Consider the following 57,671-nt stretch of genomic DNA (forward strand, 5'->3'; position numbering starts at 1 on the left):
TTGAAAGCTGAGGCAGCTGAGACCCATCACAGGCAATAATCCATTTACCGGTTTTCCTGTGGTCGACCTTGTGGCTGGCGCAGTAGCGATAGAGCTCTTCCCGCCCAAGGTTGCAGAGCCTTGCTTTCAACGAGTGCTGCGGATAATAAAGCCCGCCGTGGATCACCTCGCTGTTGCGGGATGACAGGCCCTCTCCGAAACGTCCACCGGCTTCGAGCACAATTACATCCTGCCCCCTGGATGCCAACCGTTGCGCTACCGCAAGACCCACGACACCGGCCCCGATTACAACGGTATCGGTCTGCAATGCCTCTTTTGCTGTCATTCTCTGTCCTTGTCCAACCCGCGCCAATCAACCAGGAAGTCGCCGGAAGCTTACCAACTCGGACCGGTATCCGTGTAGGCCAATCGATCAGTAAGGTTGAAAATCACCAAGCGTTGAAATGACAAAGGGCCCCCAAAAACCGGTATACTTGGCGCATTCACCCTTCACCGCAGGAAGCTCGGGAAACGTACATGTCAGATCGTAAGCAGTTTCTGATTGTCATGCTGGTCGCCGCCCTTTTCGTCGGATGGTTGGGATGGCGTGGATTTGAAGTCATATCACTGAATCAACGCCTGCAAAGCGATGAAGTCGTGGCAAGCTATCCCTACCTGCACCGGGTTCTCCGGGTTGACGGTGATACCGCGGTGATGAGTTCACTCCGCTCCCGTGAGACTCCGACCCGGGAAGCCCTGAAAATCATCTTTCCAAGCATGTCATCCTTGAGTGAGAACCATCGGGACTGGCAGAGAGCTGAAAGAGAATTTGCCCGGGTACAGGCCAAGGCCGGCGACATCATACTGGACGTGCCGGGAATAGCCCGCGTTCGCTGGGAGCTTGATGAAAACTGGTACCACCTGAGCGCAATGCGCTCCGAAAGCCTGACCCGGCGCTGAAACAGGACCTTATGACTAATCCCCACCCATACGATGACCTGACCCCCGACACGCTTCTTGACGCTGTTGAGGCCGCCGGTTTTGAAATCAATGGCCGCCTCTTTGCCCTGAACAGCTACGAGAATCGTGTCTACCAGGTCGGCATCGAGGGTCGTTCGCCGGTAATTGCAAAATTCTACCGGCCGGGCCGTTGGTCCGAGGCCCAGATTCGTGAGGAACATACATTCTCACGGGAACTTGTGGAGGCAGGGTTGCCTATTGTTGCGCCACTGGTCATGCCTTCCGGCGATACCCTCGGTAAGCACGACGGTTTCCTGTTTGCCGTGTTCGACCAGCGCGGCGGCCAGGCACCCGACACCAGTGTCGACGATACCCTCTACCGTCTTGGCCAGTGGCTTGGTCAGATACACAACGTGGGAGCGAGCACATCTTTCGAAACCCGTCCTACCCTTGATATTCTTCCGGGCATTACCGGGCACAGTCAGTACCTGACCGAGCATGACTGGATTCCAAAAGAGCTGCGCCCGGCCTGGGACAGCCTGATACCCGACCTGATCAAGTATTCCGAACACCGCATTCACGATGCTGGCGACGAGTTGCAGCAGATTCGTCTGCATGGAGACTGCCATGCAGGTAACATCCTGGTCCGGGACGAACAGATGCTGTTCGTGGACCTTGATGACTGCCGTACAGGCCCGGCGGTCCAGGACCTGTGGTTGCTTTTGAACGGCGACGACGTCGAAAAAGGCATCCAGTTTGCCGAGCTGCTTGAAGGCTATGAGATGTTTCGCGATTTCAATCGCCGTGAACGCCACCTGATCGAGCCTTTGCGCTGTTACCGGCAGATCTCCCATTGCGCCTGGCTGGCAAAGCGCTGGGATGACCCGGCCTTTCCCCGCTTCTTCCCGTGGTTTACCCAGCCCAGATTCTGGTCCGATCAGATTCTCGCTTTGCGGGAGCAGCTGTCATCACTGCAGTCCCCCTCTGTATCAATCCCCGGCCAGAACTGAGCCTGATGATACTGCCCACAATCTAAACCTGCGGTATTTGAACTGGAGAGAGCTTATCCATGAGTCAGCCTGAAGCCCGCTATTCGATTCGATCACTGCTCGCGGCGGTCCTGATTACCATCATTATTACTGTCATCACTCTGGAGATGAGTGGTCGTATTGATCACTCGGATGACAAGACCAACGCCCCGGTCGGCGAGTTCACCGCGATTCACGTAAAGCCTGGCGAAGACTTCCGTATGTCATCAAAAGCCTCGGAACTGCACGCCGTCTGCCAGAATGGATACCTGGGCGTGGCACCCGATGTGGATCCGACCTTTGTCGGCATACTGGTGGACTATAAAAATCGTGGCGTCCGCTGTGGTCGGCCGGATCGCAACCGGCCGGAAACCGCAGAACCAGAGCCTGCGCCTGCGCCTGAAGCCGGCGAAGCACAGGACAGCCAGTGAGACCGAGCAGATGACCAGAAGACCGGCCCCAGAGACTGAACCAGACCGCCTGTTTGCCCAGGATCGGTACCCGGAAGACTTCCGTTTCAATGCGGCGGTTGCGCGGGTTTTCCCGGACATGATCCGGCGATCGGTGCCTGGCTACACCACCATCGTGCCCATGATCGAAGTGATTACCGAGCGCTTCGCCCAGCCCGTCAGCAACTGCTACGACCTCGGCTGCTCCCTGGGCGCCGCAACACTTGCCATGCGGCACGGTATTCACCATGACAATTGCACGCTGGTTGGGGTCGACAATTCTGCGGACATGATCGAGCGCTGCCATCACTACGTAGCGCTGGACGATCACCCCCTGCCTGTCAGCCTCCGCTGTGAAGACATACTGGACACTGACCTGAGGGACGCATCGGTGACTACCCTGAACTTTACCCTTCAGTTCGTGCCACTGGCCCGACGCACGCCCTTGCTTCATCGCATCGCTGAGGCAACGCGCCCGGGCGGCGCACTCATACTGTCGGAAAAAATACGGTTTGAGTCGGAACACGAACAGCAAACCCAGACCCTTCTGCATCACGAATTCAAGCGCGCCAATGGCTACTCGGACCTGGAGATCAGCCAGAAGCGTACCGCCCTCGAGAAGGTCCTGCTGCCCGAGACACTCCATGCCCACAAAGAACGCCTGAGGGGGGCTGGATTCAGCGAGGTCATGGTCTGGTACCAGTGCTTCAATTTTGTATCCATTCTGGCCGTGAAACCTTCCTGAAGCCGACCAACTCCATGACTCAATTCGACTGGCAGACTACCTATCGCAACTTATTCGCCAACCTGGAAGAGACCGGCCTCTCCTCGTGGAGCGACCAGTTGCAACTGCAACTGGCGCGGCGCTTCGACGAGCATCCCCACGGTGACATGGCACGCTGGCTTCAGGCCCATGGGCAACTGCCTGACATCCCGAGCGCAGAAGCCATCCTTACGGGTTCGACCATTACCCTTGGCGGTCCGGAAAGCCTGAACCAGGCTACCCTGGCTCAGCTCGAGCAGGCCCTGCGAGGGCTGATGCCCTGGCGCAAAGGTCCGTTCAACTTCTTTGGCGTCGACATTGACACTGAGTGGCGTTCTGACTGGAAATGGGACCGGGTATCACCATGGCTGGCCGACCTCAGGGGTCGGAAGGTGCTGGATGTGGGCTGCGGGTCCGGTTACCACTGCTGGCGCATGCTCGGTGCCGGAGCCGGACAGGTAGTCGGCATTGACCCCGGTCTTCTGTTCCTGTTTCAGTTTCTCAGCGTCAAGAAGTACCTGGGTGGGGTTCCGGTCGATCTTCTTCCGATCAAGGTAGAGGACCTGCCGCACCGGCTTGAAGCCTTTGATACCACCTTTTCCATGGGAATCCTCTACCATCGCCGCTCACCGATCGACCATTTGATTGAACTTCGGGAGACACTGCGAAGCGGCGGTGAACTGGTGCTTGAAACCCTCGTCGTGGAAGGGCCGGAGGGCTATAGCCTGATGCCCGCGGACCGCTACGGCATGATGCGTAACGTCTGGTTCCTGCCTACCTGTGACACGCTCCTGCTATGGCTGGCCCGGGCGGGGTTCGAAGATGCGAAGGTGGTTGATGTGACTGTCACGACGACATCTGAGCAGAGGACGACGGACTGGATGCGGTTCCAGTCCCTGAAAGACTTTCTGGACCCCGCCGACCCGGAGAAAACCATCGAGGGTTACCCAGGCCCACGGCGGGCAACAATCATCGCCAGAAAACCCTGAGGCGCGTTAAACCCCGGGGTTTTGACCAACCCCCGGCTCAGCCTCCGAACGGATGGCGCATAACGATGGTTTCAACCCGGTCAGGGCCGGTGGAGATGATATCGATCGGCGCTTCGATCTGCTCTTCCAGAAACGCGATGTAGGCCCGTGCGTTAGCCGGCAGCTGATCAAGGGACGTCAGTCCGACAGTGCTCTCCTGCCAGCCCGGCAACTCCTTATAGATGGGTTCAATGCTGTCATAGTCATCACAGCCGATCGGCGGGCGCTGAAGCTCGCCACGGTCCGTCTTGTAGCCGATGCAGACCTTCACCGACTCCATGCCGTCGAGCACATCAAGCTTGGTCAGGCAAATGCCTGAGACACTGTTGATCTGGATCGCATGACGCAGAGCCACGGCATCAAACCAGCCGCAACGACGTGCCCGGCCGGTCGTGGTGCCGACTTCATTACCTTTTATCGCAAGATGTTCCCCGAACTTGTCAAACAACTCGGTGGGAAACGGGCCGGAACCCACCCGTGTGGTATAGGCCTTGGTGATGCCCAGCACGTAGTCCAGGAACATGGGCCCGAAACCGGTCCCGGTCGCGGTACCACCTGCGGTTGTGTTCGAAGAGGTCACATAGGGGTAGGTCCCCAGGTCGATGTCCAGCAACGAGCCTTGCGCGCCCTCAAACAGGATGTGCTCGCCCCGCTTGCGGTAGTCGTGAAGAATGTCGGTAACGTCTGCTGCCATGGGCAGGATTTCGTCGCCCATGGTTTTCAGGTCGGCCAGGGCCTGATCAATATCAACAGCTTCTTCCTTGAAGTATTCGGTCAGCACAAAGTTGTGATAGTTCATGATCTCACGAAGCTTTGTCTCGAAGGTGTCGGGCCTCAGCAGGTCACCAAGGCGCAGGCCGCGGCGGGAAACCTTGTCTTCATAGGCCGGCCCGATGCCACGGCCGGTGGTACCGATTTTGGCGTTGCCCCTGGCCACTTCCCGCGCCTGGTCAATACGGACATGGGTCGGCAGGATAAGAGGGCAGGCCAGACTGATACGCAAACGGTCCCGCACAGCAACACCCCGGGCCTCAAGCTCACGAACTTCCTTCAGAAGCGCTTCCGGAGAAAGCACAACGCCATTGCCGATCAGACAGGTGACATTCTTCCGGAGGATGCCTGACGGGATCAGGTGCAGGGCGGTTTTCCTGCCTTCAATCACGAGGGTGTGGCCCGCATTGTGGCCGCCCTGAAACCGGACAACCGCGGCCACATGCTCGGTCAGCAGATCAACAATCTTGCCCTTACCTTCGTCACCCCATTGGGTACCCAGCACTACGACATTTTTGCCCATGACTCTCTCTCGATGCCTTCGCGCCAGTCGACGCGACAGCGACTAGTTTAGGTGAGTGGTTGCACGACCCATTGGCCGCCCTGTTTGATCAGCTCGCGGTCACAGCCCCGGGCCTGGGGCTCGGTGTTATCGTCCGGCAAAGCCTGGATGACGATCTCGGTCATTCTGAGACCACTCACCACCCCGGCCAGGGCCGGGTCAGCGTCGGCGGGTGCCCAGATCGCGCCCGCCGGCTGCACCCTCGGCTCAGCCAGGGCAACCAGGGCACGGATATCAACACTGAAGCCGGTCGCCGGTCTCGCACGACCGAAGACCTGACCGATCGCATCATAACGACCACCCTTGGCCAGGGCTTCGCCGTGACCGTGGCAATAGGCCGCAAAGACCAGGCCGGTGTGGTAGTTGTAGCCGCGCAGTTCACAGAAATCGAAGCCCAGGGTGATTTCCGGATAGCCTGTGCCGAGCATGTCCGCTATACGCTCGAGCTGATCCAGGGCTTCGGTCACTTCCGGGGACGCACCCTGAAGGGCCGACCGAGCTTCCGCCAGCGCCGGTCTGTCGCCGCTGATGCGGGCCAACTGCTTTAACCGGCTGCCGGCGCTTCCTGGACCGCAGCCTGCCAGCAACTTGTCCAGCTCGGGAATGGACTTCCTACCCATGGCATCGAATATGGCTGACTCGGTCTGGGAATCAAAGTTTGCTTCCCGGATCAACGCCTGGTAGATACCCACATGTGCCAAGTCCAGATGAACCCTGGGGACGCCCGCCACCCGGAGCACCTCCAGCATCAGACTGATGATCTCCGCATCGGCCGCTTCCGAGGCGCTGCCGAAGAGCTCGCACCCTGCCTGAATCGGTGTACGACCCGCCAGCATGTGCTGGGGCCTGGTGTGGAGAACATGACCGGCGTAGCACAGACGGGTAATGCCTTTCTGCCGAAGGGTATGAGCGTCGATCCTTGCGGCCTGGGGCGTCATGTCCGCCCTTACGCCCATCATCCGACCGGTCAGTTGATCGGTGAGCTTGAATGTCTGGAGCGCGAGATCGTGACCGGTCCCGGTGAACAACGACTCCAGGTATTCGATCAGAGGCGGAATCACCAACTGGTAACCCCAGTGCTGACAGGTATCCACTACCCTACGTCGCAGAGATTCTATATGGCCTGCCAGGGGGGGCAGGATGTCTTCCACGCCGTCAGGCAGCAACCAGCGGTCCGAGTCTGTCATGTAGCTCCAGTATCCGTTGTGTTCATCCTCTGGCCTGCCTGTTCAGAAAAACAGCCAAGGCTGAGAACGTGTCCTGTGAAGAACGGAAATCCAAACCAAAACCGGCGGAATTCTACACTTTTGCCAGTCATAAAAAAACCGGAACACCTGAGGCATTCCGGCTCTCTCTGGATAGGACGGAGGTTTAATTGCCGCCCATGGGGTCTTTCAGATACCGCAGGAAGCTGTTTTGAGCATCGATCACCATGATGTCGTCTGGGCTGTCAAAGGTGTTCTGATAGGCTTCCAGGCTTCGATAGAATTGATAGAACTCGGAATCAGCAGAGTAGGCATCGGCGTAAATCCGGGCAGCCTGGCCGTCACCTTCACCGCGGGTCTCCTCGGCCCGGGCGAACGCCTCGGCGAGAACCACCGTACGCTGACGGTCGGCATCCGCGCGGATCCCCTCAGCCAGTTCGCGACCGCGGGAGCGAAATTCCTGCGCCAGCTTTTCCCGTTCCGTTGCCATGCGCCGGAAGACGTTTTCGCTGACGGATCCGGGCAGCTCTATACCCTTGACCCGGATGTCCACAACCCGCACACCGAACTCTTCCATGGTGGCCTCATTGACGCGCTTGCGAAGGGTGTTCATGAGCTCATCACGCTGGCCGGAAACGACCTCGTGCATGGTCCGGACACCGAACTCGTCCCGTAGGCCGTTATCGACCCGCGAGGAAAGCAGCGACCGGGCCCGCATCTCATCACCACCGGTGGCCCGGTAGTACTGGTCTACGTCAGCTATTTTCCAGGCCAGATAGGAATCCACGTCCAGTGGCTTCTTCTCTACCGTGAGGTATTGGCGCGATGGCAGATCAGTTGTCAGTACACGTACATCGAACTGACGCACCTGATCAATGACGGGCACCTTGAAGTGTATACCGGCTTGAATATCAGTCTGAATCAACTCACCGAACCTCAACAACACGCCGCGATGGGTTTCAGGAATAATATAGACACTTGATAGCACCAGCAGGACAACTATGAGGGTGCCTGCAAGACCCAGTATGCTTTTAGGTCCCATGATTATCTCCCCGTCCGCGTGCTGGTATTTTGTCGACTACGAATCTCATTGATTACCTGATCGGTCAGAGACCCGATAGTGTTGTCGCTGCTTCCGCTCTCGGAGCCAGAGCCACTGTTACCTGCGGAGCCTGCGCCCGCTTCACGATTAACGATGCGGTCCAGGGGCAGGAACATCATATTGTCGCTGCTCTCGGTGTCCACAAGCACTTTCGTGGTATTGGACAGCACCTTCTCAAGCGCGCCGATATACATACGGTCACGGGTCACTTCGGGGGCATCGCGGTAAACTGTCAACAATTCATTGAATCGCGCGGTTTCACCCCGTGCTCTCTCGACAACTTGCTGTTTATAGGCCATCGCCTCCTCAATCAATCGCTGGGCACGGCCTCGGGCTTCCGGAACCACCTTGTTGCGATAGGTCTCGGCCTCTTCTTTCACACGCTGCTCGTCTTCACGGGCCCGCTGGACTTCACGGAAGGCTTCCTGAACCGCCTCAGGTGGCTGTGTGCTCTCGACGTTGACCCGCACAATGCGAAGGCCAGTGCCATAGTCTTCCAGGAACCGCTGAAGACGCTGCTCCACGCGAACGGCCAGCTCAGCCCGGCCTTCGGTCAATACCTGGTCAAGGCTGGAACTACCTACTTCGTGACGGAGGGCACTGTCCGTTGCGTAGGCAAGGGCTTCATTGGAATCCCGGACGTTCAGGACATAGGCCTGGGCGCTGTCGACCCGGTACTGGACCTGGAGGTCCACTGATACCAGGTTCTCGTCTTCTGTCAGCATCTGACCCTGTGACTGGGCTGTACGTACGCTGGTGACACGCACCTTGGTAACGTTATCGATGAGCGGGACCTTGAAGCGCAGGCCCGGCTCTGCCGTGGAGTGATATTCGCCAAAGCGCAGGACGACCGCACGCTCCTGCTCGTCAACCGTATAGAACGACTGGAAGATGACGTAGCCCAGAAACAGAATCGCTGCCACAGCGAGAATGGCGCCAAAGCCACCGCTGCTGCTTCCACCACCACCGCCGGATGAACCACCGGGGCCCGATTTCTTGCCTTTGCCGCCAAGAAGTTTGTTCAGCTTGTCGAGCCCTTTTCTCAGGGCCTCGTCCAGATCGGGAGGGCCCTGATCTTTACCACCACGATTGCCGCCTCCGGTTCCCCAGGGGTCATTCTCGTTGCGGTTACCACCCGGTTCGTTCCAGGCCATAATACTCTCCGTTCTTAACCAATCGAATGGCTGCAAATACTAGGGATTTATGGCGGCCCCGGCAATAGCGCAGGTCGCCAATTCGAAGTTTACTCTGAATCGGTAGGGTTCTGGCTCTCAATACCAGCAATCAGGATCCGGTTTCCCCGTTTTCGTAACGGATGTCCTCAGACTTCAGGCCGGCGCGACTCAGCAACTGGAACCAGTCCCGGCTTTGCATGCGAAGCTCCATCACCACATCTCCGCTTGCCTGCTGATCCTCGCTCAGCACGGACCCAGACTGATGCAGCAGAGCTCGCAGCTTACCATCGGCGGGGCCGAGGCGTACGAACTGATGGATAACATCCTCTGCCAGTCTCTCCACCATGGCGTCAAACAGCTCCGGGATACCGGCCCCGGTGACCGCCGAGACCCAGGCCCGAACCGGCACGCCTTCTTCGTTGCGCTCAACCCGCGGCTCAAAATTATCCAACAGATCGATTTTATTGAACACCTGGAGCACAGGCACTTCGTCAGCGCCAATCTCCAGCAGAACATCTTCTACCTGCTCCATATTTTCGTCACGACGCTCATCGTGACTATCTACCACATGAAGCAACAGCGAGGCCCGGGTCGTTTCCTCTAGAGTGGCGCGGAAGGCCTCCACCAGCTTGTGGGGCAGGTGCCGGATAAATCCGACCGTATCAGCGACCACGACCGGACCTATATCCGGCAGGTCAAGACGTCTTAACGTCGGGTCCAGGGTCGCAAACAGCTGATTTGCCGCGTACACCGTCGCCGTAGTGATGTGATTGAAAAGCGTCGATTTACCGGCGTTGGTATAGCCCACCAGAGACACGGTCGGTATGTCCGCCCGCTGGCGGGCCCGTCTGCCCTGCTCGCGCTGTTTTCGCACTTTTTCCAGCCGCGCGTTGATCGACTTGATGCGGGCACGCAGGAGGCGCCGGTCGGTTTCAAGCTGAGTTTCGCCCGGCCCCCGAAGTCCGATACCGCCCTTTTGACGCTCCAGGTGTGTCCAGCCCCTGACCAGCCGGGTCGACATATGCTCCAACTGGGCCAGCTCTACCTGCAGCTTACCCTCGTGGGTCCTGGCTCGCTGGGCAAAAATATCAAATATCACACCGGTACGGTCGAGCACCCGACACTTAAGCTCACGCTCGATGTTGCGCTCCTGGCTGGGGCTCAGGGCGTGGTTAAAGAGCACCACATCGGCCTCACTGCCGATGACCGCATCGCGGACTTCTTCAAGCTTGCCCTCGCCAACGAAGAACCGGGGGCTCGGTTGCTTGCGGGTTCCGGTAACGGTATCAACGGCTTCAACACCGGCCGAGGCCACAAGCTCGCGAAATTCACCAAGATCTTCGGATTCACCATGAGTTGAGAACTCAATGTGAACCAATACCGCACGTTCGCCAACATCGGGTCGTTCGAACAATCTATCAGGACTCCATTGCCATCGAATTAGGTACTTCTGTCATCGAAATGAGTACTTTTGCCATCAAATTGGGTACTAATGGAAAAGGATCAGTATAAATGCAAACACCCGCAGGTCCGCTGCCGGACTAACCAGCCTCGGAACCCGCGGGCTTAAAAACGAACTGCATTTCTGACGATCGACCAGATCAGTCTTCAGCTTCACCCTCGGGAGTCTGCTGAGGAATTCGGACATTACGAGCCGGCACAACTGTTGAGATGGCATGCTTGTAGACCATCTGGCTGACGGTATTCTTCAGCAAGATGACAAACTGATCGAAAGACTCAACCTGACCCTGCAACTTGATGCCGTTAACAAGAAAAATCGATACCGGAATGCGCTCCTTGCGCAGTGCATTGAGGTAAGGGTCTTGTAGAGAATGCCCTTTTGACATGTGTGTTCTCCTTTTTTTTAAGCAGATCGTCATAGGAAACGGTCCAGGGGCAGCCGGCATCAATCGACACATCGGCCCATTGCGTCCTTGCAAAGCCTGAAACCAAGCGTTACGAATACCCCGAGAGAGATTTTCGTCAATTCAATGTGGAGTGAAGCCTGACTATTTTCAAGGCATTTGCGACGTTTTGACGGGGATCAGAAGCCAGCCAGGTGACATCCTGCCACTTCCTCAACCACGTCAACTGTCGTTTTGCCAGCTGCCTGGTCGCCGCCACACCCCGGTCAACCAGCGCCTTCTCATCGTATTCCCCTGCCAGGTGAGACCAGACCTGACGATAACCAACGCATCGCATAGATGGCATATCCGGGCTCAGGTCACCTCGCGACTTCAGTGCACGCACCTCGTCGATAAACCCCTGTTCGAGCATTTTCAGGAAGCGAGCGTGGATACGCCGGTGCAAAACCTGTCGATCCTCGGGAGCGATAACCAGTTGCGTCACAGTATACGGAAGGGAATCAATTTCGTCTGCCTGCCACTGAGTAAAATAAGGGTAATCCTCAATAACTTCGGGAGCATCCGGTGCCGATGGTGCACTTTGCGCTACACCTTGCGGCTCTTTTGCACGCCAGAAGCCTGAAATGGGGCGACCGGTCAGTCGAATCACTTCCAGGGCGCGGGTAAGGCGCTGCCGGTTGTTGGGATGGATACGTTCCGCGGCGACCGGATCCATCCGCTTCAGTTCGGCATGTAGCCCGAGCCAGCCGCTGGTCTGTGCTTCCGCTTCAATCGCTGCCCTTATCGCCGGATCGGCTGCGGGCAGGTCCGACAAACCGTTAAGAAGGGCCTTGAAATACATCATGGTCCCGCCCACCAGGAGTGGAATCCGGCCAGCCTCGGTTATGGCAGCCATCTCGCGCAATGCATCTCGGCGGAAATCGGCCACTGAATAGCTCTCGGCCGGATCGCATATATCAATAAGGCGGTGGGGTGCCTCGTGCAATTCCGCAGCCGTTGGCTTGGCGGTACCGACGTCCATGCCAAGATAGATCATTGCCGAGTCGACGCTGACAACGTCGCAAGGCAATTGCCGACAGAGCTCGATCGCAAGATCCGTCTTGCCGGACGCCGTAGGGCCCATAAGAAATATTGCCCGGGGCTTGGGATTCAGGTTCTGCTCATCAGGCATCAGCGCCCTCGCAGAAAAAACTTGTCGAGCTCACCCAGAGTCACCAGGGTCCAGGTCGGACGGCCGTGATTACACTGACCACTGCGCTCAGTTGCCTCCATGTCCCTGAGCAGGGCGTTCATTTCGGGAGTAGTCAGCTGTCTGTTGGCCCGGACCGAGCCGTGACAGGCCATGGTGCCCAGCAATTCATGGGTGACAGCCTCTACCCGGTCGCTCTGACCATGCTCGCTCAGATCCGCCAGAACATCCCGGACAAGCTGTTCGGTGTTCGAGCCCCTGAGCAGCGCCGGTACCTGCCGGACTGCCAGGGTTTCAGGCCCGATCCTCTCGACCGCCAAACCTACCGATAGAAGTTCAGTCGCATGGCTTTCCGCCAGACCGGCCTCTTTCTGACTCACCGCAAGTGAAATGGGCACAAGCAAGGGCTGGGTTTTCAGATCCTGTGTCTCAAGAGCGCGTTTCATACGCTCATAGGTAATGCGTTCATGGGCCGCATGCATATCCACCACGATCAGACCCTGACGGGATTGGGCCAGAATATAAATACCGTGCAGCTGCGCAATGGCATAACCAAGGGGCGGTTCCTGGCCGTCACCGACGGCAGGAGTCGGCACCCCGGTAACATAGGCAAGCCCACCTGAGGATGCGGCCATGCTCACTGGTGCCTGGCTCAGAGACTGGTACAAGGCCGCCTGATCACTGGCCTGCCAATCTGGCCGGCGTACGTGTTCGGTGTAGTTATGGGGCTCGCTCCCCGGCCCTGCAACGGCACGCTCATTCTGAGCAAACAGGCCTGACGTGGCGGCCTGGTCCGGTCCACCCGGTCGGGCCCAGGTTGGCTGAAACTGCTGCGACGACCCGGAAAGTCCCTCTCCGGCCTCAGAAAGTCCCTCTCTTGCCTCAGAAAGACCCTCTCCAGGACCCTCTCTGGCTTCAGACTGTGCCGTGGCGCCACGAAAATGATCGTCGGGCGTCACATCGGCCAGAGCCCGGTGCAGGGTCCGGAAAATAAAATCATGAACCAGCCGACCATCCCGGAAGCGGACTTCATGCTTGGTCGGGTGGACATTGACATCGACATTGGTCGGGTCAACTTCAAGGTACAGCACAAAGGCCGGATGGCGGTTATTGTAAAGCACATCGCGATAGGCCTGGCGGACAGCATGGGCGACCAGGCGGTCACGGATGACACGGCCATTGACAAAGAAGTACTGGAGATCCGCCTGGCTGCGGGAAAAAGTAGGCAATGCCACCCAGCCCCACAGGCGCAGACCGGTCGCCTCTGACTCAATAACCACGGCATTGTCGATAAACTTCTGGCCGCACAGGGCGCCGATGCGACGCTCACGATCTACCGGGGTCTGGGCAGGCCTGAGGCTCTGGATAACTTTCTGATTGTGGCGAAGGGTGAAGCCGGTGTCGAACCGGCTCAGGGCCTGACGCCTCAGGCATTCTTCCAGATGATTGAACTCGGTTTTCTCGGTGCGCAGGAACTTGCGACGGGCCGGGGTGTTGAAGAACAGGTCCCGCACTTCAACGGTGGTCCCCACCGGATGCGCCGCAGGCGAGATCCTGGCATCCATTTCCCGACCTTCCACTTCCACCTTGGCAGCAGCTTCGGTCTCAACCGTGCGCGATGTCAAAGCGAGCCGTGATACCGAGCTGATACTGGCAAGCGCTTCGCCCCGAAAGCCCAGGGAGGCCACCGCTTCCAGATCGTCCAGGGTGATGATCTTGCTGGTGGCGTGGCGACTCAGGGCAAGCGGAAGATCTTCCCGGGCTATTCCACCGCCATCATCACGCACCCGAATCAGTTTGGCCCCACCCTGCTCGATATCCACATCGATCCGTTGCGCCCCGGCATCAAGGGCGTTTTCAACCAATTCCTTCACGACAGAAGCAGGACGCTCCACCACTTCACCAGCAGCGATCTGATTGGCAAGCCTGGGAGAAAGCAACTTGATGGACGACATGGCGGGTGCGGGGCCTCTCTCGGTTACAGTCGCAGGGCGACCGAAATGCAGTCCGCGCATCATATCAGAGGCGACCCGGGTTCCTCATCCGCCGAGCGACTTTTACCTGTAATGTCTTCAGAATTTTCTCACGATGTGGGTATCTGCAGGGTCTGACCCACCAGCACGCGGTCATCGTTCAAATCATTATAACGCATGAGCTCCTGGACGCTGGTCTGCAGCTTGCGCGCCACCCCGGAAAGCGTGTCTCCGCGCTGGACCCGGTACTGACTGGTGTTTGACGCATTGCCCTGGCGCTTCTGGTGGGCCAGCAACGTGCCTGGCGGCGGCATGTTCTGGAAGTAGGCATCTATGCCCTTGAATACCGCCGTCGCAATCTTGCGTTGATAGGCCGAGCTACGCAGGTTCCGCTCTTCCTGGTGATTGGAGATAAAGCCGGCCTCCACCAGGATGGAAGGAATATCCGGTGATTTAAGCACCGCGAATGAGGCCTGCTCGACACCGCGCTTGTGCAGTTTGGTTACGCCACCGAGCTGGCGCAGGACATAGTCGCCCACCCCGACGCTGGCATTGATGCTCGCGGTCATGGACAGATCAAGGAGAACCCCTGCCAGGACGTCGTTCTTGTCGCCCAGGGACACCCCGCCGACTCCGCCGATCAGGTCGGACCGGTTCTCACTGCGCGCCAGCCAGCGGGCGGTTTCACTGGTGGCACCGCGCTGGGAAAGGGCAAATACCGAAGCTCCGCTTGGCTGGGAAGAACGGAACGCATCGGCATGAACCGACACAAACAGGTCCGCGTTCTGCTTCCGGGCCAGCAGGGTGCGGCTACGCAGATCAATGTAATAGTCTCCGGTACGGGTCAACTGGGCCTTATAGCCTGGCTTGGAGTCAATCAGGGATTTGAGTGTGCGGGCCATGCTCAGAACAACGTCTTTCTCCAGAGTGCCTGCGGGGCCAATCGCGCCAGGGTCTTCACCACCGTGCCCGGCATCGATCACCACAATGACATCGCGTTTTTCGCCGGCATCGTCACGCAACAAAGGCCGGGAGGGCTCAGGCTGGGTCTTGCGGCCTTCCTGGATAAGATCGACGACCAGCCTGTGGCCGTATTGCTGGTTGGGCTCAAGCTGGAAGCTGCGGGGCTTGATATTTTCCTCCAGGTCGAGCACCACACGCAGGTCCCTGCCGTTGCGGGGCGCGCTCCGGATACGGCGAATGGGGCTGTCACCCAGATCAAGATTGGCGAAGTCGGCCTTCAGGGAGGCGTCTTTGATATCGATCACCAGCCGGGCCGGGTTTTCAAGGGCGAAAATGCTGTGATTGACACCGGCACCTGTGTCGAACACCACACGGGTATGATCCGGCGCCGGCCAGATCCTTGCGCCTTCGATAGCAGTGCCTGCCTGGGCCACGGAGGGTAGCAGGAGGGCCAGGAGGAGCATGAACACCGGTATCCGAATGTTCGCGCCGAGCCTGAATGTTGTTTTCGCTGGATTGCACATCAGCTTCTACCTGAGAAATTCACGTATGTAGTTGTAGCCAGTCAGTGGCGCCTAGCGCCCGGACCACATTAACGCCTCGCGGCGTCCGCGCTTCGAGGCGGACCTCGCGACCGCTATCCTTCCTTTCTAGGCGCAATTCCAGATCTGCTTCCGGAAGCACGCCCCGACCCCGTTCGGGCCACTCGATCAGACACAGATGTTCAGGCTGGAGATAATCCCTGATCCCCATGTACTCAAGTTCTTCAGGGTCACCCAGCCGGTAAAGATCAAAATGGTAGGTGACCGGCACCACATGTTCGTAAGGTTCGACCAGTGTGAATGTGGGGCTCTTGACTGCTCCGCTGTGCCCTAAACCTCTCACCAGTCCCCGGCTGAGCGTGGTCTTGCCCATGCCAAGATCACCCTGGAGAAACAACACCAGGCCGCTCTTGCTCGCCACGACCGCGTCCGAAAGGGCCTGGCCAAAAGCAACGGTCGCGTCTTCATCGGGCAGATAAACCAGGGTGTCAGTCTGACCGGAGGTCATCAACCAACCTCCCGCTCGCCTGGTCTCTCGGCCGCAGCCAACAGGCCAGCCATTGCCTCAATAACGTCCTGCGGCAGCAGTGCCATGTAGCCCAGTCTTTCAGATGCCAGATTGGCAGCAGCAAGATGAAGCGCTGTGGCCAGACAGGCGGCTTTACAGGGAGCCAGTCCCTGCCCGAGGAGCGCTCCGATGATGCCGGACAAAGCGTCCCCCATGCCACCGGTGGCCATACCCGGATTGCCGCCATCCAGTACCCAGGGCCCGGTTTCGCCATCGGCGATCACCGTGCCGGCGCCTTTCAATAATATCACTCCGCCAAACTTCTTCTGAAGCCGGTCGGCGGCTGCGAGACGATCGGTTTCCACGTCAGCCACCGTGCAGTCAAGCAGCCTGGCGGCTTCGCCCGGATGGGGCGTAAGCACATGGCTGGACGCGACAACAGAGGCCTGCTTTGACATCAGGTTAAGGGCATCGGCATCCAGCACCCGCTTTTTGCCCGACAGAACCACCTGCTGGAGCATCTGCTGCCCCCAAGCGCTCTGCCCTATACCCGGGCCGCAGACCAGCGTGTCCGCCGCCTCAATCAACGCTGCCACTTCCGAGCTGTGATTGACACCTCGCACCATCAATGAAGGACAGCGGGTCAAGGCCGGGGCCACATAGTCTGGACGTGTCGCCAGAGACACCAGGCCGGCACCGGACCGTGAGGCCGCTTCCGCAGCGAGCAGGCCAGCGCCGCCATAACCACTGTCACCGGCGATTACCAGAACATGGCCAAAGCGTCCTTTGTGCGCCGTGACAGGGCGCAGGGGAATATCACAACTCACTGTGGCCCAGGAAAAACGCTGTGCCACGGGCACCTGACCATGATCGAGGCGATCGATATCCAGGTCCAGGTCCTCAAAGACCACCTGACCTGCAAACTCGGGGCCCTGTGCCAGGAAGAGACCACTCTTCTGGGCTATAAACGTGACCGTAAGCGAGGCTTTAAGGGCTACACCGCTTACGGCTCCGGTCGTGGCATCGAGCCCGGACGGAATATCAACAGCCATGACCGGGCACGTCAGGCCATTACAGGCCGTGATCGCGGATTTAAACGGTTCCCTCGGCGCACCGTTAACCCCGGTGCCCAGCATCGCGTCCACCACCAGGCCGGCGGATATCAGAGCATCGTTACGATCACGCTCCGCCAGTGCGTCCCAACGATCAATCTTTACCCCGTCGGCTTTGGCTTTCTGGTAAGCGCCAGCGGCATCACCCTTCAGATCAGCCGGAGCCTTGCAGGCTATGCATCGGACGTCAAGACCGTGGCGGTGGGCTGCGGCCGCAATCAGATAGCCATCACCACCGTTGTTGCCGCCTCCGCACAGAACCAGAACCGGCGTTGCCTCGGACCATTGCCGCACCAGTTGGCGGAAAGCAGAGGCGGCGGCCCGTTGCATAAGCTCAAACCCGGGAATGCCATGCTGCTCAATGACATACTGGTCTATCGCCCGCACGGCGTCGGCCGAATACAGGGCATTGCTCGCCGTTCGGGCGGGTAATTTTGATAGAGTTGTCGTGTTCAGGTGCGACATGCAATCGAGGCCCCGGTACAGAATTGGGTTTAACTAATATACTTAGACGTCTGTAAAGAGTAGCAAAATCTTGGAAAAGGTCATAACTTAATCAATGATAATTTTACATCTGTCATTACCATGAGCGAATCCTTAGCCGATCTGATGCCACAGATCCGCGCGTGGGCCGAAGAGCTTGGTTTCAGCGACCTGGGCGTTACCGAGCCCAACACCGGCGTTCATGCCGAGCGGCTCAAAGAGTGGCTGGCTGCCGGGATGCATGGCGAAATGGCGTACATGGCCGATCATGGGGTCAAGCGCCACGAGCCTGAAGCCCTGGTGCCTGGCACTTTACGGGTCATCTCGGTGCGGATGGATTATCTCGCCGCCCCGGACGCCCCTACCAAAACCCTGGCCAATCCAGAGAAGGCCTACATCTCCCGCTACACCCTTGGCCGGGACTACCACAAGCTGCTGCGCAAACGCCTGGCCACCCTCGCCAAGCGGATTGATGAAGCGGTGGCAGGCTACGACTACCGGGCGTTCGTGGACAGCGCGCCGGTACTTGAGCGTGCCCTTGCCCAGCGTGCCGGCTTGGGCTGGATCGGCAAGAACACCATGCTGTTGAACCGCAAGGCAGGTTCGTTCTTTTTCCTGGGGGAGATATTCACCAGCGCCCCCCTGCCCCTGGACGAGCCTTACTCGGGCTCACACTGTGGCAGTTGCTCGGCCTGCCTTGATCTTTGTCCGACCAATGCCTTCGTCGGCCCTAACAAGCTCGATGCGCGCCGCTGTATAAGCTACCTCACCATCGAACTCAAAGGCTCCATACCGAAAGAGCTGCGTCCGTTAATGGGAAATCGCGTGTTCGGCTGTGATGACTGCCAGCTGGTGTGCCCCTGGAACAAGTTCAGCAAGGCATCGAAGGAGGATGATTTTCAACCCCGTCACCAGTTGGACAACAGCGACCTGGCCGCCCTGTTTCTCTGGACAGAAGAAGAATTTCTCAAGCGAACCGAGGGGTCCGCTATCCGGCGTACGGGCTACGAAGGCTGGCTGCGAAATCTGGCAGTGGGCCTTGGCAATGCGCCCACGACCATACCCGTTACAGAAGCCCTGAAACAGCGGGCCCGGGACCCTTCGCCCCTGGTTCAGGAACATGTCCACTGGGCCCTGCGCCGCCATGGCATCGAGCCTGAATAGCTGACAGCGCGGCCTGCACCCGCTCAGAGTCTGAAGAAGTGCTCCCGGTAATGCCGCAGCTCATCAATGGAGTCCCGGATATCGTCGAGAGCCAGGTGTGTGCCCTTTTTCTTCACCCCTTCCAGCACGTCCGGCCGCCAGCGCCGGGCAAGCTCCTTGATGGTACTGACATCCAGATTGCGGTAATGAAAGAACGCTTCAAGTTCCGGCATATACTTCACCAGGAAACGACGGTCCTGGCCTATGCTGTTGCCGCACAGGGGCGACTGCCCGGGCCCCATGTGCTCCCTGAGAAATGCCAGGGTCTGCTGTTCGGCCTCCGCCTCTGACGTCCGGCTCTCCCGCACCCGTTGGGTCAGGCCGGTTTCGCCATGGGTCCGGGTGCACCATTCATCCATGGCTTCGAGCAGGTCATCGGCTTGCTTAACGGCAATGACCGGCCCTTCGGCAATCAGATTAAGATCAGAGTCGGTCACCAGGGTGGCCATTTCTATAATCCGTTCCTTCTCGGGATCGAGCCCGGTCATCTCAAGATCAATCCAGACCAGTCGGTCGGTCACAGCCATAGTCTATCTCCAGAGCGTCGTGTCGGAGGCGCCCAGCTCCGGAGGCGCATGCCGGTCCGGAACGGTAGGTCCCTTGTGAAGTAATCCCGTATGATGGTACACAGATCAACCACATTTTTGGATCACTTAACTGAATGATCACTACCCATGGCTAAACGGCGACTGAACAAGCAACAGCAATGGCGCATCGAGAAGGTCCAGAGCGAGCGTTCCCAGCGAGCCGCCCGCAAGGAGCGGGTCATTGACGAGCAGTTGGAGGCCAGCCAGCTGGGGGTAGAACAGCTGGGCCTGGTCATAGCCCACTTCGGCCAGCAGCTTGACGTTGAAGCCCTTGAAGGTGACCGGCAAGGACGGGTACTGAGGTGTTATGCTCGGGCCAACATCAATGCTCTGGTGACCGGAGACAGGGTGGTCTGGCGGCCGGCGGCGGATGATACCGGCGTCATTGTCGCCCTGGAAGAGCGCGACTCCCTGCTTCAGCGACCGGATAACTTTGGCCAACTCAAGCCGGTGGCAGCCAATATCGACCACATCATTCTGGTCATCGCGCCCGAGCCTGAACCCCATGACAACCTGATAGACCGCTACCTTGTTGCCGCCGAGAACACAGGCATTCCGGCGGTTATCCTGCTCAACAAAACGGATCTGCTGACCCCGGTCAACCGCCCTCCCATCGACGCCCTGCTTGGCCGCTACGAGGCCCTGGGCTACAAGGTGGTCAGAACCTCTGCCCTGGACAACAAAGGGGAAACCCAGGCTGAAGACGACTTCCGGGCGCTGGTGAAAGACCGTACGTCGGTCTTCGTGGGACAATCCGGCGTTGGCAAATCGTCCATCATCCAGACCCTGCTGCCCAATGATCTGCTTCGGGTAGGCGGTTTGTCCGAGAGCACGGGCAAAGGCACCCATACCACCACTACAGCGCGGCTGTTCCACCTGTCTTTCGGCGGCGAACTGATAGACTCGCCGGGCATACGGGAATTCGGACTGTGGCACATGACGCCAAGGGAGATTGAGCAGGGCTTCCGGGAAATCAGCCCGCTAATCGGCTACTGCAAGTTCCGCAACTGCCGTCACCAGGGGGAACCCGGGTGTGCAATAGAACTGGCAGCCGCCGAGGGTCGAATCAGCGAAGAACGCATGCGCAGCTTCCGGCGCATCCTCTTCGACATGGCCGAGCAACAGGCCCGCGGCCTGACTACCAACTGACTTCGTCGGGCCTGGTTTCCGGCTTGTCTTCCAGCCACTCACCGCTTTCCAGGCGTCTGCGCGCAGCGTCCGACTCGGCCTCGGTAGGCGCCGTCATATCGATCAAAGGCGTGTCTGAACGAGTACTCTGGCCGGCGTTCTGCTGGATTTCATCGGTGGCCTTCTTGTTAAGCACGATGATTGAGATCCGCCGGTTGACCGGAGCTGTCGGGTCCTCCTTGTCGAACAGCACCGAATCACTGAGACCCACCACCCGGGCAATCTGCTGGCCTCGGACACCGCCCGCCACCAGCGCCCTACGGGCGGTGTTGGCGCGGTCGGCGGACAATTCCCAGTTGGTATAGCCGGGCCGCCCGCCAAACGGGGTGGCATCGGTATGGCCGGTGATGCTGAGCTTGTTTGTCACAGCGCCAAGGGGCTTGGCAAGCTCAAACAGAATATCCTGGGAGTAGTACTTGAGCTGGGCCCGGCCACTGTCGAACATGGGGCGCTGGGACCGGTCCACAATCTGAATCCGCAGGCCCTCATCGGTGATATCGATCAAAAGCTGATCCTTGAACTCCTGCAGTGTTTCGCTTTGCTCGATCTGTTCCTGCAGGTCCTGGAACAGATCGGACATCTGCCGCTGCTCAAGGGTTTCCGCCAGCTTTTCGATGCGTTCATCTTCCAGTCTTATCTCTTCGCTGGCGACGTCCGCCGACGTTGCGTCCACCACAGAAGCGCTGCCCCCCAGGTCAATGGGATTGGCCGACCCGCCTTCCTCAAACCCGATGGGGTCATTGAAATAGCCTTCGATAGCCGCTTTCTGTTCCGGAGTGGTATTAGTGGTGAGCCACAGCACCAGAAAAAACGCCATCATGGCGGTGGCAAAGTCGGCAAACGCCACTTTCCAGGAGCCGCCGTGATGGGCAGCAGCCACCTTCTTGACACGTTTTACAATGATCGGCTGCTCTTCCACGGTCTCACCTATCCAGGGACGAAATACTCAAACGCTGCCTCAGCGGCTTATTTGGACCTTACGTGGTCATTGAGCTCCTGAAACAACGGTCGCTTATCCGTCGGTAGCGCTTTACGACCGAATTCGATGGCCATCTGGGGTGCCTGCCCCGATACCGTCGCGACAATGGCAGCCTTGATGCATTCGTAGGCGCGGATTTCGTACAGCGCCTGATGCTCCATCGCCGTTGAGGTGGGCCCCACGAAACCGTAGCCCATCCAGATACCCAGAAAGGTACCCACCAGTGCCGCTGCAACCTTAACCCCAATGACCTCGGGTCCACTGGCCAGAAAGCTCATGGTGATGACGATACCCAGTACCGCAGCCACGATCCCGAGACCCGGCAGCGCATCCGCGACCTTGTTGACGGCATGGGCTGGCTCCTCAAGCTCATGCCGCCGGCTTTCTATCTCATTGTCCATCAAGCCTTCAAGCTCATGGGGTGCCATGTTGCCGGAACTGATGATCCGCATGTAGTCGGTCACAAAGGCCATCAACTCGTGGGACTTCATCACCGCCGGGTAGCGGGTGAATATCTGGCTGGACTCGGGGCTGTCGATATCCTCTTCAATGGACATCACGCCCTGTTTGCGGGATTTATCGAACACGTCGTAGAGCATGCTCAGCAAATCCATGTAAAACGCTTTGTTGAACGGCGAGCCGGTAAGCAGCTGCATGACCCGCTTGAAGACTTCCTTGATGGTGTGCATGGGGTTGGAAATTATGAACGCGCCGAACGCTGCGCCGCCGATGATCAGGATCTCCGTGGGCTGCCACAGCACCGCAAGCTGGCCGCCGTGGAGTACATACCCGCCCAGAACACTGGCCAAAACAATGATCGCACCAAGGATTAACGCCATCTGGTCAACTACACCCTGTTGGAATGGAACATCTGACCGAGGCCCCGCGTGTCTTACAACCTTAACGCGGGGTCTTTCGGCATTAAATAGTAGCAACGCTTCCGCGAGTCTGCCCGGCGGATAAAACAGTTATCGGCAGCTTGCGCATTTGCTAGACTCCCGGACTTTATCAGGAAGTGTCTGCAACTTCCTGAGACATTTTGTAGGCGTTACGTTCGCCCGGAGACCATGCGTTCATGCGGAATAAGCTGTTTATACTGAGCCAGTACCTCGTACCCCAGATCTCGATCACTCGTGTGGCCGGCAAGCTCGCAGACAGTACCAGCGTGCCTGCACTCAAAAATCGTGTTATTACCTGGTTCATAAAACGCTACGGGGTAGATATGAGCGAAGCCCAAGACAGCGATCCGGCCGCCTACCCCAGCTTCAATGCCTTTTTTACCCGCGCCCTCAAGCCTGGCATGCGCCCAGTAGAAGGCGGCGAAAAAGTCGTGATCAGCCCCGTCGACGGCGCCATGAGCCAACTGGGCCAGATAACCGGCGACCGGGTTTTCCAGGCCAAGGGCCAGTCCTTCAGCCTGCTTGAGCTGCTTGGCGGCGACCATGAGCGCGCCCGGCACTTCGACGAGGGTGAGTTCGCCACCATTTACCTGGCCCCCAAGGATTATCATCGCATCCACATGCCCCTGGCGGGCACCCTGCGGGAAATGGTCTACGTGCCTGGCAAGCTCTTCTCAGTTAACCCCCTGACCGCTGAAAACGTACCCAATCTTTTTGCCCGGAATGAGCGAGTGGTCTCAATATTTGATACCCAGTTCGGCCCCATGGCGATGGTCCTCGTGGGTGCGATGATTGTGGGCAGCGTCGAGACCACCTGGGCTGGCGTGGTCGCTCCAAGTCGCCCGAGGGAAGTTTCCGGCACCCGATACGACACCCTGGCCAAACCGATCAGCTTTGAAAAAGGCGAGGAAATGGGCCGCTTCCGGCTGGGTTCTACGGTGATTCTGGTTTTCCCGAAGGGCGTGGCCAAGTGGGACCCGGCCATGGACGCAGCCCGCAATGTCCGCCTGGGCGAGGCCCTGGGACACTGCGAACTGGTATAGAGCAGGCCGGGCAGCGGTCAGGCCCGCTCAATAGGAAAAGGCAGAACATCGGCAATGTCACGGGTGCCCAGCTTCAGCATCAGCAACCGGTCGAGCCCAAGAGCCACTCCGGCGCAGTCCGGCAGGCCTGCATCAAGCGCTGCCAGCAGTCGACTGTCAATGTCACGCACGGGTTTGCCCGCCGCTACCCTGAGCCGATTGTCAGCTTCGAACCGGCGACGCTGCTCCGGCGCGTCGGCGAGCTCCCAATAGCCATTGCAGAGCTCTACACCTTCAACATACAACTCGAAGCGATGCGCTATCGTCACTCCATCCCAAACCGATGTTCTTGCCAGGGCAGCCTGGCTGGCGGGGTAATGCTGGATAAAGGTTGGAGGCTCTGACTTAAGGGCAGGCTCGATCTCGTGACTCATGATCACATCGAGACAGTCATCCCGTGACAGTTGGTGGGCCAGGTCTTCTCCGAGCCAGCGCTGGCAATGATGGGCAAGGTCGGCATCACTGATTGTGAACGGGTCCAGCCCGGCGTATCGCCGGCATGCGTCACGGTAGTCGAGCCGCCGGGGCGTGGGCGCACCCAGCCAGCCACACACAAGCTCTGCCACCTCATCCATCAGTTGCTGGTCGTCAAAGCCCGTGCGATACCATTCCAGCAGAGAGAATTCGGGGTTGTGACGGCGGCCGCGCTCGCCATCGCGAAATGCCCGGGCGATCTGAAAGATCGGACCACAGCCGGCGGCAAGCAGGCGCTTCATATGATACTCGGGAGAAGTCTGAAGCCAGGCATTCGGGTCAGGCCAGCCAGAGCCTGAGGAAACCCGGGCCGGAATCGCATCAAGGTTGACGTCCGTGACGCCGAAGCGCCCGATCACCGGTGTTTCAACCTCCAGCACCTGGCGACTGGCAAAGAAATCGCGCACAAACGCCGACTGTCTGGCACGCATTTCAAGGGCTTCCAGGGACGCTGACGGCTGCCAGCTCCCGACGGTGCCGGAGTCCACAGTGTCAGGTTTTGACGCGGTTGACGTATTCGCCGCTGCGGGTATCGACCTTCAGCACATCGCCAATGTTAATGAACAGAGGTACGCTGACCACGGCGCCAGTGGTCAGGGTGGCAGGCTTGGAGCCTCCCTGGGCGGTGTCGCCTTTCATGCCCGGATCCGTATCGACAACCTCAAGCTCGACAAAGTTCGGCGCGCTCACGGTCAACGGCGCACCGTTATACAGGGTGACGGTGTAGACATCCTGTTCCTTGAGCCACTTGAGCACGTCGGATACCGCTTTGGCATCAGCAGGGTATTGCTCGAAAGAACCATCAGTCAGCATGAAATGCCAGAATTCCCCATCGGTGTACAGGTACTCCATTTCCTGCTCAACGACGTCGGCGGATTCCAGACTGTCGCCGGACTTGAAGGTCCGCTCCCAGACGCGGTTTGACATCAGGTTACGCAATTTGACGCGATTGAACGCCTGACCCTTGCCGGGTTTGACGAATTCGTTCTCAAGAATCACGCAGGGGTCGCCGTCCAGTAAAACCTTAAGACCGCTGCGAAATTCGTTGGTAGAATGTGAAGCCATGAAAATATCACCTGAAATAGCACTGTTGAAAAGACAGTTTAGCGTGCAGCTGAGAGCACAAAAGTCCCTATGATACAGCGAACCCACGCTCTGGTAGAAGCCCGCCACCCAGATAATGCCAGCCCTAACTGGCGACAGCAGCTGACTGACTCGATCACCGACCCTGCCGTATTGCTTGAAACCTTGGGCCTGGACCCTCAACGCTGGCTGGGCGGGGCCCGTGCGGGCCATCAGCTGTTTCCGGTCAGAGTGCCGGCGCCCTATCTGGCCAGGATTCGCTACGGTGACCCCCATGACCCCTTGCTCAGGCAAGTCCTGCCGCTAACAGCGGAGACCGATACAGTAGCGGGATTCGTTACCGACCCGCTGGAAGAGGCCAGCGCCACAGCCGCGACCGGCCTGATCCGCAAATACAAGAGCCGTGCCTTGCTAATGGTCACTGGCCAGTGCGCGATTAATTGCCGATATTGTTTCCGTCGCCATTTCCCCTATGAAGACCATCGTCTGTCCCCGCAACAGCGCAGGACCGTGCTGGAAACCCTGGAGAGCTCACCGGAAATCAATGAGATCATTTTCAGTGGCGGCGATCCCCTGGTCGCCAATGACCGACTGCTGGCCCAGTGGGCAGAACAGCTTGCGGCCCTGCCCGGGATAAAACGGCTCCGCATTCATACTCGCCTGCCGGTGGTCATCCCCGCAAGAGTCGATGCGGCATTACTGGGTTGGCTCGACCAGAGCCCGCTGCAGAAAGTCATGGTGCTGCACATCAATCACCCCAACGAGATCGACCACCAGGTCAGGGCAGCCCTTTCCAGCCTCCAGGCCGCCGGTGTAACACTGCTGAACCAGAGCGTCATTCTGAAAGGGGTAAATGATGACAGCGCAGTGCTCGCCGAGCTCAGCGAGTCGCTATTCGCATCCAGAGTCATGCCTTATTATCTTCACGCCTTCGACCCGGTAGCCGGCGCACACCACTTCGATACCAGTGACGAGGTGGCCAGAGGACTTGTGCGCGAACTCCAGGCCATCCTGCCAGGTTTTCTGGTGCCGAAACTGGTACGGGAAATACCGGGTCAAATGAGCAAGACGCTACTGGACCCCTGAGCTCGCCGCGCCATGGGTGAGGTACAGACAAGCAGAGGCCTGTGAAAAGGGATAGCCAGACCGGAATGTCAACTATTGTCAACTTGGGGCTTGCTGGCTTTTTGTTCTTTCTTTGCTATTTTACAGTCAAGAAACCTTTTATAGTTAAAATTCTGTAATTTATGCGTTTTTCAGCTGTCCCGGATTTATGCCTGTGGGCCCCGGAGTGATCCTATCAACTGGCAGAGAAACGTTTTCAAGTTGTATTTTTGGCGTGAGCTGCTGGTGGTATGAGCCTGAAACCCGATTTGACCGTACCGGAACAAAAGACCGCAAGCCTGTCTTTTTGCGATGCCACACCCAAGGCCTTCAGGGACTGGGTGGGGCAACTACCCATGGCGAACGTGGGCGAAGTTTCCCGCCAGCTCTACCACGCCATTATCGAAATGAACCAGATGTTTCTGGCGCCGGCCCAGCGGTTGCAGCTGCTTGAGCTGATCCGGCCGAAGATACGGTTTGTCTGCGGTGAGCTGGCCCGGCATTACCTTGGCATGGCGATCGCCCTGCCCGAGAGACAGCGCAAGATTGCCAATCTCTCCCAGGCCCTGCAGCTCCACCTGGCCAACGGCTATAAAATCACTCTGCTTGAGCTGATAGACAACGGCGGTATAGAGAAAAACCGTAAGCTACTGAACACCAGTTGCCACCGGGCCCTGACCGAGCTGGGCGCCACCATTGTCAGGGCCCATCAGCTCTATTGCCCGAGCCCTGCGAGGAGCTGGCTCGAGTCCCATCGCATTTTCCGTTTTGCCTACCGCAACAAACTGATCTCGGCACCGATCGAAGACCAGACCCTGTGCCATCGTCACAGCAGCACGGTGGCAGACGCCTACAAACGCATACTCATGCTGGGCTGCGCACGGCCCAACCAGCTGCGCCAGAGTGAACTGATGCAGGTCTATGAACTGTTTGAGTCTTGGACCGACCTGGTCAGGTGCAGTCCCGAGCTTGGTGAAAGCCTGTTCGTGGTGGACATGGAACGGGACTCGCCACCGATCTACCGCAGCCTGATGCAGAATGCCCCCGGCAGTGACAGCTTTGGTTTCGATACCACAGCGGTATCCGAGCGAATCACTGAATACCTCCAGGCCCGGTATGACTACCAGCCTGCCACCGAAACCGCTCTGACGCTGCCGACAGCCGCCACCGACACGTTGCTCACCCACCTGGGCCAGGCCCTGGGCATCCTTACCAAGCGTAATTTCAACCGCATTGTCAGCCAGGGCTATCTGCACATTTGTGTGGGGCTGACCTCTGCCCATTATTTCGTGTCAGGAGAAAAGAACTTTAACCAGTTCGTCGCGGGCAATGACGCGAAAGAGCGTGCCGGCGCGGAAGAGGACGAGAATGTCTTTCTCAGCACCGCCAGGCGCCGCAACGACGCCTGGGCCGGGGCCCACGATGCCGGTCCCAGCGAGGGGCTACGCTCTGCAGACAGTCCCATTAACTTTCGGGGAACCGGAGGCTCTTGCGAGGGCAGTGGGGCACGGGCTCAGCCTCGCTCTTACAAAACGCTGCTGATGAACACCAGCCCCGGTGGCTACTGCGTCAGCTGGGAAACTGATGTCCCACCCTGCTTGCAGGCGGGAGAAATTCTTGGGGTAAGGGAGAAAGTCGCCCACCCCTGGAGCATTGCGATCGTGCGCTGGATACGGCAGGTGCGTAACCAGGGTACACAGATAGGCATTGAGCTGCTGGCGCCCAGCGCGTCCCCCTGTGGTGTCCGTCTGATCCAGAAAATTGGCAACAGCAGCGAATACCTGCGGGGGTTGCTGCTCCCGGAAATCAGTGCCGTTGGTCAGGCCGCCACCCTGATCACACCGCGACTGCCGTTCCAGTCCGGAAGCCGGATATCCCTGCTGCACGACGGCCGTGAAGACCAGGGACAGCTGTCCCGCCGGGTCTCGGCCACTGGCAGCATCAGCCAGTTCGAGCTTAAACTGCAGCATAACAACCTTAGCGCCAATGAGGCACCGGTCACATCCTCCAAAAAAGCCAGTGAGGACGAGTTCGACTCCCTGTGGCCTTCGCTCTAGGAAAGGGTTGTTATTGGCAAATATCCGCTGCATCATTCGTCGGGCGAGAGTAACAGAGGCGCCGCGAATAAAGGCCTGCCGGTTTGCTCCCTAATAACGCTCAGCAGATTGCGAGAGATCTCCACGGCATGCAGAAAAAGAACGCTACGGTTCATCTACTGTTACTTGACCCGTCTCAGAACGATGCGGAAACCCTGGTCAGCTTGTTGAGAAATGCTGGCCGCGCTACCCGGGCCCACCGGGTCACCTCGGAAGAAGACCTGGAAGAGGCCATCCGCACCGGCACCTGGGACCTCATGCTGGCCCGTGACATTGACCAGGAGGTCAAGCCGGAAGAGGCACTGGCGACCATCCGCCGGCTGGACAAGGACATCCCGTTCATTCTGCTGACCGGTGACTATGACCGGGACCGCACCGTAAGCTTTCTTAAAGCCGGTGCCCAGGATACGGTGCCTGGCGACTACACCGACCTTCTGGTACTGGTCGTCCGCCGCGAGCTTTCTGCGCTGGACGAACGCCGGCGCCGCCGCTCCCTTGAGTCTCACCTGCGGGAAGCGGAACAACGCTGCCAGCTTCTGCTGGAAAGCTCCAAGGATGCCATCGCCTACATCAACGATGGCATGCACATCTACGCCAATCAGTCATACATGGACTTTCTCGGTTATGACGACATTGACGAGCTTATCTGCATTCCCCTTCTGGACACGCTCGCCCCGGAGAGCCAGGGTCCCTACAAGGACTTCATGAAGGCTTTCGCCGATGGTGAAGACGATGGCATGAAGCTGAACTGCGTGGCGCGCCGCAGCGATGACCAGCAGCTCAACATCACCATGACAGCCTTGTCTGCCACATACGACGGCGAACCCTGCACGCAGATTGTGATCCAGCCTGAAAAGAGCGACCTGGAACTGGAAGAAAAGATTCGTCAGATCAGCAGCCAGGATCTGTTGACCGGCCTGTTTAACCGCCAGTACCTGATGGACGCCCTCAACAAAGCGATCGTCAAGGCCGGTGAGAACAACGAGACCGGGGCTCTGGCCTATATCGCTCTTGATGATTTCATGGCCATGAAGAGCAAAGTCGGCATCGCCGGGGCGGACCTGTTGCTGGGCGACCTGGCCGGCATCCTGCGCCAGCATGTGGGAGAGGAGATGATCCTGGCGCGGCTGAGCGACGACGCGTTCTGCATCCTTTGCCAGCCTTGCGAGGAACAGACACTGGCGGACCTGTGTGAACGCATACGCAAGCATATTGAAGATCACCTGTTCGACATCAGCGACCGCACGATCCAGTTAACGGTAAGCATCGGTGTTGCCGCCATTACCGAGAATTCGCCCAAGGCGCCCGATATGATCAGTCGCGCCCATACCGCATCAGCAGAGGTCAGGAAACTGGAGGGCCACGATCGCGGTAACGGCCTGGTGATCTACAACCCGGCGGACTTCGAGACCCTTGATGAAGACAATTCCGTTGAGGCGATCCAGAAGGCGCTTGATGAGGACCGTTTCCGGCTCCTGTTCCAGCCCATCATCAATCTCCGGGGTGAGGGTGAAGAGCACTACGAAGCGTTTGTGCGAATGCTAGATAAAGACGGCAAAGAGGTTTCGCCTTACGACTTCCTGCCGCCCATGGGGCCTTCGGACATGGCCGGCAAAATCGATCGCTGGGTCACCCTGCAGACCATCAAGCAGCTTTCCGGGCACCGATCAAAAGGCCACGATACCCGCCTGTTCCTGAATATCACTTCCGAAACCCTGCAGGACAAGACGTTCACTTCGTGGTTGAGTGTCGCGCTCAAGGCAGCCCGCCTGCCCGGCGATTCGCTGATATTCCAGATGCGCGAAGGTGACGCCAACGCCTATCTCAAGCAGGCCAGGGAGTTTTCCAAATCATTGCGGGAACTGCATTGTAAGGTATCGATCTGTCAGTTTGGCTGTGCCCTCAACCCCTTCAATACTCTCAAGCATGTGGATGTGGACTACATCAAGATTGATGGCTCGTTTACCGAGGAGATTCAGAAGAGCGAAGAGGCCCGGGACAAGGTCAAGGAAATGGTCGAGTCCCTGCGCAGCTCAGGCAAGCTGACCATCATCCCCCTGGTAGAGAACGCCGCCGTGCTGGCGACGCTCTGGCAGGCAGGCGTCAACTACATTCAGGGCTACTACCTGCAGGCGCCGGTGCCGGAAATGAACTACGATTTCGGCGATCAGTGAGTTTCGCTCTCCCTGAATCCGATCAGATAGAGGATGGCGTCCAGCCCGAGCGTTGAAATTGAGTGACGGGCGGACTCCTTGACCAGGGGTTTGGCCCGAAAAGCCACCCCCAGGCCCGCCTGGCTCAGCATGGGTAGGTCGTTGGCGCCGTCCCCTACTGCAATCACCTGTTCCCGGGACACGTTCTCCTTGAGGGCGATTTCCTTGAGCAGCTCAGCCTTGCGCTGGCCGTCCACGATCCGGCCCGATACCCGGCCCGTGACCTTGCCGTCGACAATTTCCAGTTCGTTGGCATAGACGTAGTCAATACCCAGTCGTTGCTGGAGGTTGCGGGCAAAATAGCTGAAACCGCCGGACAGGATGGCCGTACGATACCCCAGAGACTTCAGGCTGCGCAGAAGATGTTCTGCGCCCTCGGTAAGTTTCAGGCGCTCGGCGATGGCCGCAAGCACGGACTCATCCAGGCCCTTGAGCAGGGCCAGGCGTTCGGCAAAGCTCGCGGCAAAATCCAGCTTGCCCTGCATGGCCAGTTCGGTAATGGCCGCTACCTGCTCACCCACGCCCGCCTCACGGGCCAGCTCGTCGATAACCTCAGCCTCTATCAATGTGGAATCCATATCGAACACCACCAGACGGCGGTTGCGGCGGAAGATCGAATCTTCCTGGAAGGCGATATCGACGTTCATCTCGCTGGCTATATGAAGGAAATCGGAGCGTAACTTCTCCGGATCCTCTGGCGTACCGCGCACGGAAAACTCGATACAGGCAATGCGGTCGTCCGACGGTTTCAGAGACGGCCGTGCTGACAGGCGGGATATGTTGTCGATATTCAGGCCATGGCGCGCCGTGATGGCCGAAACCCGGGCAATCTGCTCCGCCTTGATGTCCCTGGACATCAGGGTAACGATGTAGCAGGCCCGGTTTCTGCCCGAGGCCCAGCTCTGGTATTCCGCTTCCGATATGGGCGCAAACCGGACCTGGAGGTCCAGGGCGTGCAGGCGGAAAAGCAATTCCTTTACTACTGATGAAGATTTCGACTCATCGGGTATCTCCGCCAGAATACCCCAGGTCAGATGGTCATGGATCACCGCCTGACCGATGTCCAGTATACGGACGTCATATCGGCCCATGATACCGGTGATTTCGGAAGTCAGACCTGGCTTGTCACGACCGGACACATTGATCAGTACCAGCTCACTCACGTTCAGGCTGCTCCTTGTCGTCTGCGCCATCATCTTCGGTTTCCGCGGCTACCGGGCTACTACCTACGACCTCGATACCGTCTACCCGCTGCAGGCCCCGGGGCAACTTATGCCCGCGCCGACCCCGTTCGCCGAGGTAATGCTCCAGGTCACTGAACTGAAGGCTCATCTTGCGTTTGCCTGCCTGTATCTGAAGTTGATCCTTTTCAGCGAACACGGCCACCGCCACCACAAACTCCTCCCGGTTCTGGACCCGTGCCGAGGGGATGCTTATGATCTTGTTGCCCTTGCCCTTGGCCAGTTCAGGCAGTTCGCTTAGCGGGAACACCAGCATCCGCCCCTCATTGGTAATAGCTGCCAGAAACAGCGGCTCACTGCGCTTGGGAATCAGCTTGGGCGGCATGATGCGGGCGCCCTTGGGTACATTGACCACGGCTTTACCGTTACGGTTCTTGCTGATCATTTCCTCCAGTGATGTGACAAAGCCATAGCCGCCGTCCGTCACCAGCAGGACCTTTTCCGACGGGTCCCCCATGAGCAGACCGGAGAAGGTAGCGCCTGAGGGCGGATTGATACGCCCGGTAAGGGGATCGCCCTGGCCACGGGCGGAAGGCAGGGTATGGGCCAGCAGCGAATAGGCCCGACCCGTCGAGTCGAGGAAGATGGCCTGCTGATTAGTGCGCCCCTTGGCCGCCATGGCAAAACGGTCACCAGACTTGTAGCTCAGCCCTTCCGGCTCAATGTCATGGCCCTTGGCCGCCCTGACCCAGCCCTTGTCGGACAGCACCACGGTCACCGGATCGTTGGAGATCAGGTCGAGTTCACTGAAGGCTTTTGCTTCTTCCCTGGCCACAATCGGCGAACGCCGGTCATCGCCATAGGTCTCGGCATCGGCCTGCAGCTCGGACTTGATCAGTTCCCGCAAGCGGTCCTTGGAACCCAGTATCGACTGCAACTCATCCCGCTCAGCGGCCAGTTCGTCCTGCTCGCCACGAATCTTCATCTCCTCAAGTTTGGCCAGGTGCCTCAGCTTGAGCTCGAGTATGGCTTCGGCCTGCTCGCCGGTGAGGGCAAAGCGACTGATCAGCTCCGCCTTGGGTTTGTCGTAGCTGCGGATAATCTCAATGACCTCGTCAATATTGAGATAGGCGATCAGAAGGCCTTCCAGCAGGTGAAGCCGGGACAGTACCTTATCGAGCCGGTATTGCAGACGACGGGTGACCGTCACCCACCGGTAGCTGATCCATTCGCTGAGCAGGGTGTGCAGGTTCTTGACCGCAGGGCGCCCGTCCGTGCCAATGACGTTGATGTTGACCCGGTAGGTTTTCTCAAGGTCGGTACTGGCAAACAGATGGGCCATAAGGCCCTGCTGATCCACCCGGTTGGACCGGGGCACGATCACCAGACGGGTGGGGTTCTCGTGGTCTGACTCGTCCCTCAGGTCTGCCACCATGGGCAGTTTGCGGGTCTGCATCTGGTGCGCTATCTGCTCCAGTACACGGTTGCCGGAAACCTGATGAGGCAGATCGGTGACTACGATCTCACCGCTTTCGTTGATCCAGCGGGCACGCATGCGTAGAGACCCACGCCCGGTCTCGTACATCTGCCGCAGATCTTTCTGGGGCGTGATGATTTCAGCGTAGGTTGGAAAATCCGGGCCCTTGATGTGCTCGCACAACTGATCGATGGTGGTATCCGGATCGTCAAGCAGACGGATGCAGGCAGCTGTGACTTCCCTGACGTTATGGGGCGGAATATCCGTGGCCATCCCCACGGCAATACCCGTAGTTCCGTTCAGCAACACGTGAGGCAGTCGTGCTGGCAGCGTCGAGGGCTCATCCATGGTGCCATCAAAATTTGGCACCCAGTCGACCGTGCCCTGCCCCAATTCCGACAGGAGGACATCTGCAAAGGCGGCGAGCCTTGATTCGGTATAACGCATGGCGGCAAAGGACTTGGGGTCATCCGGAGAACCCCAGTTGCCCTGGCCGTCTACCAGCGGATAGCGGTAGGAGAACGGCTGGGCCATGAGAACCATCGCCTCATAGCAAGCGCTGTCGCCGTGAGGGTGAAACTTACCCAGAACATCACCTACGGTACGTGCCGACTTCTTGTACTTGGAAGTGGACTTCAGACCAAGTTCGGACATGGCATAGATGATACGCCGCTGCACAGGCTTGAGGCCGTCACCGACACTCGGCAAGGCACGGTCCAGGATGACGTACATCGAATAATCAAGGTAGGCCTTCTCGGTATAATCCCGCAGCGCAACGCGCTCGAACCCTTCGTCCGTGGTCTGAAATTCTGGCATGGAAGCCTCTTGTAACTGTTGTGAATACCGCATGCTGCCAGGGACAGCGAATCAGGGTGCTCATTATAGGTAGGCGGAGCGCCGGACACCAATCTGTGTCATCACCGGCAGGGGTTCTGTTTTTAAATAGCGGAATGCACGCATGGAGAGGAGATCTGTCAGGCCGTATTCTCGATTCAAGTTAACGGGTTACCTTTTTGCAACTTTCCTTGATTTATCCAGAGCAAACGCGATGAGAACGACCTTTCAAGCTTGCCGACAAGCCATGTTAACCGCCTTTGCCAACGGGGCCCTGGCTCTTGCCCTTATGCTATTGGCTGAGTTTGCCCTCAGCGGAAATTTCCGTATTGCACAGACCTACTTGTGGGCCGGCCTGCTCATCTGGCTGGTCATATTCAGTGCCCAGTTCTATCGCCAGCTACGACTTTGCCGCTGCGCCCAGCGCCGGCAGGATGGCAATCCGGCCCTTAACGGGCCGGATGAACTTCGGTAATCATGCAGGTCGGTCAGGCCTGGCCTGACCGTTTCCGGCTACTGCTTGACCCCTTCCACAGAAATAATCAGTTCGACCGTCTCGGCCGACTCGCCAAGGTTCTTGGTAATGCCGAAATCGGCCAGCCTGAGCTCTGTCTCAGCCTCAAAGCCCATGCGATAGCCGCCCCACGGATCCTCGCCGTGACCGACCATTTCTGCGTCCAGGGTAATTTCCCTGGTTACACCATGTAGCGTCAGGTCACCGATGATATCCGCTTCGCCTTGCTCATCCCCAAGCTCAATGCGCTTGCTGGTAAAGGTGGCTGTGGGGTATTCGTCAACGTGGAGAAAGTCGTCGCTGCGCAGGTGCTTGTCGCGTTCACCGTGGTTGGAGTCCACGCTTTCGGTCTGAACCGTGACCGTAACCTTGCTGTTCTCAGGGTTCTCTGCATCATAGACAAACTCGCCATCGAACTCGTTGAACCTGCCGTAAAGCCAGCTAAAGCCCAGGTGGGAGATCTTGAAATTAATGAACTGGTGCTGGCCTTCAGTGTCGAAAGCATAGGTACCACTATGCTCAGAAGCCTGGACGCCAGGCAGCATCGCCACGGACAAGACCGTGGCTGCGAAAGTGGTTCTGATAGTGCTTGAATTCATCTGACTGTCTCCTTTAATTCATCCTGTCGGGCATGCCTGCGAGTGCAGAATGATGTAATACGGGCCGTTCAGTCGGGCTTGAGCATCCGGCGTAGCGTTCGGTCCCGGTCGATAAAATGGTGTTTCATCGACGCCAGGGCATGAACACCCGCCAAACCCACCAATGCCCAGGTAGACCAGTAGTGAACATCCCCCACGATGGTTTCGAGTTCCCGCATCCGCCCCGTCACCGAAGGCACCGAAAACCAGTTGAAAACCTGAACGGATGAGCCATCGGCGGTGGAGATAAGGTAGCCGCTGACGATCGCGACGAAAATCAGCACATACAGCGTCAGATGGGCCCCATAGGCCGCCCAGATTTCAAATCGCGAATGCCCGGCCAGCGGCTCCGGCCTGGGATTAAAGAGGCGCCAGGCCACCCTCACCACCATGACGGCAGCGAGGATCAGGCCGACACTTCTGTGTATGTCGGGCGCGGTCCGGTACCAGTCGTCGTAATACCCCAGATCGACCATGTACCAACCCAGGCCGAAAAGCCCGAACACCGCCAGTGCGATCAGCCAGTGCAGTAGGATGGCGACCCAACCGTAGCTCTTGCGCGAATTGCTCAACTGCATCGTCTTAACCTTCCACGAGCTGATGCTCCCCCGGCTGCTGCTCAATAATAGGAAGTCTAGGAACAGCAGCGTTCAAATCCAAACGAAATGTTTTGGGCACCATAGTCAGAAAAACTGATGCTTGACTTTTGTCGCATGGGGATTTTACGGATTGAGACATCACACTAAGAGGATAGACTACTCGCATAACAGCCGACCCTGGACGGTCGCGCTGTAATTCTCAACTACCCTATAGGAACACATGATGGAAATTGAATTCGACGAGCGTGTCGTTGTCCCAAGCAATAACTGAGTACCAAGTAATAACTGATAGATCGGATGAGCCGGACGACCCCGGCTCGCCCTAACCCCGCTTTAATCTCTCTCCTACTCTGCCGAAAAGTGCTCTCTTTGCACTGGCCTGAACAGATATATTGCCGTGGAAGCAATGTATTAAGGCCGTAAGCTGACAAAGCGTAACTCTTACAGGCTGGTAACTTTCTGGAAAGTTTGGCATTCTTCCTCTGTCGTAGCTTTGATGTTTGTCAGCTCGGGCAGCGATGTGCACTTTACATACAGGTTGAGTCTGAACTCACCTACGACCTCAACGTTTTCGTCCAGGGTTTCAGTGCTGAGCTATGTCCAAAAACCTGCTTCACACCCTAGCCTCACCTGAGCTTGATTTACTCGGCCCCATGCTCGATCAGCATGACTACGGCTGGAGCGCGAGCTTTCAGGGCCTGACCCTCCGCACGGCGCTGCAACCCATATTTAGCATTTCCCATAAACGCGTGGTCGGCTACGAAGCCCTTATCCGGGCGTTTGACACAGACAATGCCAGTGTTTTGCCGCTTCATCTGTTCCAGCTACCCACCACCGAACCGGAAAATGTGCTCCTCGACCGATTGTGTCGCTACCTGCATATTCAGAATTATTCATCATTAAGTGATCAGGTCAACTGGCTGTTCCTGAACGTGTCGCCCAAGGTAGTGGCCAGAGGCCACCAGAGTGATTCGTTTTTTGGGCAGCTTCTGGAGCGCACCGGGCTGCCGCCCCATCGGGTTGTGATAGAGATCGTGGAGCAGCCCACAGATGACTCCGAGCAACTGCGGGAGACGGTCGCTTACTACCAGAACCTGGGCTGTCTTACGGCTATTGATGATTTTGGCGCCGGTCACTCGAATTTCGAGCGTATCTGGAACCTCTCTCCCGATATTGTCAAACTTGACCGCACGTTACTGACCCGGGCCATTGCCGACAAGAAGGCACGACAGATTCTCAATGGCATAGCCTCGTTACTGCATCAGTCCGGCTGCCTGGTACTGCTGGAAGGTGTTGAAACCCACGATCAGGCCATGATCGCCATTGATGCCGGGGTCGACTTTGTCCAGGGCTTCTATTTTTCCCGCCCCAGCCTCGACCTCACCCGCCTGGGGCAGAACTGTCCTGACCTTGAGGGTCTTCTGACCGACTACAAGAGCCGGAATCGGGTTCAACTGGACCCGACCCAGCAAATAACCGACTTCTTCAGCGGCTATTTTCAGGGCGCGGTGAACAAGCTGCGTTCCGGCCAGAAGCTGGATACAGCCTGCTCGGACCTCCTGAACCATCATGCGGTGTCCCGCTGTTACCTGATCAACACCCTCGGGGTCCAGATTGATCACACGCTGATCTCCCAGGCCATCGCCCGCAATCTGGACCCGCGCTTCATACCCCTGGAGAACACCAGCAGTGCCGACTGGTATCGCCAGCATTACCTCAAGCAGGCACTGGCACAGCCTGAGCACATCCAGGTCACCCGCCCCTACCTGTCCATTACCGGTGCCTACATGTGCGTCACCCTTTCGCTTGCCTACAGTCATCAGGGCGAAATGAAAGTCCTTTGCTGTGACATCCTCGCCCAGTAAAGCCGGCCCGGCGACCTAGAAGCCTGCCCAATTGACCGGGATGTCGTACACCACCGCGATGACCGCGACGGTCACTAGGCCAATCACAAGATTCATCGGCACACCCACCCGCACAAAGTCCATGAAACGGTAGCCGCCGGGGCCGAACACCATCATGTTGGTCTGATAGCCCAGGGGTGTGGCGAAACTCGCCGATGCCGCCATCATGACCGCAATCACAAAGGGCTCCGCCGCCACACCCATGGTCGATGTCATCGAGAGCACGACCGGCAGCACCAGCACAGCCGCCGCGTTATTGGTCACCACTTCGGTAAGCACTGACACTGCCAGATACACCAGTAGCACGGTCAACAAGGTGTGACCGTTACTGAGGGAAAGGATGGCCTCGGCTGCATAGCTTGCCGCCCCGGTCACTTCCAGCGCCGCCCCCAGTGCAAAGGAGGCTGCTATGGTTAAGACCACCGGCACATCCACCGCTTTCTGGGCCTGGCCTACGGAGCAACAGCCGCTCAGAATCATCATGGCCGCCCCCAGCAAGGCGGCGTTCAGCATGCTGAGTACTCCGGACGCCGCCGCGACCACCAGCAGAAGCAGAATACCCCAGGACACGTAGGCTCTGTCATGGCGGGGGGCCTCTGTGCCGAGGTCATTGATGAGCAGGAAGTCCTTGGCGTATCGCTGACGACTGACAAAGGCTGGCCGCGCCTCCAGCAAGAGCACATCACCGGGTTTGAGACGTATATTGCCCAGGTTGCCGGAAACCCGCTCGCCGCCCCGGGCTACCGCCAGCACAACGGCGCCGTACCGGTCCCTGAACCGGGCGTCACGGATGGTCAGGCCCAGGACTTCCGACTGGGGAGACATAGCTGCTTCCACCAGGCGCCGTTCGGCCCGATCCTTGCTCAGACTGGGCTCGTCGTCGTGCACGGAAGGTACTATGCCGTTGATGCGGAGCAGGTCAGAAATGGCCTGGGTATCGCCGGCGAAGACCAGTCGGTCGCCACCGCGCAGGCGTTCTTCTGAGGGCACCGCAGTTACCACGCTGCCGTCACGCTCAATCTCAACCAGATACAGCCGTTCCAGTTCCCGCAACCCCGCCTCACCCACGGACTTGCCGACCAGGGGGCCATCGAGGGCCACCGCAACTTCCAGGGTAAACTCCCGCATGGAACCGAACTTCTGCTGGTCTTTGCGATCAGGCAGGAACCGCGGCAGGAAGACCAGCATCAGTATCAGGCCTATCACAGCCACGGGCAGACCCACGGCGGTGATGGAAAAAATCGAGAAGCCGGCTTCACCGGTCAGGTCCTGGTACTGGCCGTTAACCACCAGGTTGGTACTGGTACCGATCAGCGTAAGTGTGCCGCCGAAAATGGCCGAGTAACTCAGGGGAATCATCAGTTTGGAAGGGGCAATACCGATTTTCCGGGACCAGGCATGCACCGCCGGGATCATGGTCGCGACCACCGGGGTATTGTTCAGGAAGCCGCTCAGCAGGGCCACCGGGAGCGCTATGCGAGCCTGGGCGCCCCGCACGGTCCGTGGTGACCGAAGCAGATGCTTCACCACAAGGTCGACTCCGCCGGAGTGATGGATGCCCGCAGCCACCACAAACATGGCAACCACGGTGATCAGCCCAGAATTACTGAAGCCAGCGAGGGCTTCGGAGGCGTCCAGGATACCGCTGACGCTCAGCACTACCAGCACACCCATCATGACCAGATGGGGCCCGAAACGGCCGAAACTCATCAGCAGCAATGCTGCCCCAGCAAGACTTAAAGCGAACCAACCCTGCCAGTCCATTCAATATGCCCACGGTTAAAAGTGCGCAGCATATCGAAATATCAGATAACACAGAAAGAATAAAGAATGCTGTTAAAAGTACTTAAAAGCATATAGCTCGAGGTTATCAATCCGCTGGCAACCCGCCTACGTCGGCCATATTGCCGTAGGTTTCCAGCCAGGCCCTGCGGTCCGAGGCCCGCTTCTTGCCCAGCAGCATATCCATGCGCTCGTCGGTATCATCACCGTCTGCCAGGGTGAGCATCACCAGCCGTCGCGTATCAGGCGCCATGGTGGTCTCGCGCAGCTGCAGGGGGTTCATTTCACCGAGGCCCTTGAAGCGGGTGACCGAAATCTTGCCCTTGCGCTTCTCGGCCTCTATGCGATCCAGAATGCCCTGCTTTTCATGCTCGTCCAGGGCGTAAAAAGTTTCCTTGCCCAGGTCGACCCGGTACAGCGGTGGCATGGCCACGAACACATGGCCGGCCTCGACCACCGGTCGAAAGTGTTTTACGAAGAGCGCACACAGCAGGGTGGCAATATGGAGGCCGTCTGAGTCCGCGTCCGCCAGAATACAGACCTTGTTGTAGCGCAAACCGTCCAGTTTATCGGAGGCCGGGTCCACGCCGATGGCCACCGCAATGTCGTGGACTTCCTGGGAGGCCAGGATCTCGCTGGAGTCCACTTCCCAGGTGTTGAGGATCTTGCCCCGCAAGGGCATAACCGCCTGGAATTCCCGGTCGCGGGCCTGCTTGGCGGAGCCGCCGGCCGAATCACCCTCTACCAGGAACAGCTCCGAACGGTTGCTGTCCGAGCCTGAACAGTCGGCCAGTTTGCCAGGCAGCGCGGGCCCCGAGGTCACGCGCTTGCGTGCTACTTTCTTGCTGGCCCGCAAACGCCGCTGGGCATTGCTGATGAAAAGTTCAGCCAGTATTTCCGCCACGGCCGTATGCTGGTTCAGCCACAGGCTGAACGAGTCCTTGACGATACCGGACACGAACGCGGCCGCTTCCCTGGAAGACAGCCGCTCCTTGGTCTGGCCGGAGAATTGCGGGTCCTGCATCTTGAACGAGAGCACATAGGAGCAGCGCTCCCAGATGTCTTCAGGCGACAGTTTAACGCCCCTGGGCAGCAGGCTGCGGAATTCACAGAACTCCCGCATGGCTTCCAGCAGTCCGCTACGCAGACCGTTGACATGGGTTCCCCCCTGGGCGGTGGGTATCAGGTTGACGTAGCTTTCCATGACGCCTTCACCGCCCTCTGGCAACCACTGGATCGCCCAGTGAACCTCTTCCCTGTTACCCGCGAACTCACCGGTGAAAGGCTCAAGGGGAACCACTTCGATATCCGCGAGCGCTGTGCGCAGGTAATCTTTCAGCCCGCCCTCATAGTGCCATTCGTCTTTCTCACCAGTAGATTCCTGCAGGAAGGTTACCACCAGGCCCGGACACAGCACGGCCTTGGCACGCATATTGTGGCGCAGGCGGCTGACCGAGAACTTTGGGCTATCGAAATAGCTTGGGTCGGGCATAAACTTGAGTCGGGTGCCGGTATTACGCTTGCCTACGGTATCCACCACTTTAAGCTCGGAGGTCTTGTGGCCATCGGCGAAGGTCATCCGATGCAGCTGTCCGTCCCGTTTAATGGAGACTTCCAGCTGACTGGACAGGGCGTTGACAACCGATACCCCTACCCCGTGAAGGCCGCCGGAGTAATTGTAACTGCCTTCCGAAAACTTGCCGCCGGCATGGAGCCGGGTCAGGATCAGCTCGACCCCGGGCAGCCCCTCTTCCTTGTGCATGTCCACCGGCATGCCCCGGCCGTCGTCCTCGACACTCAGGGAGCCGTCGGCGTAAAGCACCACATCGATCCTGCGGGCATGCCCGGCCAGGGCCTCGTCGACGCTGTTATCGATTACTTCCTGAGCCAGGTGATTGGGCCGGCTGGTGTCTGTGTACATCCCGGGGCGCTTTCGTACCGGATCCAGTCCACTCAGTACTTCGATGGCATCGGCGTTGTATTGTTTTTGGCTCATACAGGGGCTACATCTCTCGAGCGTTGGGGCGGAAGCACACTAGCTTAGGGATTCGCAGGCAAAGATCAACGGTTGTTTTGTCCCGGCGGGGGCTGGCTCTCAACGACGGCGCGTCATCTCCGGCAGGCCCTGGCCAATGACCTTGAGCGTATCCCAGTCTTCGGTGGAAACAGCCACCACGGCGCAGGGTGTGGTGATTGCCTGGGTAACGACCCGATCCGGGCCGGGCTCAAACACCTCCATGGCGAGTCTCATGACGCCATTGTGGAGGTCGGACGACGCCAGGGTTACACCGTGGCCACCCGTGGGCTTCCGCCCCAGGCCAACCACGACCAGATGCTCCCGGTCGAAATCCAGGCCGTTGGTCAGGCTGAGATTCTGGCCCGGGAGGCGCTTGAACTGCTCAAGCTCCTGCCGGCTTTCAAGATATACCAACCCGGGGGCCGTCAGGCCGCAATGGTCCGACTCAGTCACCTGACGGGCCACCGGCCCGCCGGTCTCGGTTTCGACCGGGGGCGTCTCGGAACTGGCACAGGCTGAAAGCAGGAGACTTGCAAAGACCAGTAAAGGAAAGCGGCGTGCACTTACGGGCGACAACTTCATTGCTTGTCCTCACTGACTCGCCTGACGGTTTTTTCGCCCGCAGGTCCGGTTTCTTTCAGAAGACGGTAGCCTTCGAAGCCAATCCTGGGCAGACCACCCATGGCGGAAATGGTGGGGCGTCTGAAGCTTGTGGTCAGCTCAACACCTGATAGTGGTGAGTCGCCGATAACAATAGGCTCCGGAAGACCATTGACCGGATACTCGGCGCAAGCCTCACCGGTTTCACAGATAAACCCGTTGTTGTCGATATCAGAGCCGGCCACAAGAAAATACTCGCCCGGCTCCACATCGGCAAAAGAGAATTCGTAACGATCGTTTTGTGCCTCGACGACCTGCTGCACTAGTGTGTTGCGCTCCTCATCCGTGCTGACCAGCAACACGTAATGACGACCCGCATCCCGACTTCCCGACTCATCACCCAACTGCACGGACACCGGCACTTCAAGTGTCCGTATCTCACCATCGGAAGTGTATTCAACGCTCACAACGCCCCGGTACAGATTGTCCTCCGTCAGGCCACCGGTATTGACGGTCGCAGTCAGGGTTTTAGGTGCCGTGCCTCCTTCCTGTATCACAGTTAACCAGCCGGGGCTTGTAATCGGGCCGATAACAATGGATTCAGTCTCGGGATAGACCCGCAAGGTCAAGTCCTGGCTGGTCTGGCTACGGGAGAACTGCAGCGCCGAGGGGGACGCTCCCATGACAGGGCTTGTGGGGCCGTCGCCGACGGCGTTCACTGATTTGATGGCGTTGATGAGGCCCTCACCATATTCAGTGGGATTGCCTACCTCATCCGTCAGGCTGCCGCTGCTCAATAGTGTAAAAAAGCCCTTGGGTGTGAGCTCAGGGCCTGCGCCCGCAGCCTCCCTCATCAGGGCGTAGACTCCGGCAACGTGGGGCGCCGCCATGGAAGTGCCCTGGAGCCCGGCATAGTTCGGCCTTGGGGGCGATACGGAATCGTTGCCCCAAGCGCTGACGATCAGGTCGGCGTTGCCGTCCTGGTTCGCATCCCGGTTGGCATCGCCGCCCGGGGCGACCAGATTGACCGAGCCGCCGATGTTGGAATAGGAAGCTCTCACCGCAGCCCCGTCCACGGCCCCCACACCAACCACATTGGAAAATGCAGCAGGATAGGTCAGCTGATCCGTACCCTGGTTACCGGCCGCAGCTACGACGAGTTTGTTCTGGTTAAAGGCCTTGGTGACCGCATTCTGTAGGGCATCGCTTGGCCCCAGTCCGCCCAGGCTGAGGTTGATAACGTGAATATCCGCCTGGTCTGCTGCCCAGTTAATGGCCGCGATCAGATCGTCGGAAGAACCTACGTTGCGCTGGGTTTCAGGGTCAACTCCAAGCACACGCACCGGGAACAGCGTGGCCTGAGGGGCGACCCCTATGATGCCAATGCCATTGTCCATTCCGACCGCAATACCCGCCACATGGGTGCCATGAAAACTGCTGTTCTGTGATTGCTGATTGCCAGGATCATGGGGGTTCTGGTCACGGCCCTGGTCCGGCTCCGGGTCGATGTCCAGGCTACCGGTTACATAGTCCAGAATACGGCCACTCGGCTCAACGACATTGTCTTCAAGGTCCGGATGCCACTGACCATATAAAGAAGGATCGGCGCTGAACAGCCCGGTATCCAGTACGGCAATACCGGTCCCAAAGCCACCGTTTGGCGCCACCAGCCAGGCCGTGGGCAGGCTGATCAGTGGGTGGTTCCACTGCAGGTCATACAGTGGATTGGTATCGGGCGTAACCTGTTGGCTTTCATAGAGGAAATTGGGTTCAGCCAGCTCGACGCCGGGAGTAGACCGCAGCTCCCGCACCCAGTCCAGGGTTTGCCGTTTCGCCTGCGCCCGTTCCGCGGCTGAGAGACTGCGCGCCAGATAGACCGGCGTCTGGCGGACATGCCAGATGCCCTCTCCCAGGTAGCGTGCTTCGGCAGCACTCGTGGCCTGGGCTACCGCCCCGGCAGAACTGAAGGCCTGCCCACGGGTGCCGGGCATGACAATGGCCTCGCCGGGCCTGAAATCGACCCCTTCATAGCTGACATTCATTGAGGATGAAGCACCAGCAGCTGCAACGCTCAGCACATATCGGAAGGGACCTCCGGCCTCGGCGGTAATGGCAAGGGTGTGGGGCGTAGGGCCCGAAACTCCGGACACCACATAGGTAAAGGTGAAGCTATCGCCGCCACACCCTGCTTCACATCTCTCCACGTTGCCATTCTGGAAAACACCGAAACGGACCTCTGGAGGTGCCTGGGCGCCCTCGGGAAAAACCTGCAGGGCAACAAGGTCACCCTCAGAAAGCTCTACCTGATAGAAATCCTGGGCGTCGGCCGCAAAATTGAATGTCTGGCCGTCATTGGCCGGGTAACTACCCTGCTGCTGACTTAGATAGCCCGCCACGATACCGGTATCAGGCAAGGGCTGAGCCTCGGCGGCACGATCATTGGTCCGGGCTACCCCAAGGCGGAAATCATCAGCTGTGTCCGAATCAATCCTGGAACCACTTTCGATCGAAATGATGCCGCTTAGCGCATCCGGGTCAGCAACCGGACCGCCCTCGCCGTCTGAGCCGCCGCTGCAGGCAGTAAGCAAAGCAAATGAAAACAGAACGCCATAGCGCATGAAACTCTGAGTCATAAACAGTTTTTCCGGTTAACCGTAAGGCTGCCAAGGGACAACATCTATGCTTCTCTTAACGGCAATCCATCGCTTTACATTAGCGGACAAGATCCGGATGCAACGAAAAACCGCCTCAAAAGAGGCGGTGGCTTTTCGACTTCAAATATACCCCAGAGCTAGAGCGCGTAAAACAGCATCGGGACGAATGCCACTAACATTAGAGTGGTGCCCATGACCACCAAAGGCAAGAGCAAGCGTTCGTATCGGTGCCAGAATGTACCGGTCCGCTCTGCTGCCAGCACCTCGGTTTCGCCCACGACCTGGCGTGTCAGCAGGTGGTTCAGGGCCACCGGTGGGCTCAGGTAGCCAAGCTCAAAAGCGACCAGGCAGACGATCCAGAAATGCAGCGGGTCGATACCAAGACCAATGGCAACCTGGGCGATAGTGGCCGAAACCAGGATAACGGCTCCGAACGGGTCCATCACCATGCCGATACAGGTGAGCATGACCACCACAACCATCATCACCAGCCAGGGATTATCGAGGCCTGCCGGGAACAGGGCATGAACCAGATCGGAACGCTCCAGGATACCGCCCAGGCAAATGGAGAAGCCGATCAGTGCAAGCAGTGCGCCTATGTGAACCGCCGAGTCACTGGCCGCTGAGGTACTGCGGGTCCAGAAGGCCTGGGCACGACTTTCGCCCACCTCGCGGCTGTCTTTACTGGCATCGAGGAAGACCAGCGCGAGCATGACCAGGGGCAATATCAACGGCGCACTGTATTCATTAAAACTCAGATCAAGCAGCAGCCAAATGGTTCCTATGACGCCTGCGGCAGTAAGCGCATAGGGCAACAAGGGCCGCAGCTGTCTGATCGCGAGCCGGAACGAGCCCGGAACCGGCTTTGGCCGCCAGTTGCCTTCGGTTTTGCACACCACGAAAGTAAACAGTAGTGCCGATAGCATGAACACCCAGAAACCCCACCCATAAAGCTCGCTTGTGGTGACTTCTTTGTTCAACGCTGCCACCACGACGATCAGCAGGCACGGATTCAGCACCACACCCAGGCTGCCTGACATGGCTGTGGTCGCCAGCGATAACTGGCGTCCGGCGCCGGCACGGCGTAATTCGTCGTAGACCACACCCCCGACGGCCAGGATGAAAATCCCCGAGGCGCCGGTAAAGGCGGTGGGGAAGGCAGTGGCGAAGATCATCACTGATGCCAGCAGGGGCGCAGGCAACTGGAACGGCTTGATGATGTTGAGCAGCAGCTCGGGAATCCGGGTCTGCTTCAGCGCCATACCCACCAGCACATATAAGCCGATGTTGATGAACATGGACGACAGGTTCGTCATCATGCCGAAGTAGATGGCCAGGCCCGAGCTGTAGCCATCAATAAAGAAGAAGTAGCCCATGGCGATCAGGGCCATGGAGCAATGCAGGGGAATGATCAGAGGCGACGAGGCCGCCAGCTTTCCTGGCCGCATGCGCTCAGGGATGGACACCAGCCGAACAAGGTTGATAACCATGAACAGGCCAAATACCAGTATCCAGGCATGTTGCAGAAAGACCGTGTCTTCAGAACCGGGTGCGTTCGAAAGGCGCCCCACGTAGGACGCCAGCGAGTATACCATCAGGCCATTGACCAGAAGCTGGACCCCCTGACTGAGGCGCCATTCGGCCCGGTTCCGGGGCAGCCGCAACGCGATATGGTCTGCATCCATCGCCGAGATGGCGGCGGCCATGGCAAACATGCCGATGAACAGGAATTTCATCAGGTCAATGTTGTCCAGCAGAAAGTCCGCCATACCCTGCTCTACGGTCTTGAATACCGCCAGGGCCGGGGTCGCGTGTTCCTGGTTCATCTGGTAGGCCAGGTAACGCTGCTCACAGTTCTGCTGGTTCTGCAGAAGCGACTGCCGAAGGGCGTCCGGGTCCGGTGGCGAACTGAACAGTTCGTCCGGGTCTGGCTTGTACTCATCCATGCGCCGCTGGACTTCAGCGTCAATATTGGGCGCAAGATCGCAGGTCGGCTGCTTGGCAGCCGGGTCAAGCAGGTAGTAGTTCGGCCAGGTCTGTTCCCCTATCCATAGCATGCGCGAATGCAGGGAGTTGCCCATGCCCAGGAGGAGCGTAAACATGAGGAGCAACAGGAGCACGACCCCGTGCAGCCGATGCACGGGGTAGAGTGTCGTAGTTCGGGCCGCTGTAAGAGCTTGCCAGTTCATAATGGATCAACCCGGTTTATTCGCGATTGCCCGCAGTACACTCAGAGGCGCCTGCGTTACTGGAACAGCGGATCTTGCTAAGCAGGCTCATCATGCGCGGGTCGTATACCTTGCTGGCGCCATCGGTGCCGTCACGTAGCTGCAAACGGTTTTCGCGGAACATTTCCTGGTAACCGCCAATATCAGTCTCTGAGATCCTGATCCACTTCTCTTCCGGGATGTTCTTCTCGTTTTTGGTTATCAGATCCATGGCCTGGCCATACATGCCCCAGGCAACGTCGCGGGACTGCTGGGCCTGCTCGTCGGTGAAGGTCTCGTCCCGGGCGATGATCTGAACGGTGAGCTGGGCCAGGGGATAATCGACAATGCCACCCTCGTCGCCAACGCCCTTGTACAATTCAAGTGCCTCATAGGCGAAGGCAGGCGCGTAGGCGGTATCCACCGAGCCGTTGTTGAACTTGCCGGCGAAGTTGGTGATGTCCGACGGCACGACCGTGGCCTTGACATGATTGACCATGTGGATAGCGTCTTTCTGGTAATCCAGGGTGGCCATCCGCTTGCCAGCCAGTTTGCCGGCTGAGTCGATGCTCCGGTCGTTTACAAACAGATAGCCTGCACCGACAGGGACAATGCCAAGCACTTCGTAGTCACCCTCTTTCATGAGCTTTGCCGCTTTCGGCTGGGCCAGTGTCGCAAGCACTGTTTTTAGGTCGCCGTAGGTGGGAATCGCTCCTACTGCGCTGAGACTGCCAGTAAAACGGTTAAAAGGGCGGGTACGAAGGTCAGTGGCGGCAACGGCATCGCACTGGGCCGAGTTGAAGTCGCCGATGGCGACCCCTTCATCAGTGTAGGGTTTCAAATCAAAATCAATACCATGGCTTTTCATTTCAAGGGCATAGTCCTTGACCATATTGTACATGTCACCGTTGGCGCCGATGACGTCGAAAACGCACATCTTGACGGACTCGGCCGCAACTACCGGAGCGGCAAGGGAAAGGATCAGGGCAGAAGCTGCTTTACGGAACATGAAAGACCTCCGGGTCGTGTAAGGGTTGTAGTTGTATTTGGGCGGAGTTTTCCGGGCCTGCCTTACAGCAGGCCATCCAGACTCATTACTTCACCTGGTGCCTCGTCGCTGCCGTCGGTCAGCGAACCGAAACGACCTGCGGGCGTGCGGTATCCGTAGGCGGCGATCCATTTTTTGTCAGATGAAAACTGGATCACGCTGCGCGCCACCTCATCCAGAAGGCGGTAATTTTCGGACACTTCAATAACGTCATCGGCGTCTGCAAATCGTTTAATAACATCAGCTAGCACCTCGTCGCGGCCGAAGGTCTCGGCGGCCACCGCCTCCAGGGCCATGGAGGCACGGAATCCGGCTTTGACGCCAAGCTCGGAGCTGTTTTCCAGCACATCCCAGGGTGATGGCGACATGTCAGGTCGGGTATCGGGAATCAGCAGCCAGACCATGCCGCGGATGGCGTTGGGGAGGCCGCCCCATTTCTCGTTATCCACGCACTGAACCGCCCGTTCGGCCTCGGGCGCGATGTTTTTCGGAACGCCCGCGATGGCTCCGGAATTGGCGTCGTTAACAATGGCCTGCAGGCCCGTCAGCACGCCGGTCAGGAACGTAACCTCATCCTGGTCTGTCAGGAAAAACGGGCATTCGGTCCCTTCCCGTCCTGGAACGTATTCATAGCCGGCCATGGCCCGCTGGAAGGCGCGGTAACGTCGTTTAGCGGTGAGGCCGTTGAGACGCTTGGCCTGCTCGCGGGCATCCTTGGCAGCGGGCACATCGCCGGCATAGTCGGCCCGAAGATAGGCAAGCTCTGCCTCAAAGGCTTCAGCTTCGGTACAGTTGGCTGCAAGCAGCATCAGCAGGGAGCCGGTTTTGTATGGGGTGGAGGTGACGCTGGAGAAGGAGTAAACCAGAGGATCGACCCCCTCCCCAAGGCTGCAGGCCATACCCGGATCTGACATCTGCATGACATAAGGCGTCGCTTCTGCCTCGGAATAGCCTATGAGTATGTCGCCGGTGGGGGTGTAGATGGGATGAAAAGAGCAGCCCGCTGCAGTTAACAGCAATAGGGGCGTTGCCAGTCTCCTGGCCGCCTTTCCAAGCCATGCCGGGGTATGTACCAGAGTCATAATTCGTCCTGTTCACACTTTGTTTTTATAGGTAAGGGATATCACGCTGTCCTTGCGCGTCAGGTTTTACCACAACGCCAACAACAGGTTCCGTGATGCAGGGCCCACGGCGACATCTCTTGTGTTTCTTTTCATGGCAGGAAGAATGCGACGAATCTTGTCAGACAAAAATGGCTCTAATGCCGGTGAATCATGCTGATGAGGCCAATTACCTGTCTGGAAGCGGTGATGTTGACCTTTTCTTGTTTTTAATCAACGACTTTTGTTGAACGCCAGATATGGCACACACGTGCAGGAAGCGTTACCAGGAGGAAGTTTTGCGGCTCAGGTCGCCTTTTTGACCGGCGCCAGGCCCAGCATGGCCACTACCTCAGCGGTCAAGTCGTTCAGGGTCATGCCGCCGTCGGGCCGGTACCAGGTAACGGTCCAGCTCAGGGCACCAGTCAGCATCCGCCGGGTAATAAACGGGTCGGACTTGATGACTCCCTCTGACGCCAGTTTTCCCAGCACATCGAGCCACAATTGCTCGTATATATCCCGCAACGCCAGCACCTCTTTCCGGGCGGGCGCCGACAGGCTGCGCCATTCGAAAACCAGCACCGCCATAGCCTCGCCGGTCTGGCCGATGATGGATTCGAGTTCCGAGTAGATCAGAGCCTGCAGCTTCTCAAGCTCCGTGCCCGCCTCTTCCACGGCCTTTTGCATAATGGCGGTGTTGAGCCGAATAGTTTCCACCATCACGGCCTGCAGTATGTCTTCCTTGGTACGGAAATGGTGGAACAGACTGCCGGACTGGATGCCGACCGCTGCGGCGAGATCCCTGACCGTGGTGCGCTCATAGCCCTTGTCCCGGAACAGGCGGGCAGCTTCCTTCAACAGGCGGCCGCGGGCACCATTGGGGTCGGAGACCAGATTGTCGGCCACCAGGGCGTCCAGGATCATCTTTTGAGTCACGTTTTTAAGCCGTCCGGAAAGTCAGAATAAGGTGGCAACATTCTACCTCTTACCTGACTATTTACAAACCAAGCGCTTGCTTGGTATTGTCACCTCAGCCTGAGCTCAACCTGACTCAGCACCCTATCAGCACCCTTCTTCAGCGAGGCTAGACATGGAAACCACCGGCGTAGCCGATAAAACCGTTCGCATCGGCTGTTCAGCCGCCTTCTGGGGTGATACCGAAACGGCTGCCAGGCAGCTGGTCAGCAAGGGCAATCTGGATTACCTGGTGTCGGACTACCTGGCAGAAATTACCATGTCCATTATGGCCGGCCAGAAAATGAAGGATCCCTCGGCCGGTTATGCCCGGGATTTTGTTGAGACAGTCATGAAACCCCTTCTGGGTGACATCAAGGCCCAGGGCATCCGGGTACTCAGCAATGCTGGTGGGGTTAACCCAATAGCCTGTCGGGACGCTTTGCAGGCTCTGTGTAAAGAAGCAGGCGTTGATCTGAAAGTTGTCCTGGTGCTTGGGGATGACCTGCTGCCAAGGAAGAAGGCCCTGTCGGAAGCCGGGGTGCGGGAGATGACCACCCAAGCCCCCATGCCCGGCATGATGGTCAGCCTCAATGCCTACCTTGGTGCCCCGGGACTGGTGGCGGCCTTGGAAGAAGGCGCAGACATTGTCCTGACCGGCCGGGTGGCGGACAGTGCCCTTGTGCTTGCGCCTCTGGTCTACGAGTTCGGCTGGGCCTGGACGGATTACGACAGGCTCGCCCAGGGCAGTCTGGCTGGCCATCTGGTGGAGTGCGGCGCCCAGGCCACCGGGGGCAACTTCACCGACTGGCATGAGGTTGCCGACGGCTATGCCGACATGGGGTTTCCCATTGTCGAAGTGGACCGAAGTGGCGAATTTGTCATTACCAAACCCGGGATGACCGGCGGCCAGGTCAGTTATGGCACGGTGGCAGAACAGCTTGTCTATGAAATCGGTGACCCCAGGGCCTATCTGTTGCCTGATGTGACCTGTGACTTCACACAGGTCACGCTGACTCAGTCGGGACCGGACCAGGTCACGGTGACGGGCGCCCGTGGCCTGAACCCGACCGATACCTATAAGGTATCCGGAACCTGGCCCGATGGTTTCAAATGCACGGTCACCTTTCTGCTCGCCGGTATAAACGCGAAACAGAAAGCCGAGCATGTGTCCCGGGCGATCCTGGCCAAGACATCGGCATTATTTGAAGAGCGCGGGTTTGGTCCCTACTCGGAAACCAGCGTGGAACTGCTCGGCACCGAAGCCACCTATGGGGCACATAGCAAAACCGGCGATTGCCGGGAAATCGTCGTCAAGATAAGCGTCGCCCACCCCAACAAGAAGGCGCTGGTGCTGTTTTCCCGGGAAATTGCCCAGGCCGCCACGGGTATGGCGCCGGGGATTACCGGCATCGTCGGTGGCCGGCCCACGGTATGGCCAAAGATCCGCCTTTACTCCTGCCTTGTTGCCAAATCCACGGTCACAGTCCGGATCGACGACTCCCTGAGTCAGCGGGACATTGCCGTTCCCGATGGCGGCGGGTTCGACCCGGCAACGCTGGCTGAGGAACCCCAGACCAATCCGACCCCGGCCACGGACACGTCGGTACCGCTGATCAAGCTGGCCTGGGCCCGCAGTGGCGACAAGGGCGACCACAGCAATATCGGCGTTATCGCGCGCCAGCCAGAATTTGTGCCCTTTATCGAAGCAGCCCTGTCAGAAGCCGCTGTTGCAGACTGGATGAGCCACACCCTGAACCCCGAGACCGGTCGTGTAACCCGCTGGGCCATGCCGGGCCTGAATGCTTTCAATTTTCTGCTGGAACACAGCCTCGGCGGTGGCGGCGTAGCCAGCCTGCGCATAGACCCCCAGGGCAAGGCGTTTGCCCAGCAGTTACTGGAAATGCCTGTCCCAATTGACCAGAACGTACTGAACACAGGACTATCCCGATGAGTTATCAATCCGTACTGCGACCCGATCTCTTCAGGGGCCAGGTCTTTATTGTCACCGGCGGTGGCTCCGGCATTGGTCGCTGCACCGCCCACGAACTGGCTTCACTGGGCGCCTCTGTCGCTCTGGTGGGCCGCAAGGCTGAAAAGCTCGAAGCGGTAAAAGCCGAGATTCTGGAAGACGGCGGCAAGGCCTCTGCCCACGCCTGCGATATCCGCGAAGAGGAAGCCGTCAAGGCCACGGTCAAGGCCATCATTGCCGAGCGCGGCGACCTGCACGGCCTGGTCAACAACGCCGGCGGCCAGTTCCCAGGCCCCCTGGCTTCCATCAACCAGAAAGGCTGGGAAACGGTGGTTCGCACCAACCTGACCGGCGGCTTCCTGATGGCCAGGGAAGCCTATAACCAGAAACTCGCCAAAACCGGCGGCGCCATCGTCAACATCGTCGCCGACATGTGGGGAGGCATGCCCGGTATGGGGCACTCGGGTGCGGCCCGGGCCGGCATGGTGAACTTCACCCAGACTGCTGCCGTGGAATGGGGCGCCTCAGGGGTGCGAGTAAACGCCGTTGCCCCGGGCTGGGTCGCCTCCTCCGGCATGGACAGTTATCCCGAATCCATGAAGCAGTGGATTCGAGGCCTGGGCGAAGCGGTGCCCATAAAGCGCATGGGTACCGAGGCGGAAATCAGTGCTGTCATCTGCTTCCTGCTCAGCCCCGGGGCCGCCTTTATCAGCGGCGACACCATCCGCATTGATGGCGGCGCCTCCCACGGTGGCCGGGTCTGGCCCCTGCCACCCGCCAAAAACAACGAACCCTTCAACGGCTTCCATCGCAGCACGACTCCGAACGTGCTTGGCGATGAGTGAGGAAACCCTTCATGCAGGTAATTGAATCAAGCCTTGATCCTCAGTCCGAGGAGTTCCGCGGCAACGTGGACGCCATGCAGGATCACATCGATCTCTTTCGCGAGGTGGAGCAGAAAGTCCTGGATCTGGCCGAAGTTGCCCGGGAGAAGTTCACCAAAAAGGGCAAGCTGCTGCCCCGTGAAAGAATCAACCGCCTGCTGGACCGTGGTACACCGTTCCTAGAGCTCTGCTCCCTTGCCGGCTACAAGATGCATGACGACAAGGACGGCAGTCAGGCCGGCGGCGGCATCATCGCCGGCATTGGCCACGTAAGTGGCATCCGCTGCCTGGTGATTGCCAGTAACAGTGCTATCAAGGGCGGCACTATTACCCCGGCCGGGCTGGACAAGACCCTGCGCCTGCAGCAGATCGCCATGGAAAACAAATTGCCCGTGGTGTCCCTGTCCGAAAGCGGCGGCGCCAACCTCAACTACGCGACGGATATTTTCGTGCTCGGCGCCCGTGGTTTCGCCAACCAGGCGCGCATGTCTGCCGCAGGCATACCCCAGGTCACCGTGGTTCATGGCAACGCCACGGCAGGCGGGGCCTACCAGCCGGGGCTGTCGGACTACGTGGTACTAATCCGGGAGAAGTCCAAGATGTTTCTGGCCGGGCCGCCCCTGCTCAAGGCCGCCACCGGTGAAATCGCTACTGACGAGGAACTCGGTGGTGCCCAGATGCACGCCGAAATCCCCGGAACGGCTGAATACCTGGCCGAGGACGATGCCGACGGCATCCGTTATGCCCGTAATATCATGGAAGCCCTGCCCTGGAACGAGCAGCTGCCAGCGGGCAAGAGCTATCAATGGCAGGAACCCCTGTATCCGGCTGAAGAACTGCTCGGGGTCATTCCTTCCGATCCCAAAAAGCCCTACGACGTCCGCGAAATTCTGGCCCGTATCGCCGATGGTTCCGGATTTATGGACTTCAAATCCAACTACGACGACCAGACGGTCTGCGGCACCATCCGGATTGAAGGCCAAGCGGTTGGCATCATCGGCAACAATGGCCCGATCACCGCAGCCGGCGCCACCAAGGCCGCCCAGTTCATCCAGTTGTGCGATCAGGCGGGAACACCGCTGCTTTTCCTCCACAATACCACTGGTTTCATGGTGGGAACCCACTCCGAGCAGAATGGCATCATCAAGCACGGCTCCAAGATGATCCAGGCCGTGGCCAATTGCCGGGTACCAAAGTTTGCCATGGTGATCGGCGGCTCCTACGGCGCCGGTAACTACGCCATGTGTGGCCGGGGCCTGGACCCCCGCTTCATCTTCGCCTGGCCCAACAGCCGTACCGCCGTCATGGGTCCGGCCCAGGCTGGCAAGGTCATGCGCATCGTGGCCGAAGACAAGCAGCGTCGCAGCGGAATCGAGCCGGACCCCAAGACCCTGGATTTTCTCGAGCAGGCCACCGCAAAAAAGCTTGAGGACGGCTCAACGGCTCTGTACGGAACCGCTCGGTTATGGGATGACGGCCTGATCGACCCCCGTGACACCCGGCGGGTGCTGGCCCTTGTGCTCTCCCTGTACCGGGAAGCCGAGGCGCGACCGCTCCGGCCCAATACCTTTGGTGTGGCGCGTCTGTAGCGCTGCCTTAGTCAACCAGATCCAAATCCACACAGTGAGACAAGAACAATGATCTTTACCCAGGAACACGAAGCCCTCAGAAAAACAGTCCGTGATTTCGTTGAAAAGGAAATCAACCCCCATTGTGAAGAGTGGGAAGCCGCCGGAAGTTTTCCCATTCATGAAGTCTTCGGCAAACTCGGAAAGCTGGGCCTGCTGGGCATCCAAAAGCCGGAAGAATACGGCGGCATGGGGCTGGATTACAGCTATAACCTGGTCGCTGCCGAAGAGCTAGGCACCGCTATCTGTGGTGGAGTGCCGCTGGCCGTCGGTGTTCAGACCGACATGTGTACGCCGGCCATTGCCCGCTTTGGCTCCGACCAGCACAAGCGCGAGTTCCTGGCACCGGCCATTGCCGGTGCAATGGTCGGTTGCATCGGCGTCAGTGAAGTGGGCGCAGGCTCCGACGTGGCGGGTCTCAAGACCACAGCGAAAAAGGACGGTGATGACTACATCATCAACGGCTCCAAGATGTGGATCACCAACTCCCCCCAGGCGGACTTTATCTGCCTGCTGGCCAACACCTCCGATGACAAGCCCCACAAGAACAAGTCCCTGATCATTGTGCCCATGAATTCACCGGGCATTTCCTGCTCCAAGCATCTGGACAAGCTCGGCATGCGTTCATCGGAAACCGCCCAGGTGTTCTTCGACGATGTCCGGGTGCCCCAGCGCAACCGCATAGGGGCAGAAGGCACCGGTTTCATGATGCAGATGGTCCAGTTCCAGGAAGAGCGCCTGTGGGGCGCTGCCAATGTGATCAAGGCGCTGGAGCTGTGTATCGAGAAAACCATTGAGTACTGTCGCGAGCGCAAGACCTTCGGCATTCCGCTGATCGACAACCAGGTCATCCATTTCCGTCTGGCCGAACTCCAGACCGAGGTAGAGGCGCTGAGAGCCCTGACCTACCAGGCATGCGAACTGCACGTGCAGGGCAAGGATGTGACCCGCCTGGCGTCCATGGCCAAGCTCAAGGCAGGCCGTCTTGGCCGCGAAGTGACCGACAGCTGCCTACAGTACTGGGGTGGCATGGGCTATATGTGGGAAAACCAGATTTCCCGCGCGTTCCGGGACGTCCGCCTGGTGTCCATTGGCGGTGGCGCCGACGAGATCATGCTGGGCATCATCTGCAAGCTGATGGGCACCCTGCCCGGCAAGCGTAAAGACTGATCGGAGCTGACCATGAGCGATTATCCCCATTGCGAAACCCTCGCGCTGGACCAGCAGGGTCCGGTGCTCCACCTCACCCTGAACCGCCCGGAAGCTCGCAACGCCATGAGCCTGGCCATGGTGGCCGAGCTGACCGCTGTGTTCCATCAGATTGAAGACGACACCTCCGTTCGTGCGGTGGTCATAAGAGGCGCCGGCGGGCACTTCTGTGCCGGTGGCGATATCCGCGACATGGCTAGCGCTCGCGGACAAACCGTGGCCGAAGGGGAGCAGGACCCGTTCTATCGTCTGAACCGTGCCTTTGGCGAAATGATTGAGCAGGTCAACCAGTCCTCGAAGGTTGTAATCGCTGTACTGGAAGGCGCCGTGATGGGTGGTGGTTTCGGCCTGGCCTGTGTTTCTGATGTAGCGATTGCCGGCGAAACTGCCCGCTTTGCGTTGCCAGAAACCAGTCTTGGGGTCATTCCAGCCCAGATTGCGCCCTTTGTGGTGGAACGTATCGGCCTGACCCAGACCCGTCGAATCGCCCTGCTGGGGCTGCGGTTCAACGGTGACGAGGCCTGCCAGTTGGGGGTCGTCCATCAGGTGGGCAAGAACGGGCAGGAAGTCGACGGCCTTCTGGCCGAGGCCCTGGAGCGGGTTCGCCACTGTGCACCACACGCCACCTCTGCCACCAAGGCCCTGCTCCACCGGGTCGGACACGAGCCCATGGGGTCGCTGCTGGACTCGGCAGCACACCAGTTTGCCGCTGCCATACGCAGTGACGAAGGCGCCGAGGGTACGCTTGCGTTCATGCAGAAACGACCGCCCCGCTGGGCCAACCAAGACTCGTCGGACCCGTCCTGAGGACCTCAAGCATGCTCACCAAGCTCTTAATAGCCAATCGTGGCGAAATCGCTGTGCGGGTTATCCGCACGGCGCGGGAACTGGGCTACCGGACCGTGGCGGTCTACTCCGAGGCTGACGCCAACGCCCTGCACGTCCAGGAAGCGGACGAGGCGGTCCTCATTGGCCCGGCCCAGGTCAGCGCGTCCTACCTCAACGTAGCGGCGGTACTGGAGGCCGCCCGCAAGACCGGCGCGGATGCCATACACCCGGGTTACGGTTTTCTCTCGGAAAACGCAGACTTTGCTACCGCGTGTCAAAATGCCGGCCTGACGTTCGTAGGCCCGCCCGCCCAGGCCATCGAGCTGATGGGCAGCAAGCGGCGCTCCAAGATTGCCATGCAGAAAGCTGGCGTACCTGTGGTGCCAGGCTTTGAAGGCGACCGCGCCAACGACGAGGAGCTGGTGGCAGCGGCCGGCACCATCGGCTATCCACTGATGATCAAGGCGTCAGCCGGGGGCGGCGGCCGCGGCATGCGCCTGGTCCACGAGGCCAGCCAGCTGAAGGCCGAGATCCAGCGGGCGAGATCCGAAGCCAGAAATGCCTTTGGAGACGACGAACTGATCCTCGAGCGGGCCGTAATCGAGCCTCGCCATGTGGAGATTCAGGTATTTGCCGACAAACATGGCAACGCCATATATCTGGGTGAGCGCGACTGCTCCATCCAGCGTCGGCACCAGAAAGTGGTGGAGGAAGCGCCCTCGCCTTTTGTTACGCCTGAGCTACGCAAGGCCATGGGGGAAGCGGCGGTCAAGGCAGCCCTGGCCTGCCAGTACGAAGGCGCAGGTACCGTTGAGTTCCTGGTGGATAAGGACCGCAATTTCTACTTTCTGGAAATGAACACCCGCCTGCAGGTGGAACACCCGGTCACCGAGCTGGTTACCGGCCAGGACCTGGTGGCCTGGCAGCTTAATGTTGCCGAAGGCCGGCCGCTACCCCTAAGCCAGGAAGAGGTCCGTCTTGATGGCCACGCCATTGAAGTCAGGCTCTATGCCGAGGACCCCGCCAACGGCTTTCTACCCCAGACCGGTCTCCTACATTGCTTCGAGCCTGCGCCT

At 58.7% G+C, this 57,671-nt stretch carries 48 protein-coding genes (2 of these 48 cut by a window edge); 19 read left to right on the plus strand and 29 right to left on the minus strand.

Going from position 1 to position 57,671, the window contains the following annotated elements; all coding sequences use genetic code 11:
- On the minus strand, window positions 1-325 hold the 5' end (the start) of the coding sequence (locus G7W63_RS05265) for an NAD(P)/FAD-dependent oxidoreductase (RefSeq protein WP_166254174.1). It extends 791 nt beyond the left edge of the window; 325 of the gene's 1,116 nt are visible here — the first part of the coding sequence; it begins with the start codon at window positions 323-325; its stop codon lies beyond the left edge, outside the window.
- Window positions 326-516: 191 nt separating this feature from the next.
- On the opposite strand from G7W63_RS05265, the gene G7W63_RS05270 reads away from it, so the two are divergent.
- From G7W63_RS05270 to cmoB, 5 genes are read left to right on the plus strand one after another with little or no spacing between them, the layout of a single operon-like run.
- Complete coding sequence (locus G7W63_RS05270; RefSeq protein ID WP_166254177.1) at window positions 517-939, plus strand: hypothetical protein; 423 nt, start codon at window positions 517-519, stop codon at window positions 937-939.
- Between the two features lie 11 nt (window positions 940-950).
- Window positions 951-1,949 (plus strand): serine/threonine protein kinase, encoded by a 999-nt coding sequence (locus tag G7W63_RS05275; protein ID WP_166254180.1) that lies wholly within the window; start codon window positions 951-953, stop codon window positions 1,947-1,949.
- 59 nt (window positions 1,950-2,008) lie between these two features.
- The gene (locus G7W63_RS05280; RefSeq protein WP_166254183.1) at window positions 2,009-2,398 is read left to right on the plus strand and encodes a PA3694 family proteiin; all 390 of its coding nucleotides are present in this window, start codon (window positions 2,009-2,011) and stop codon (window positions 2,396-2,398) included.
- A gap of 10 nt (window positions 2,399-2,408) precedes the next feature.
- Window positions 2,409-3,161, plus strand: a complete 753-nt coding sequence (gene cmoA / locus G7W63_RS05285) for a carboxy-S-adenosyl-L-methionine synthase CmoA (RefSeq protein ID WP_166254186.1) — start codon at window positions 2,409-2,411, stop codon at window positions 3,159-3,161.
- Between the two features lie 14 nt (window positions 3,162-3,175).
- Window positions 3,176-4,168 (plus strand): tRNA 5-methoxyuridine(34)/uridine 5-oxyacetic acid(34) synthase CmoB, encoded by a 993-nt coding sequence (gene cmoB, locus G7W63_RS05290; protein ID WP_166254189.1) that lies wholly within the window; start codon window positions 3,176-3,178, stop codon window positions 4,166-4,168.
- 37 nt (window positions 4,169-4,205) lie between these two features.
- Here the strand turns inward: cmoB and G7W63_RS05295 are convergent, their stop codons facing one another.
- The 11 genes from G7W63_RS05295 to G7W63_RS05345 form a co-directional block, all read right to left on the minus strand.
- Complete coding sequence (locus G7W63_RS05295) at window positions 4,206-5,501, minus strand: adenylosuccinate synthase (protein ID WP_166254192.1); 1,296 nt, start codon at window positions 5,499-5,501, stop codon at window positions 4,206-4,208.
- 47 nt (window positions 5,502-5,548) lie between these two features.
- The gene (locus G7W63_RS05300; protein ID WP_166254195.1) at window positions 5,549-6,727 is read right to left on the minus strand and encodes an ATP phosphoribosyltransferase regulatory subunit; all 1,179 of its coding nucleotides are present in this window, start codon (window positions 6,725-6,727) and stop codon (window positions 5,549-5,551) included.
- 184 nt (window positions 6,728-6,911) lie between these two features.
- On the minus strand, window positions 6,912-7,787 hold the full coding sequence (gene hflC, locus G7W63_RS05305) for a protease modulator HflC (RefSeq protein WP_166254198.1): 876 nt from the start codon (window positions 7,785-7,787) through the stop codon (window positions 6,912-6,914).
- A 2-nt stretch (window positions 7,788-7,789) separates the two neighbouring features.
- Window positions 7,790-9,001 (minus strand): FtsH protease activity modulator HflK, encoded by a 1,212-nt coding sequence (gene hflK / locus G7W63_RS05310; protein WP_166254201.1) that lies wholly within the window; start codon window positions 8,999-9,001, stop codon window positions 7,790-7,792.
- Window positions 9,002-9,131: 130 nt separating this feature from the next.
- Window positions 9,132-10,436, minus strand: a complete 1,305-nt coding sequence (hflX, locus tag G7W63_RS05315) for a ribosome rescue GTPase HflX (RefSeq protein ID WP_166254203.1) — start codon at window positions 10,434-10,436, stop codon at window positions 9,132-9,134.
- A 187-nt stretch (window positions 10,437-10,623) separates the two neighbouring features.
- Window positions 10,624-10,869 carry an RNA chaperone Hfq gene (gene hfq, locus G7W63_RS05320; protein WP_166254206.1) on the minus strand — a complete coding sequence of 82 codons (246 nt, stop codon included), beginning with the start codon at window positions 10,867-10,869 and terminating at the stop codon, window positions 10,624-10,626.
- 136 nt (window positions 10,870-11,005) lie between these two features.
- Window positions 11,006-12,040: a tRNA (adenosine(37)-N6)-dimethylallyltransferase MiaA gene (miaA, locus tag G7W63_RS05325; protein ID WP_242634340.1), complete on the minus strand. Its 1,035-nt coding sequence runs from the start codon at window positions 12,038-12,040 to the stop codon at window positions 11,006-11,008.
- Between the two features lie 17 nt (window positions 12,041-12,057).
- On the minus strand, window positions 12,058-14,031 hold the full coding sequence (mutL, locus tag G7W63_RS05330) for a DNA mismatch repair endonuclease MutL (RefSeq protein ID WP_166254212.1): 1,974 nt from the start codon (window positions 14,029-14,031) through the stop codon (window positions 12,058-12,060).
- A 128-nt stretch (window positions 14,032-14,159) separates the two neighbouring features.
- Window positions 14,160-15,476, minus strand: a complete 1,317-nt coding sequence (locus G7W63_RS05335; RefSeq protein WP_166254215.1) for an N-acetylmuramoyl-L-alanine amidase — start codon at window positions 15,474-15,476, stop codon at window positions 14,160-14,162.
- A 79-nt stretch (window positions 15,477-15,555) separates the two neighbouring features.
- Window positions 15,556-16,062, minus strand: a complete 507-nt coding sequence (gene tsaE, locus G7W63_RS05340) for a tRNA (adenosine(37)-N6)-threonylcarbamoyltransferase complex ATPase subunit type 1 TsaE (RefSeq protein ID WP_166254218.1) — start codon at window positions 16,060-16,062, stop codon at window positions 15,556-15,558.
- Window positions 16,062-17,639, minus strand: a complete 1,578-nt coding sequence (locus tag G7W63_RS05345; protein ID WP_207308886.1) for an NAD(P)H-hydrate dehydratase — start codon at window positions 17,637-17,639, stop codon at window positions 16,062-16,064. Before G7W63_RS05345 ends, tsaE begins: the two co-directional genes overlap by 1 nt.
- A 120-nt stretch (window positions 17,640-17,759) precedes the next feature.
- On the opposite strand from G7W63_RS05345, the gene queG reads away from it, so the two are divergent.
- Window positions 17,760-18,821, plus strand: coding sequence for a tRNA epoxyqueuosine(34) reductase QueG (gene queG / locus G7W63_RS05350; protein WP_166254221.1), 1,062 nt, complete (start codon window positions 17,760-17,762; stop codon window positions 18,819-18,821).
- 23 nt (window positions 18,822-18,844) lie between these two features.
- Here queG and orn read toward each other — a convergent pair whose 3' ends face one another.
- Entirely contained in the window at window positions 18,845-19,387 is a 543-nt protein-coding gene (gene orn / locus G7W63_RS05355) for an oligoribonuclease (RefSeq protein ID WP_166254224.1), read from the minus strand.
- Between the two features lie 147 nt (window positions 19,388-19,534).
- On the opposite strand from orn, the gene rsgA reads away from it, so the two are divergent.
- Window positions 19,535-20,596 carry a small ribosomal subunit biogenesis GTPase RsgA gene (gene rsgA, locus G7W63_RS05360; RefSeq protein ID WP_166254227.1) on the plus strand — a complete coding sequence of 354 codons (1,062 nt, stop codon included), beginning with the start codon at window positions 19,535-19,537 and terminating at the stop codon, window positions 20,594-20,596.
- On the opposite strand, the gene motB is transcribed toward rsgA, so the two are convergent.
- Window positions 20,586-21,554 (minus strand): flagellar motor protein MotB, encoded by a 969-nt coding sequence (gene motB / locus G7W63_RS05365; protein ID WP_166254230.1) that lies wholly within the window; start codon window positions 21,552-21,554, stop codon window positions 20,586-20,588. The genes rsgA and motB overlap by 11 nt on opposite strands.
- 47 nt (window positions 21,555-21,601) lie before the next feature.
- Window positions 21,602-22,453 (minus strand): flagellar motor stator protein MotA, encoded by an 852-nt coding sequence (gene motA / locus G7W63_RS05370; RefSeq protein WP_166254233.1) that lies wholly within the window; start codon window positions 22,451-22,453, stop codon window positions 21,602-21,604.
- 236 nt (window positions 22,454-22,689) lie between these two features.
- Between motA and asd the strand changes: the two genes are divergently transcribed.
- A complete protein-coding gene (gene asd / locus G7W63_RS05375) occupies window positions 22,690-23,556 on the plus strand; it encodes an archaetidylserine decarboxylase (protein WP_166254235.1) in 867 nt (288 codons plus the stop codon).
- A 17-nt stretch (window positions 23,557-23,573) separates the two neighbouring features.
- Here asd and epmA read toward each other — a convergent pair whose 3' ends face one another.
- Both epmA and efp read right to left on the minus strand, forming a co-directional pair.
- Window positions 23,574-24,557: an EF-P lysine aminoacylase EpmA gene (gene epmA / locus G7W63_RS05380; RefSeq protein WP_278185416.1), complete on the minus strand. Its 984-nt coding sequence runs from the start codon at window positions 24,555-24,557 to the stop codon at window positions 23,574-23,576.
- A 4-nt stretch (window positions 24,558-24,561) separates the two neighbouring features.
- On the minus strand, window positions 24,562-25,134 hold the full coding sequence (efp, locus tag G7W63_RS05385; RefSeq protein ID WP_166254241.1) for an elongation factor P: 573 nt from the start codon (window positions 25,132-25,134) through the stop codon (window positions 24,562-24,564).
- Window positions 25,135-25,203: 69 nt separating this feature from the next.
- Here efp and epmB point away from each other — a divergent pair, with 69 nt between their 5' ends.
- From epmB to G7W63_RS05400, 3 genes are all read left to right on the plus strand, one after another.
- Window positions 25,204-26,238: an EF-P beta-lysylation protein EpmB gene (epmB, locus tag G7W63_RS05390; protein ID WP_166254244.1), complete on the plus strand. Its 1,035-nt coding sequence runs from the start codon at window positions 25,204-25,206 to the stop codon at window positions 26,236-26,238.
- 269 nt (window positions 26,239-26,507) lie between these two features.
- The gene (locus tag G7W63_RS05395; RefSeq protein WP_166254247.1) at window positions 26,508-28,313 is read left to right on the plus strand and encodes a GTPase; all 1,806 of its coding nucleotides are present in this window, start codon (window positions 26,508-26,510) and stop codon (window positions 28,311-28,313) included.
- Between the two features lie 128 nt (window positions 28,314-28,441).
- A complete protein-coding gene (locus tag G7W63_RS05400; protein WP_166254250.1) occupies window positions 28,442-30,526 on the plus strand; it encodes an EAL domain-containing response regulator in 2,085 nt (694 codons plus the stop codon).
- Here the strand turns inward: G7W63_RS05400 and serB are convergent.
- Window positions 30,520-31,728, minus strand: a complete 1,209-nt coding sequence (gene serB / locus G7W63_RS05405; protein WP_166254253.1) for a phosphoserine phosphatase SerB — start codon at window positions 31,726-31,728, stop codon at window positions 30,520-30,522. The genes G7W63_RS05400 and serB overlap by 7 nt on opposite strands.
- Window positions 31,721-34,039 (minus strand): DNA topoisomerase IV subunit A, encoded by a 2,319-nt coding sequence (parC, locus tag G7W63_RS05410; protein WP_166254256.1) that lies wholly within the window; start codon window positions 34,037-34,039, stop codon window positions 31,721-31,723. Before parC ends, serB begins: the two co-directional genes overlap by 8 nt.
- A 265-nt stretch (window positions 34,040-34,304) precedes the next feature.
- On the opposite strand from parC, the gene G7W63_RS05415 reads away from it, so the two are divergent.
- A complete protein-coding gene (locus G7W63_RS05415) occupies window positions 34,305-34,532 on the plus strand; it encodes a hypothetical protein (RefSeq protein ID WP_242634323.1) in 228 nt (75 codons plus the stop codon).
- Window positions 34,533-34,570: 38 nt separating this feature from the next.
- On the opposite strand, the gene G7W63_RS05420 is transcribed toward G7W63_RS05415, so the two are convergent.
- Together G7W63_RS05420 and G7W63_RS05425 are read right to left on the minus strand one after the other, a co-directional pair.
- Complete coding sequence (locus G7W63_RS05420) at window positions 34,571-35,170, minus strand: YceI family protein (protein WP_166254262.1); 600 nt, start codon at window positions 35,168-35,170, stop codon at window positions 34,571-34,573.
- Between the two features lie 68 nt (window positions 35,171-35,238).
- Entirely contained in the window at window positions 35,239-35,787 is a 549-nt protein-coding gene (locus G7W63_RS05425) for a cytochrome b (protein WP_166254265.1), read from the minus strand.
- A gap of 617 nt (window positions 35,788-36,404) precedes the next feature.
- Between G7W63_RS05425 and G7W63_RS05430 the strand changes: the two genes are divergently transcribed.
- Window positions 36,405-37,673 (plus strand): EAL domain-containing protein, encoded by a 1,269-nt coding sequence (locus tag G7W63_RS05430; RefSeq protein WP_166254268.1) that lies wholly within the window; start codon window positions 36,405-36,407, stop codon window positions 37,671-37,673.
- Between the two features lie 15 nt (window positions 37,674-37,688).
- Here the strand turns inward: G7W63_RS05430 and G7W63_RS05435 are convergent, their stop codons facing one another.
- The 8 genes from G7W63_RS05435 to G7W63_RS05470 form a co-directional block, all read right to left on the minus strand.
- Window positions 37,689-39,476: an SLC13 family permease gene (locus G7W63_RS05435; RefSeq protein ID WP_166254271.1), complete on the minus strand. Its 1,788-nt coding sequence runs from the start codon at window positions 39,474-39,476 to the stop codon at window positions 37,689-37,691.
- Between the two features lie 106 nt (window positions 39,477-39,582).
- Window positions 39,583-41,490, minus strand: coding sequence for a DNA topoisomerase IV subunit B (gene parE, locus G7W63_RS05440; RefSeq protein ID WP_166254274.1), 1,908 nt, complete (start codon window positions 41,488-41,490; stop codon window positions 39,583-39,585).
- Window positions 41,491-41,589: 99 nt separating this feature from the next.
- The gene (locus G7W63_RS05445; protein ID WP_166254277.1) at window positions 41,590-42,093 is read right to left on the minus strand and encodes a protease complex subunit PrcB family protein; all 504 of its coding nucleotides are present in this window, start codon (window positions 42,091-42,093) and stop codon (window positions 41,590-41,592) included.
- The gene (locus G7W63_RS05450) at window positions 42,090-44,744 is read right to left on the minus strand and encodes a S8 family peptidase (RefSeq protein ID WP_166254280.1); all 2,655 of its coding nucleotides are present in this window, start codon (window positions 44,742-44,744) and stop codon (window positions 42,090-42,092) included. Before G7W63_RS05450 ends, G7W63_RS05445 begins: the two co-directional genes overlap by 4 nt.
- Window positions 44,745-44,902: 158 nt before the next feature.
- Window positions 44,903-46,954 (minus strand): TRAP transporter large permease subunit, encoded by a 2,052-nt coding sequence (locus tag G7W63_RS05455; protein ID WP_166254283.1) that lies wholly within the window; start codon window positions 46,952-46,954, stop codon window positions 44,903-44,905.
- Window positions 46,955-46,970: 16 nt separating this feature from the next.
- Window positions 46,971-47,981, minus strand: a complete 1,011-nt coding sequence (locus G7W63_RS05460; RefSeq protein WP_166254286.1) for a putative solute-binding protein — start codon at window positions 47,979-47,981, stop codon at window positions 46,971-46,973.
- 62 nt (window positions 47,982-48,043) lie between these two features.
- Window positions 48,044-49,102 carry a hypothetical protein gene (locus G7W63_RS05465; protein ID WP_207308887.1) on the minus strand — a complete coding sequence of 353 codons (1,059 nt, stop codon included), beginning with the start codon at window positions 49,100-49,102 and terminating at the stop codon, window positions 48,044-48,046.
- 324 nt (window positions 49,103-49,426) lie between these two features.
- The gene (locus tag G7W63_RS05470; RefSeq protein WP_166255080.1) at window positions 49,427-50,044 is read right to left on the minus strand and encodes a TetR/AcrR family transcriptional regulator; all 618 of its coding nucleotides are present in this window, start codon (window positions 50,042-50,044) and stop codon (window positions 49,427-49,429) included.
- Between the two features lie 166 nt (window positions 50,045-50,210).
- Here G7W63_RS05470 and G7W63_RS05475 point away from each other — a divergent pair, with 166 nt between their 5' ends.
- The 6 genes in view from G7W63_RS05475 to G7W63_RS05500 are tightly spaced (at most 48 nt apart) and all read left to right on the plus strand, a layout consistent with a single transcriptional unit that may run on beyond the window.
- On the plus strand, window positions 50,211-52,028 hold the full coding sequence (locus G7W63_RS05475; RefSeq protein ID WP_166254289.1) for an acyclic terpene utilization AtuA family protein: 1,818 nt from the start codon (window positions 50,211-50,213) through the stop codon (window positions 52,026-52,028).
- Window positions 52,025-52,891, plus strand: a complete 867-nt coding sequence (locus tag G7W63_RS05480; RefSeq protein ID WP_166254292.1) for an SDR family oxidoreductase — start codon at window positions 52,025-52,027, stop codon at window positions 52,889-52,891. The genes G7W63_RS05475 and G7W63_RS05480 overlap by 4 nt, the downstream gene beginning before the upstream one ends.
- 11 nt (window positions 52,892-52,902) lie before the next feature.
- Entirely contained in the window at window positions 52,903-54,519 is a 1,617-nt protein-coding gene (locus G7W63_RS05485; RefSeq protein ID WP_166254295.1) for an acyl-CoA carboxylase subunit beta, read from the plus strand.
- A gap of 48 nt (window positions 54,520-54,567) precedes the next feature.
- On the plus strand, window positions 54,568-55,728 hold the full coding sequence (gene atuD, locus G7W63_RS05490) for a citronellyl-CoA dehydrogenase (RefSeq protein ID WP_166254372.1): 1,161 nt from the start codon (window positions 54,568-54,570) through the stop codon (window positions 55,726-55,728).
- Window positions 55,729-55,740: 12 nt separating this feature from the next.
- Window positions 55,741-56,574 (plus strand): enoyl-CoA hydratase/isomerase family protein, encoded by an 834-nt coding sequence (locus tag G7W63_RS05495; RefSeq protein WP_166254375.1) that lies wholly within the window; start codon window positions 55,741-55,743, stop codon window positions 56,572-56,574.
- 11 nt (window positions 56,575-56,585) lie between these two features.
- On the plus strand, window positions 56,586-57,671 hold the 5' portion of the coding sequence (locus tag G7W63_RS05500; RefSeq protein ID WP_166254378.1) for an acetyl/propionyl/methylcrotonyl-CoA carboxylase subunit alpha. Its footprint extends 900 nt past the window's final position; only the first 1,086 of its 1,986 coding nucleotides appear in the window; the start codon lies at window positions 56,586-56,588; its stop codon lies beyond the right edge, outside the window.

The sequence above is a fragment of the Marinobacter salicampi genome, from assembly GCF_011074795.1.
In the GTDB taxonomy this organism is placed as follows: Bacteria; Pseudomonadota; Gammaproteobacteria; order Pseudomonadales; family Oleiphilaceae; genus Marinobacter; species Marinobacter salicampi.

Excerpts from the sequence above, each read along its gene's own strand:
- orn (WP_166254224.1), bottom strand. The coding sequence starts at position 19,387 with ATGGCTGTGACCGACCGACTGGTCTGGATTGATCTTGAGATGACCGGG.
- tsaE (WP_166254218.1), bottom strand. The coding sequence starts at position 16,062 with ATGACCTCCGGTCAGACTGACACCCTGGTTTATCTGCCCGATGAAGAC.
- G7W63_RS05270 (WP_166254177.1), top strand. The coding sequence starts at position 517 with ATGTCAGATCGTAAGCAGTTTCTGATTGTCATGCTGGTCGCCGCCCTT.
- hfq (WP_166254206.1), bottom strand. The coding sequence starts at position 10,869 with ATGTCAAAAGGGCATTCTCTACAAGACCCTTACCTCAATGCACTGCGC.
- G7W63_RS05395 (WP_166254247.1), top strand. The coding sequence starts at position 26,508 with ATGAGCCTGAAACCCGATTTGACCGTACCGGAACAAAAGACCGCAAGC.
- G7W63_RS05300 (WP_166254195.1), bottom strand. The coding sequence starts at position 6,727 with ATGACAGACTCGGACCGCTGGTTGCTGCCTGACGGCGTGGAAGACATC.
- G7W63_RS05295 (WP_166254192.1), bottom strand. The coding sequence starts at position 5,501 with ATGGGCAAAAATGTCGTAGTGCTGGGTACCCAATGGGGTGACGAAGGT.
- G7W63_RS05335 (WP_166254215.1), bottom strand. The coding sequence starts at position 15,476 with ATGCTCCTCCTGGCCCTCCTGCTACCCTCCGTGGCCCAGGCAGGCACT.
- G7W63_RS05400 (WP_166254250.1), top strand. The coding sequence starts at position 28,442 with ATGCAGAAAAAGAACGCTACGGTTCATCTACTGTTACTTGACCCGTCT.
- G7W63_RS05420 (WP_166254262.1), bottom strand. The coding sequence starts at position 35,170 with ATGAATTCAAGCACTATCAGAACCACTTTCGCAGCCACGGTCTTGTCC.
- epmB (WP_166254244.1), top strand. The coding sequence starts at position 25,204 with ATGATACAGCGAACCCACGCTCTGGTAGAAGCCCGCCACCCAGATAAT.
- queG (WP_166254221.1), top strand. The coding sequence starts at position 17,760 with ATGAGCGAATCCTTAGCCGATCTGATGCCACAGATCCGCGCGTGGGCC.
- G7W63_RS05430 (WP_166254268.1), top strand. The coding sequence starts at position 36,405 with ATGTCCAAAAACCTGCTTCACACCCTAGCCTCACCTGAGCTTGATTTA.
- G7W63_RS05475 (WP_166254289.1), top strand. The coding sequence starts at position 50,211 with ATGGAAACCACCGGCGTAGCCGATAAAACCGTTCGCATCGGCTGTTCA.
- motA (WP_166254233.1), bottom strand. The coding sequence starts at position 22,453 with ATGGCGTTAATCCTTGGTGCGATCATTGTTTTGGCCAGTGTTCTGGGC.
- G7W63_RS05435 (WP_166254271.1), bottom strand. The coding sequence starts at position 39,476 with ATGGACTGGCAGGGTTGGTTCGCTTTAAGTCTTGCTGGGGCAGCATTG.
- G7W63_RS05450 (WP_166254280.1), bottom strand. The coding sequence starts at position 44,744 with ATGACTCAGAGTTTCATGCGCTATGGCGTTCTGTTTTCATTTGCTTTG.
- cmoB (WP_166254189.1), top strand. The coding sequence starts at position 3,176 with ATGACTCAATTCGACTGGCAGACTACCTATCGCAACTTATTCGCCAAC.
- parC (WP_166254256.1), bottom strand. The coding sequence starts at position 34,039 with ATGCCAGAATTTCAGACCACGGACGAAGGGTTCGAGCGCGTTGCGCTG.
- rsgA (WP_166254227.1), top strand. The coding sequence starts at position 19,535 with ATGGCTAAACGGCGACTGAACAAGCAACAGCAATGGCGCATCGAGAAG.
- asd (WP_166254235.1), top strand. The coding sequence starts at position 22,690 with ATGCGGAATAAGCTGTTTATACTGAGCCAGTACCTCGTACCCCAGATC.
- G7W63_RS05460 (WP_166254286.1), bottom strand. The coding sequence starts at position 47,981 with ATGTTCCGTAAAGCAGCTTCTGCCCTGATCCTTTCCCTTGCCGCTCCG.
- hflK (WP_166254201.1), bottom strand. The coding sequence starts at position 9,001 with ATGGCCTGGAACGAACCGGGTGGTAACCGCAACGAGAATGACCCCTGG.
- G7W63_RS05455 (WP_166254283.1), bottom strand. The coding sequence starts at position 46,954 with ATGAACTGGCAAGCTCTTACAGCGGCCCGAACTACGACACTCTACCCC.
- G7W63_RS05495 (WP_166254375.1), top strand. The coding sequence starts at position 55,741 with ATGAGCGATTATCCCCATTGCGAAACCCTCGCGCTGGACCAGCAGGGT.
- mutL (WP_166254212.1), bottom strand. The coding sequence starts at position 14,031 with ATGTCGTCCATCAAGTTGCTTTCTCCCAGGCTTGCCAATCAGATCGCT.
- G7W63_RS05445 (WP_166254277.1), bottom strand. The coding sequence starts at position 42,093 with ATGAAGTTGTCGCCCGTAAGTGCACGCCGCTTTCCTTTACTGGTCTTT.
- G7W63_RS05480 (WP_166254292.1), top strand. The coding sequence starts at position 52,025 with ATGAGTTATCAATCCGTACTGCGACCCGATCTCTTCAGGGGCCAGGTC.
- G7W63_RS05415 (WP_242634323.1), top strand. The coding sequence starts at position 34,305 with ATGTTAACCGCCTTTGCCAACGGGGCCCTGGCTCTTGCCCTTATGCTA.
- G7W63_RS05280 (WP_166254183.1), top strand. The coding sequence starts at position 2,009 with ATGAGTCAGCCTGAAGCCCGCTATTCGATTCGATCACTGCTCGCGGCG.
- efp (WP_166254241.1), bottom strand. The coding sequence starts at position 25,134 with ATGGCTTCACATTCTACCAACGAATTTCGCAGCGGTCTTAAGGTTTTA.
- atuD (WP_166254372.1), top strand. The coding sequence starts at position 54,568 with ATGATCTTTACCCAGGAACACGAAGCCCTCAGAAAAACAGTCCGTGAT.
- G7W63_RS05345 (WP_207308886.1), bottom strand. The coding sequence starts at position 17,639 with ATGTCGCACCTGAACACGACAACTCTATCAAAATTACCCGCCCGAACG.
- G7W63_RS05470 (WP_166255080.1), bottom strand. The coding sequence starts at position 50,044 with ATGATCCTGGACGCCCTGGTGGCCGACAATCTGGTCTCCGACCCCAAT.
- G7W63_RS05485 (WP_166254295.1), top strand. The coding sequence starts at position 52,903 with ATGCAGGTAATTGAATCAAGCCTTGATCCTCAGTCCGAGGAGTTCCGC.
- G7W63_RS05465 (WP_207308887.1), bottom strand. The coding sequence starts at position 49,102 with ATGACTCTGGTACATACCCCGGCATGGCTTGGAAAGGCGGCCAGGAGA.
- G7W63_RS05425 (WP_166254265.1), bottom strand. The coding sequence starts at position 35,787 with ATGCAGTTGAGCAATTCGCGCAAGAGCTACGGTTGGGTCGCCATCCTA.
- G7W63_RS05275 (WP_166254180.1), top strand. The coding sequence starts at position 951 with ATGACTAATCCCCACCCATACGATGACCTGACCCCCGACACGCTTCTT.
- parE (WP_166254274.1), bottom strand. The coding sequence starts at position 41,490 with ATGAGCCAAAAACAATACAACGCCGATGCCATCGAAGTACTGAGTGGA.
- cmoA (WP_166254186.1), top strand. The coding sequence starts at position 2,409 with ATGACCAGAAGACCGGCCCCAGAGACTGAACCAGACCGCCTGTTTGCC.
- hflC (WP_166254198.1), bottom strand. The coding sequence starts at position 7,787 with ATGGGACCTAAAAGCATACTGGGTCTTGCAGGCACCCTCATAGTTGTC.